The sequence below is a fragment of the Lysinibacillus sp. NPDC094403 genome (assembly GCF_050278745.1).
Lineage (GTDB): Bacteria > Bacillota > Bacilli > Bacillales_A > Planococcaceae > Lysinibacillus.
In genome coordinates this window covers 324,511-382,181 of record NZ_JBNNTL010000002.1, presented here as the reverse complement: position 1 = coordinate 382,181, position 57,671 = coordinate 324,511, and the positions used below count along the sequence as shown (strand labels likewise).

Below are 57,671 nucleotides of genomic sequence, written 5' to 3'. Positions count from 1 at the left end.
TACCTTTGGGAATTATCCTCGCTTTAAAATTAATTCCACCACATGTAATTGAGGATAATAAAGAAGCTGCAGATAAATTAAAACTATCTGAAAAACCAAAGAATTGGTTTGTTGGAATACTTTTTATAATCATCTGGATTATAATCGCTGCTTGGATTAGTAAAATTATTATTAAACATATTTAAAGAAATGTTCAGCAAGATTCCTCCTTCCTTGCTGAACATTTCTTTAAGATAACCATTCAATAGAAAGGTTGCCCAGAATGCTAGAGACAGATTAAGTTCAAAGGAGATTACCGATAGGCTTTATATTTCCTTAACAACTGTCAGAACAATTCTAAGAAATGTATACAGAAAACTAGACATTCATTCAAAAACCGAACTAGCTTCTAAGAAATTCTGATAAAAACGATTAAATTGGTGGCAGTAACATTTGCAATTTGTAATTACACTGTATTTGAAGGATATTCTGAAAGAGAAATTCACAGTAAATACGAGTTACTAATTTGGTCTGAGGCAACTTATTTTTATGCTCTAAATTTATTTAGTGATGGTAAAAAAGGTTGTTGTAGACCCACTCGATATTCGTCTGATATCATAGTTGAGTATTAATTTAAGGTAAAAGATTAAGGGCATTTGAGGAGAAATTCCTCCCTCATTTCTAGTTATACAACTCTTAATCGGAGGAGAAATAAATGGTTAGTGAAAGAGAACAAATTAGCAAAAAAGTTGCATGGATTGCACTTGTATCCAACCTAATTCTAATGATAGGAAAAATCTTCTTTGGTCTTTTTGGGGGAAGTGAGGCTGTTTTTGCAGACGGAATTCACTCAGGGGCAGATGTAGTAGCTTCAATTGCTGTGCTAGCAGTAGTAGGTATCTCTAATAAACCACCTGATAAGGATCATCCCTTTGGGCATGGTAAGGCAGAGGTTATTAGTGAAGCAATCGTTGGAATTATTTTGATATTAGTCTCAGTATATATCTTAGTAGAAGCAATTTTAGCATTTTTTGATAAACCCAGTGTACCACAGTACAGTGCATTGATTGCAGCAATAATTTCTTATATAGCGAAAGAAATATTATATAGATACTCCATAAAACAAGGAAAAAAATGGAATAGTAAGGCTATTATAGCGATTGCTTATGATCATAAAGGTGATATTGTTGCTTCCCTTGCAGCATTTATAGGAGTCCTATTAGCGATTATAGGAAATGCAATAGGATGGACATTTTTGTTATACGCGGACGCTATTGCAAGTGCTTTAGTAGCTTACTTTGTTTTTAGAATCGCAATGGAATTAGTAAAACCTTCTGTTGATGTTTTAATGGAAAAAAGCGTGGATCAAGATCTTTTAGACGGATATGAATCTACTATTCATGAATTTTATCAAGTAAAACGAATTGACAGACTCCGTGCAAGAGAACACGGTCACTATAAGATTCTAGACGTGCGTCTTTCACTTAATCATGATTTAACAATTAAGGAAGGCCATGATATCGCTCGTGATATAAAAAATAAACTATTAAATAAATATCCAGATGTAGGGGAAGTCCTTATTCATATAAATCCTTACTATACAGAACCTCTTCAAGAGTAGTAGTACCATTTTGTGCAGCCTGAACTAGTGACGCTAATCTCGATGCAGTTATTGCTTGTTTTACAGCTTTAATTACCACTGTATTCATGAATTGCGTAAATCGAATCATGTATTTTGATAAAAACAAGAAGCCTTCGAATTAAAGGCTTCTTGTTTTTTTATTGGCTAACTCTGATGGTCATGCAATTGTAGAGCACATTAGAAGTCCTGTTCAATTATGAAAGCACCCATTTCGGTTCATGCTCGATGAACCTTATACGAACAAATGGAAGCATTTTGGACAGACACATGGTTTATTTTGTTATAATTAACAGAAAAGGGAGGTATTATATGAAATTAACCGTTTTAGTAGATAATAACACTTTAATTGATCGCTACTTTTTGGGGGAACCTGGGCTTTCTTTTTTTATTGAAGAAGGTGATAAACGTATTCTTTTTGATACCGGATATTCTGATGCCTTTTTAAAGAATGCAGATAAAATGAGAATTGATTTAAGAAATCTCGATTACGTTGTCTTGTCGCACGGGCATGTGGATCATACATGGGGACTTACGCATTTAATTAGACTACATATGGAAGCAAAAAATGAAGAAATACTACACAATACGCCTAAGATTATTGGGCATCCATTGGTTTTTAACACTAAACTATTTGATCCTATAGGAGAGATAGGGAGTATCTTATCTCATGAAAAGTTAAATAGACACTTTCCAGTCCAGTTAACTAAAGAACCATTATGGCTAACTGATCGACTAGTATTTCTAGGGGAAATTAAAAGAATATTTGATTTTGAAGGAAAAGATTCTATAGGCCAAGTTGTAACAGATCAAGGGAATGTTAACGACTTCGTTTTGGATGACACAGCAATCGTTTATAAATCTTCAGATGGGTTAGTTATTATCGTTGGATGTGCACATTCTGGGATATGTAATATTATTGAATATGCCAAAGAGGTATGTCAGGAAGAGAGAGTAGTTGATATTATTGGAGGATTTCACCTATTAAATCCGACAAAAGAGCAATTAGACAATACAGTTCGTTATTTAAAAGATCTTAAACCTACTAAGCTTCATGCTTGCCATTGTACAGATTTACACTCTAAAATAGCTCTTTCGACAGCTGCTTATTTAGGAGAAGTTGGAGTAGGATTACAACTTTCCTATCTGGAGTTGGGGAAGTAAGTAAAGCACTATATAAATGCAATTATATTTCGTGTTACAATAGATTCGCAGCATCCAGCTGACTCCTTTTTAGGAAGGAGGTGTACTGCTGTGTCTTATCCATCACGCGTTAAAAAGGCCAAGGCTGAAACAAAAAAGAAACGTGAAAAAAGATTAGCCATCTTTCGTCACGCTACAGATTTATTCCGTTTTTTTGATACTGTGTATCGTCTTTTTCGGATGATGCTGTAAAAAACTTACGTTTCACCGCTTTGTCTAGCCAACAAAGCGGTGTTTTTTAGTAAAATAATCAAAAAAAGCGACTGGGAGCCACCCAATCGCCGTGTACTGCTGTAGATCCATCACGCATGAATCTTACTATCTTCATTGTATGCAAATAGCACAAACATGTCAATGAATTACTTTAATCTATGCAACAAAACTCCATTTTATGCATAGATATTATGGACAGCTAAAATTGACTTATTACAGTTTAGTATATATTCATAATTAATTCCGTTGAGGCCAATATTATTTTGGGATTTCTTATTAACAGCTATTATGTACTTAGCATAAGCATTTATGTTGAAAAAGGCATAGAAAAAATAACAACAATCTTTGTAAAATATTCTTTTCGTACAGATTGTTGCTATAATAGCCTTGATCAAATTTTGTAGAAGTAGTTTATTTTTGTTCTTGATAATGAATGGCCTCTTTAAATTCTTCGGTAGCTAGGATATTGTAAAACATATTTCTACTATTTACGTTTGCTATTGTCCCTGTAATTGTATGGTCTATCCATAAATAGTATTCCTCATCGTTAAGTTTGATCTTATATTGCGGAACTATTTTGTTATCTACTTCACCTAATTCTCTAGCTTTATTAAATGTTTTCTCTATAATTTTAATATCCTTCGCCTCTGATATTAATTGTAATGTGTCTGGTTTTTCTTCTTCGAAATTAATTAATTCTTGAATATTAATAGTCTTTGTTGTTTCTTTATTACTGTTACAAGCTACTAACCATATAGAAAAAATAATTAATATCAAAATTATTTTGATTTTCACCTCATCCTCACCACTTTTTCTCTAATCATTGAATTAAATATATCCCTATAATAAGTACTTCTTCACACTGTAAAAAAACACCTGCTTTATTCAAACACAAAATATAGAGAATATAAGATAGAATGCTTATTCCAAGAATTTGAATTGATCGATAACTTAACTGCTAGAGAAAATACCGTTGTCCATACATGCTGTAACTCCTAGAAAGCAAGAAGAGCAACTTCAAAAATTAACTAAACAATTTGATAGTGAGCCTGTAATTTAAGTCTCAGTTGTCAGGAAGACAGAAGCTGAGAGTCGCTGCAGCAAATGCTTTGATTTCAATCCAAACATTGTATTAGCAGGCGATGCCAACGGGAGCTTTGGATACAAAAAATGCAAAACCTTTTAATGGGTAGTTGAAGTATTCAAACTCTTTTCCACGCCAAATAATTTTAGTTTGCATAATATAAATACCTTAGTCACAACTTTCGAATTATCGGATGCTTCCCATAATTTATCATTCAAAAGGGGATTTTTCGTTTAAATAATGCTAATTATCGTTTAATGTAAATTTACGATAAGAATGGCAACTTTGCTAATTGGTACATAATTGATTTATTATTGAAATTATAAGCAATGATTACACTGTAAAGAGTCAAAATTTATTAGAAGAAATGGGTGAAGATCTGTTGCAATTATCATTCAATATGCATAATATAAGTGTATAGTTATATATTAATTTAATCACCTTTACTTATCGGTGATTTTATTTTAGATAAAACATAAGCAAATGATTATATAAGGAGAATAGATATGGAAAACACAATAATTGAAAAACAATTAAAAGCAGCAGCAGATTTGAATCGCATTAAATTACTTGCATGCATGAAAAATGGGGAGGTTTGTGTATGTGACTTTGTGGATGTTTTAGGTATTTCACAACCTGCAGTTAGTCAGCATCTTCGAAAATTAAAGGAGGCAGGCATTATTACCGAACGAAAGGTTGGTACATGGAAACATTATCGTTTAGTTGAGGAACAGACGACACTTATGAAAGGTATTTTAGAACAAATTGAGCCGTTAAAGGGTTGTAATTGTAGCTCGGACTGTACACAAATAGGGGATGAAAATTAATGGGTAATGAATCTTTAACAAAACAGCTCTCATTTTTAGATCGCTACCTTACTCTTTGGATTTTTGTTGCTATGGGTATTGGCGTTCTTTTAAGTATAACAATGCCCAATATCGGAGAAGCATTAGAATCCATGTCAGTTGGTACAACTTCGATACCGATTGCCATAGGGCTAATTGTGATGATGTATCCACCACTGGCAAAAGTAAAATATGAGGAAATGTGGCGTGTGTTTAAAGATTGGAAAGTTCTTTTACTTTCACTTTTCCAAAACTGGTTACTGGGTCCATTCTTAATGTTCTTTTTGGCCATTATATTCTTACGAGATTATCCAGAGTACATGGCTGGGCTCATTATGATTGGCTTAGCTCGATGCATTGCGATGGTAATCGTGTGGAATGATTTAGCTCGTGGAGATCGCGAATATGTGGCTGGTTTAGTTGCCTTTAACTCCATATTTCAAATCGTTACATATTCGATTTTTGCTTACTTTTTCTTAAATGTATTACCTGGTTGGTTTGGCTTAGTGAATTTTAATGTATCCATTTCCATGTGGGAAATTACGAAAAGCGTCCTTATTTACTTAGGAATACCGTTTGCAGCTGGATTCCTAACACGTTTAATAGGTATCAAAACAAAAGGGAAACAATGGTATGAGGAAAGGTTCTTACCAAAGATTTCACCCCTTACTTTAATTGCAATACTGTTCACAATTGTGATGATGTTTGCATTAAAGGGGGAGAAATTAGTGGAATTACCACTTGATGTTGTACGAATTGCTATTCCATTATTTATTTACTTTGTTGTGATGTTTGCAGTATCATTCTTTTCTTCTCGTAAAGCAGGTGCATCTTATCCTGTCACAGCAGCTCTTTCGTTTACAGCTGCTAGTAACAACTTTGAGTTAGCAATTGCTGTTGCTGTAGGTGTTTTTGGTCTTCATAGTGGTGTGGCGTTTGCTGCTGTTATTGGTCCACTTGTCGAAGTGCCAGTACTTATTGGACTTGTTTGGGTTGCCTTGCGTTGGCAGAAGAAATATTTTAAAACCATTAAATTATAGGAGTACTTTTTATGACAAACACGCTTTATTTCTTATGTACGATGGTCCATATAAGCCCGTAGAACAGCACATTGCTGGTTCATATATATGAATTTTTTTCATCTTATTTCAGCTCCTCAGCTACAAATTGTTCAATACGTTTGCCAATAGCATCACGTACACTTTGGAAAACAGCCCACTTTCAAAAGCTATTTAGATTTAATTGAAATTGAGGCACACGTCTAATAAGGCTTGTCCTTTAATTATCGAGCCAGTTAGTTGAGGAAAGTAAAAGCATATTTTTATAATTCAATTGAAGTTGTGAAGGATTAAACTTATGTTCGTTTTGGCATTCATTCTAATTTCAGTATAAAAAACGCTAACCGAAAGATTAACGTTTTATACATGATGGAAGGAAACACGGAAGTGTATCTGGTGTTTACTGTATTAGATTCAAAAAACACTCTCTAATTATGTAAGCCCGCACGTTTCTAAAGTAAGTCTGAACGCTAGGATTACAAAGGTCAGGAGCAGTTTTCTAATATGGAGTAGGAGTCGGAGGAGAACAATGGAAGGAGTCAATGTCTCTTAAAGCAATCGAATATTGATTCCATCTTCCACCGAAAAACCTGTAGCCATAAGCTCTTTCGTGTCCAATAGCAGTCAGAAAGAACCAGAAATTGTCACCATTTCTAAGCCACATATACGTGAAACGAAATATACAATTTTGAAGACCCCTATGATTCTGGCCATAGAAAGGCATTTCTTCCATATATCGCATAAGTGAAGATTCACCCCTTTTAAAATTAGACATATAGCCAGTTTATGCCTAATGTCAGAGCTTAGGTTGGATGTATGCCCTAAATAGTATGAACCGCCATAAAGACCTTGAATGGGCTAACTTGTAGACACTTTTTTATTCATGTAAAGATTTTGCTCTTTCTGGATAAATGACTGTTGATAAGGGAATATATAACCTATTCACACTATTTAGGCGGTGAGTAATTAATGATTTCATCCATAAAAAGGATTTTAATCGGAAGACCTTTGAAATCCAATGAATTAGGAGAACAGAAGCTTAACAAAACAAAAGCATTAGCAATCCTTTCTTCTGATGCTCTGTCATCAGTGGCATATGGTCCTGAACAAATTTTAATAGTATTAGTTACGGTCGGTGCAGCAGCATTTTGGTATTCAATTCCTATCGCAGTTGGCGTATTAATTCTCTTAACAGCTCTCATATTATCTTATAGGCAAATCATCTTCGCTTATCCTCATGGGGGTGGAGCGTATGTGGTTTCAAAAAGCAATCTAGGTGTAAATCCAGGCTTAATAGCTGGAGGTTCTCTATTGGTGGATTATATATTAACTGTTGCTGTAAGTATGTCTGCTGGTACTGATGCTATCACATCTGCCTTTCCCACCTTACATGGCTTTAACGTAGAAATTGCCATTGCTTTTGTGATTTTTATTACAATTTTGAATTTAAGAGGAGTAACGGAGTCTGCTTCTATATTAGCCTACCCTGTTTACTTATTCGTTTTAGCGTTGTTAATATTAATTGGTGTGGGTATTTATAATATTCTAACTGGAGGAGTTTCGCCCGAACTACACACCCCAATAGGTACACCTGTGTCGGGAATCAGTTTATTTATTCTTTTAAGGGCATTCGCTTCAGGAAGCTCTGCCTTAACAGGGGTAGAAGCCATATCGAATGCCATTCCTAGCTTTAAAGACCCAGGTCCTAATAATGCTGCTAAAACATTAATGGCAATGGGAGCCTTGCTTGCCATACTGTTTTCAGGAATCATATTTTTAGCTTATTATTATGGCATTGCTCCAAGTGGGGAGGTAACCGTTGTTTCCCAAATTGCTGAAAAAACTTTCGGACGGAATTTCATGTACTTTTTTATTCAAGGAACTACAGCACTGATATTAATCCTTGCTGCAAATACTGGTTATTCCGCATTCCCATTGTTGGCGGTTAATCTCGCAAAAGATAAGTTTATACCCCGAATGTTTCTGATGAGGGGAGATCGATTAGGATATTCTAATGGAATCATCATACTTGGAATTGCTTCTATCATTTTAATCATTGCTTTTCATGCAAAAACAGAGCATCTTATCCCACTTTATGCAGTTGGAGTATTCCTTCCATTTACTCTGTCTCAATCGGGGATGATGGTTAAATGGCTGCGAGAAAAACCCAAAGGGTGGATTCTAAAATTCATAATCAATACAACGGGTGCTGTTATTAGCTTCACAGTCACAATGATGTTCTTTATAACAAAATTCTCACAGGTTTGGTCAATTTTAATTTTTCTACCTATTATTGTTTTTATTTTTCATCGAATTAGAAAGCATTATGAAGCTGTTGGAGACCAACTTAGGCTCACAACTTGTGAATCATCTATGACCATCGAAGGTAATGTTATGATAGTACCTGTTGCTGGCATGACTCATGTTGTAGAAAATTCCTTGGATTATGCTAAATCTCTTTCTCCTGAACAAATTATTGCTGTATATGTTGCATTTGAAAGAGAAGACGAGCAGAAGTTTGAAGAAGAATGGAAGAATTGGCAACCTGATGTAAGATTGGTAACACTGCATTCTCATTACAGAAGTATCATCAATCCACTTACAAAATTTGTTGATATTGTAGAGCATAAGGCGAGGGAAGGGAAATATAAGGTAACTGTTGTCATTCCACAATTTATTCCTAAAAAAGGCTGGCACAATATTCTTCATAACCAATCAAGTTTACTTATTCGTGCCTTCTTGTTGTATCGGAGAGACGTAGTAGTAACAACTGTACCTTATCATTTAAAAAAATAAAAAACCGAGACTTCATGTACTTCCTTATTTAAATATTAATCTCAGTTATTTGCATAAATACGGGTTCCAAGGTATTTTTGATCAAACTATTTTAAAGCCACAATAATCTGTGGAAAATGATAAGGACGATCAAATAGTTGAATTTGTTGAGGAAATAAACGAGTAAATTATGTCTGTTATTTATCGATTATACGTTAAGACATTAAGAGCATTAGTTAATGTATAATTTGTTTGGACAATCATATCCATCTTATTTATTTGAAAAAATGAGCTGTCTGGACATTCTTATCCAAAATGTCTGTAGATTCTTGTCCATATACAATATAAAAACACTTACAAATACGAATAATTCCATGATAAAACCAGAAGAAGTATTTTAATTAACTAAAAAAATATAAAGTTTTTTTGAATCACAACCAATGATAACCCCATTCTAATTTAGAATGGGGTTATTTTATTAAAGACATATGTGCAATGCTGATAAAGAAGTAGATATCCATAAGATACAACAGCATTTTTTCAAATTATATTTGTAATGGTTGTTTGGACAATATACAGGAATTGTCCCAAAGTATTGTCTCAAAATAATGTCTAAATTAAAGTGCTAAACTTCTGAAAGATAAACGTGCAGCATACTTGTCTGGATATCCTACATCTGAACAAATTACTTATTTTGCAAGTCGGTTTGACAAAGTAACAGTTGAAATCGCAAAAGAGCTTTTGGAAGATTATTGTGATGTTCTAAATGTAACTGATAAAGACAGTTTCATTACTAAAGTTATAAAGGTTGTTAATATCTAAAGTTTCTATAGAACACTCTAAGAAAAATAAAAGGTTTATTCAAGTGAAATAACTCAACCTTTAACTAATTACATAAAAAAGTAACCGCTGAGGACATGTGGTTACTTTTTATTTTTTCCTTTGATAAATTCGTATTAAGTTGTAAGGATACTTTTAGGAATGTATTAATGGTTACCCGAATATATATAATACGATTGATATAGATAGAGGTAGGAGAACAAAGATTTGTAGACGTCTACAAAATAATGTACAATAAGTGTAGACGATTATTAAGCACTATTATAAGTATAAGAACTAAATTACATGTAGAGTAAAGAAATGATTTAAGTTTGAAGAGAGCAATTCATATCAATGGTTAGAAGAGGAAATGGACAAAAGTAAATCGCTTATTGGATATATATTGAAGGAGAACGAATTCTTAAACCGGAAAGAATTGAATTTATAGCTATAAAATTCTGAACAATAAGTGTAGAAGATTTATGGGGGATTAGGACTAATATGAGTAGAACGAATGAGATAGTTATAAGTAGAGTAAAGAAATGGTTAGAGTTGGAGGGTAAGTCATATCAATGGTTAGCTGAGCAAATGGACATTAGTAAATCACTTGTTGGATTTATATTGAAAGGAGAAAGAACTCTTCAACCTGAAAGAATTGAACAATTAGCAAAAATAATGAACATAACACCAAAAGAACTAATGCAACCTGAAGTTATAAAAGAAGATAAATTAACTGTAAATTTAAGAGGAGAATTAACTAATCGTCGATCACGTAGAGAGCTGGACTCTTTACTATTTGCAATTAATGACTATATTGGATTAAAAGAGCAGGTGACAAATCTTGAACCGAAAAGAACAAGCTGAAGAAATTGCGGAGAAATTCGCAACAAGTTTCTTACAAGATGAGTATGGGCAAGAACTATTCACTGGTGGTCAAATAGAAAAAATTTTAGCTGAAAAAGCGAATATTATATATCAATACGTAGAAGATGAGAAGTACTTCGGTGCAGCTATTACACATGATAATGGAGAACAATTTATTGCCGTAAACACATACCATCCGTTAAGAACAAGGTATTTCACCGTTGCTCATGAATTGTGGCATTTAACTAACATTGTACCGTTTGATCCGGATTTTGATCATGAACGTGCTGCAGATCGATTTGCAGCTGCGGTAATGCTTCCTAAAACGTTAGTTAAAAAAATGTGGGATAGATTTTTAGAAATGTCAGATGAAGAAAGCTCTATAATTTATCTTTCAGATTTTGCACAGGTGCCATATTTGACTACGGTTCGAAGAGTCAAAGAACTAGGATTAAAAATGACTAAATCATTGGAAAGTACAGATGAAAAATATTGGATAGAAAAGCGGACTGAACTAGGGTTACCATATGCGTATTTAGATGAATCTGTGAAAGAAACGCGATTTAAGGCTTATGAAAATGTCGTTAAACAAAATGTAGAACATGTTGGTTTGGACAGTTTAATTGCCGCAAATAAATTGGCTAAGTTTGCTCCCCAACAAGCAAAGCAGTATCAAGAAATGCTGTCTATGGGGGTAGATGATTGTGAAACGTAAAGGTAAAGTATTCATAGACGCAAACATATTAATTGCTGCAACAGATTACAAGATAAAAAATGTGTTCGAATGGATTGATGCATTATATGATGAAGTCTATGTACACCAAATGGTGTATGACGAGCTTTTGTTAAATGAGGTCAAGCAAAATGTTGATAACAAATTAACAAACGATTGGATACTATTTGATCCTGATGATGAGTCAACACTATCTGATGACATGTACGAAATCTATGAGCGCTACTTAGATGACGTAAAACAAGGTTTTTCAGATTTAGACGAAAAGAAAGAAAAGGAAGGTCGGCCCTTAAAACATACAAACGATCTAGGAGAAATTCATAGTTTAGCAGCAGCCATGTTATTAGGGGCTTCCATCATATTCAGTAATGATTATGATATCCTAGAGGTTATACATGATTCAGAATTATGTATAACAATAGATGAGGATAAGAAAAGTGAACTCATTCAGCATGATTCGTTAGTGGATTTCTGTTTCTATTTGATTAACTCTGAAATTGAATCTAAAGCAATTGTCCGTAAGTTTTTAAAGGCCATTCAGAAACATAAGGTTGAAGATTTGGACGAGCGTTTGAACAAAACGTTTAATAAATAAATTGGCTGATAAATTTGTTTTATTGAAAAAATTCGCTTTTAAATTTTCGCTTTAGAAGTGGGTTTTTCTTTTTATACATAAATGTAAACAAGAAGAATGAATTCAAAACGGTTCAAAAAAGCAGATGGAGATGGCATTAGTTTTGAAAATTACAAAAACATGTATGTGTATAGACTTGAGTTGATGTAATACTTTCATGGCCAAGTAGTTCTTGAAGTGTTCGTAAATCAACGTTTTCTTTATTTTGCTGTAACATCAACGTTGCAAAAGTATGCCGTAAGTGATGTAGCATGAAGCGGGTAGGTGGGAGACCAGCCTTTTTCAACACATCTTTAAAGATGACATGTAAACCACGCGGATCTAATGCTTTGCGATTTTTATTTAGGAAAACAGGTTCTGATGGATAAATTTGATAGGATTTTAAAGAAGCTTTATAGGATGCCAGAAGCGGCATTAAATGTGGATGAAGGGGCAATATCCGTTTTTTTCCCTTTTCCATCAATTCAAATCGTTTCATTTACCAAATCAACTTGTTCCCATGTTAATGAAACAAGTTCAGAACGTCTTATACCTGTTGTTGCTAATAATTTAAACATTAGCTCATTCCGCATCGAAAAACGCGATTGGGCGCGTTCTAAATAGTCAAATAGCTGCTTTAGATCCGTTAATGTCATATAGACAGGAAGTTTATCATCGGTCTTTGGCGATTCAATCCCGCGCGTAAAATCATTAGCAAGGTAGTGTTCTTTTAAACAATATTTAGCGAACACCGAGCGAGGTTTTTTTTAATGATCCTAATAGATATAGGATAAAGCGACGTACTTGGGTCTTGGTAATCTCATTAAACAGGTTGAACAGCCATGGTCCGTTAAAAAGGTTAAAAAGAGCTGTAAATCGTATTCATAACTCGTAACCGTATTTTCCGAGTAATTTTTTTCAATCTCAATATACATACAAATTCGTCAATGGCAGCATGTAGTTGCAAGTATAAAACCTCCAGATATACAGATATTATGGGTAGTTAACGTATCCAAGTCCTCCTCCACGCAAAATAATTTTAGTTTACATAATATAAATACATTGGTCAAAACTTTTTAATTATCGGATGTTTCTTATAATTTTCAAAAGGGGATTATTCGTTTAAATAATGCTAATTATCGTTTAATGTAGATTTGGCCAATATTAATAAAAATTATTCAAAGAGTGATGAACTTAGCTAGGTGTTACAGATTCACGATACAAACTGACCATTTGATCTTTTGGGGTAAAAGTATTATTTAAGCAAATATGAAGTGTTTAAACGAAAGACTACTAATTGTGAAGAATTGTACTGGCAAAATAGCGCAATATCATACAAATCCTAGTCCGTTAACCAGAGAGCTTTCTACTCGAATGGAATTTATAGTATGCTAACCATAAGGAGGAGAGGAATTTTATGGTTAAACAATTGATCATCGGCGACGCAAGGTTTGAACTGGCTACTACGCGTCGCGTTCTAGAACGCTTGCCTGAGGAGCATATGTCATGGAGGCCACATGAGAAATCAATGACACTCGGCGGGTTGGCCACGCACCTGATCAACCTGCTGAACTGGCAAATCGCGATTTTTCAGTACGCGGAGTTTGATCTTTCGACCGTTCCGCTACGAAGGGAGCCTTTGGAAAAACGATCTGACGTTATGGATGAGTTTGACGCAAACGTCGGCAAGTTTGAAAAGTTGCTCGCCGAATGTGACGAAAAAACGCTCGGCGAAGAATGGACGCTACGCCATGGTGACCATATCATCCGCCGTGAGCCGAGAGCTATTGCGCTCCGCACCTACGGATTAAACCACATGATCCACCACCGGGCGCAGCTCGGGGTATACTTGCGCCTACTTGATATTTCGGTGCCAGGCATTTACGGTCCCTCGGCCGACGAGGAAGCCAAATGAACTAGATTCTTGATTCGATAAGTGTTACGGACTTTTGTAATGAATACTTGAAGAGTCGAACATACAAATTTGTATGTTCGACTCTTTTTTACACTATATATGCACGACGATCTTAGTAACAACTTGATTAAATATAAGATCAAATACATTTCGGGAGATTCAATTACCGATATACAAGAAACTAAAGCGACGGCCTTTTTCAACGGTGTTACAATTCATAACGACCTTACCATTTGTATACTAGTTCGGACCTAAGTCTGAAGACAGGGAATGTAAACATATTGTATATATGCATCTGCCATCTTGAAAGACCAAGATTAATTCCATCTGCCAAAATAGCTGCGAATAATACAGCTTTATCCTTTGGCTACGTTTGGGTATGAAGATGAACAAAATATTTACTTAAGTTCTAAACTTTCTTATTTAGAAAGTATGACGTTTTTTTGTAATAAAGTTTAAAGGTTTAAAAAATGACTAACTTGAGCATTAAGCATGCAAAATGAATAGCAAAATAATCTGCCCTTTTTATTTTTGGATGGAAGATTATTTTGTTTGTTTAATTGATATGAGTAAATTAAGGATTTATTAAGAATCTATTAAGAAATAAGTGAGTTTTAGGAACTAGAATAAATTAGTGAGAAGAGAATTAATGATTTAAACGGAAAGCTCTTAGACCATGTCAAAAAACTAATAATAAGTATTTTAGGAGGTTTTTATGAAAAAGAAAATAATTATTGCAATGGGTGTTTTTGCTTTAACACTGACTAATTTTACAGGAAGTACTTATGCAAATCCGAAAACAGAAGTTTCTGTTTCAGCTCCCAACTATACAAATCAAATAGAGGAATGGCTAGAAGTGCATGCAAAGCCTTTAAAAACGACTAATCCAACTGCATCTCTTAATGATTTAAAACCGCTTAAGAATATGGTAGGATCAGCTTCAATCGTAGGTTTAGGTGAAGCTACGCATGGGGCTCATGAAGTTTTTACAATGAAACACCGCATTGTTAATTATTTAGTATCTGAAATGGGCTTTACCAACTTAGTTTTAGAAGAGGGATGGGACAGAGCTTTGGAAATTGATCATTATGTTCTTACTGGTAACGGGAACCCGAGCCAACATCTATCACCTGAATTTAACACGCAAGAAATATTAAATCTAATTAACTGGATTCGACAATATAATGCTGATCCAAAACATAAATCTAAAGTGCGTGTCATTGGGATGGATATACAATCAGTAAACAAAAATATTTATAATAATATAATAGAATATATAAAAAGGAACAATCCCGATCTTGTGCCTAGTGTAGAAGAGAAGATAAATGGCCTTATTCCTGTAACAAAGGATATTAATACCTTTGGCGACCTTACGAAAGAAAATAAAGAAAAATATATTTCAGACGCTAAACAAATCAGTGCTTTGTTAGAACAAAATAAAAGTAATCTAAATGGAAAATCCAAAGAGTTCGCATGGATAAAACAAAATGCCCGTATTATTGAGCAGTTTACTACAATGTTAGCATCAACTCCTGATAAACCATCAGATCTTTTTTTGAAACATGATATTGCAATGTATGAAAATGCGAAGTGGTCAGAAGAACATTTAGGAAAAACGATTGTATGGGGACATAATGGACACGTTTCGAAAACAAATATGATTCCTTTTATATACCCTAAAGTAGCTGGGCAGCATTTAGCAGAACATTATGGAAAACGGTATGTATCTATTGGAACATCTGTTTATGAAGGACGATATAATGTATATAATAGTAACTATGAATATGGCCCATATGGAACATTAAAATCAGATGATCCAAACAGTTATAATTACATCTTTGGACAAGTCAAAAAAGACCAATTTTTTATTGATTTACGTAAGGCAAACGGAGTGACAAAAACTTGGTTAAACGAACAACATCCAATTTTTTCTGGAATAACTACCGAAGGCCCTGATATACCAACAACTGTTGATATATCATTAGGTAAATCATTTGACATACTTGTTCAAATTCAAAAAGTGAGTCCATCTCAACTACTTCAATAAATCTGTAATAATGTGGCTAAACAAGATGTAGTATTGATAGTAATGTAGGTGACAATAGAGTTGAAAATGTTAGTCATGTTATTCCATTACAGGAACAATAAACGGAATAAGGATTGTTAAATTAAGAGGTATAATATACGCATCCACCAACTTTAGGATCTATTTTAGCTTGTTCAAGGAGGAACTACTCAATGGAAGTGAACACTATAGTTTTAATAGGGAATCTGAGACTTGAGTTAGATAATAGGATTTTTTAAAAGTCAGTCATTTTTATGAATGAGTGACTTTTTTTAATTATTACTAAATGATGGTTATATTTTTATTCAGATACACCGAAATATGGACCCTTTGCAAATTTTTCATTAGTGACCATTTGTTTTGAAAAGACAAGGTAAATTTTATTTCCATGACATCCGAAAACACGGAAGGCTTTTATTATGCGCTGTGAGAGCGATTGAGATGGGCAACGGTACGTGTTACTCAATCTCGATTCACTTTATAGTGTCATTTCAAAAAAAAGGTAAATTAACAATTTTAATTGAGGAAAAATAGAAAACATTAAAATCTAAACTTTTTTGACATTGAAGTAAAGATTAGACTCAAATTGTAAGTGGACATGAATCTACGGACACCCGAAAAGTCATTAAACAATAGGAATTATACTTCAGAAGCATCGTTTGGAAAGAAAGAGGAATGAAGTGATAAATATAGTTAGAGACGATTGTTTGCAAATACTGCCAGATGACAAAAAAAACGAACTATTACACTTAAAAAATATTTAAATATTCGTGTTTTAAATATGAAAGTGCTATTCGTCCATCGGCTGGATACTTCATCGATTGAATAAAACACGAATGATATATGTAAAGTTAACTAACTAATAAAGACTGTTTTTCTCAAAAATAGTTGTTTTCTTGACCGAAGAAGGCAATCGTCACTTATTTTACTAAAAATACTTTAAGTATAGTACTTCACAAAGTTTGTAGGATATTATTGATGTTTCACATAGTTCAGATTGTCTTAGACCTGTTGTTGCTAACAATTTAAACATTATCTCAATTCGTATCGAAAAACGTGATTGGGCGTGTTCTAAATAGTCAAATAGCTGTTTTAGATCCGTTAATGCATATAGACAGGAAGTTTATCATCGGTCTTTGGCGATTCAATCCCGTGCGTAAAATCATTAGCAAGGTAGTGTTCTTTTAAACAATATTTGGTAAACGATCTTAAAGAAGAAATTTTTCGATTCACCGAGCGAGGTTTTTGTTTTAATGATTCTAATAGATATTGGATAAAGCGACGTACTTTAGTCTTGGTAATCTCAACTAAACAGGTTGAACTGCCATGGTCCGTTAAAAAGGTTAAGAAGAGCTGTAAATCGTATACATAACTAGTGACTGTATTAACCGAATAATTTTTTTCAATCTCGATATACAATACAAATTCATCAATGGCTGCGTGTAGTTGCAAGTATAAAACCTCCAGATATCGTATTAATCAATAATTATTATCTGTACAAAATCATCCCATTATCGTAAAAAAGGAGAGTTATCGTTGCCAAATAATTTTAGTTTACATAATATAAATACCTTGGTCACAACTTTCTGATTATCCGATGCTTTTCATAATTTATCGTTCAAAGGGGGACTATTGGTACAAATAATGTTGATTATCGTTTAATGTAGATTTGTCCAATATTCAAAAAAATTATTCAAAGAGTAATGAACGTGAAATCATATAAATAAACAGTATGCTCTTGAAAATGCTACATTACGAAATGAAAATATCAAATTCCAATTAGTAAATAAAAAAAGTAACGTGATTAACTTTAATAATCACTCACAATAAATAATTTCCTCACCCAAAATATTATAGATAGCAACACTTTACTGAAAGTGTCACTTTTAATAAAAGGATCGATTAAAGCTTTCCGACAATCCTCAATTTTTTGGATAAAAATAAACATTGTGTTTTGAACAAAGATTGATCAAAATACAATGTTTTACCTGGATGTCGCTATCCATTTTTATAATAAAGATTGATTATTTAAAATGTAATCAATAAATGTTGGAGCAATTAAAAAGACGCCTTCTTGTTCAAGAAAAGCGCCCGATTGTTGAAGATTGTTTTTCAATTAAAGCCACTGTAATTGAAGTATAGGGAATATTAAAAAATGCAGGTTTACAGCGTTAGTAAATTGTCTCTATACGAAATAAATCTTGAAACGATTAGCTTTTGTAATGCAAGTTCATTCGTTAGTTCTTCATTAACTCCGCAATGCTTTTTTGTATATCCAAATACTACTTGCCATTACCAGTGCCAAAATGGTATACATCCAGTCAACAGCAATAACTAAAAGCCATCCACCAAAAATTGGCCCAATAAAACCACCTATATTTTTTAACTGAGCGGCTCCCAAATATAGGCCTTTTTGATTGGTTGGTGCAATTTCTTCAATAAGGGCATTCATCATTGGGATGCAAAAAATCTCACCAATTGAGAAAATAATCATGCTCCCAATAAACATCCAATTATTATCTGACACGCCAAATAGCAGTAGCCCGCATGAAAAAATAACAATGCCAATTTGTAGTGATTTATAAATTGATATTTTCTCCGTTAATACGCTAAGCGGTAACTGTAATGCTAATACTGTAATTGAGTTAGCAACGATTACATAACTAAACAGCTTAACACCGTCCTCCACCCGTAAATCGATAAGCTGTGGCAAGGTAGAATCAAATTGTGAATAGCCGAGTGAAATTAAGACACCGGCCATGATTAGTAGAAGTAACTTTTTATCTTTACCGATTGTCTTAAAGATAGCACCAAAATGAAGATTTGCTTTTAATTTTTGTTGCTGAGATTGATAACTATTCAATACAAACAGTAAAAATAACCCATACATAGCATACATAATACCTGTAATCATAAATGGAATCGAAGCACTTGCCATATTTGAAATCCAAACGCCTAGCAGAGGTCCGATAACAGCAGCAATATTGATAGCGGTATAACGCACAGAAAATAGTCGACGTTTTTTATTTCTCTCCGTAAAATCAATCATTAGAGCTTGTGTACTAGGTTCGAAAAATGACCGACATAAACCGTTAACTGCATTCATCACGACAAATATAGATGCAGATGTTGTGAAAGTAAAACCAAAAAAGGTTAAACTCCAGACAAATACTGTTAAGATAATGACTAATTTACGTTCAAATCGATCTGTTAAATAGCCACCAAAAAGTCCTCCAAAGGTAGAGAATAACGGACCTACGCCTAATGTTAGACCAATAATTAGGGGAGAGGTATGTAAGTTATTATGTAAATATAAAGCTAAAAATGGCATTGCCATAAAGCTCGCGGTTCGTGCAAATATTGTTCCACATAATATTATCCACACTAAGGGGTGAAAATAATGGATAATAGATTTCATAACATATTACCTTCTCTCTAATAAAACGTTACTTATATGTTTAATTTTTAAATATACTATGTCTACTTGGAATAAGTTCTACTTATTGGGATTTATTTCTTGATTTAGTTTTAACAAAATTTTTCCGTTATGGTTTCGACATTCAAAATATTTATGTGCATCAACAATATCCTCTAGATCAAAAATACAATCTATATTTATTTTTATTTCTTGCCTTGCAAATCTTTAAATCATTTCCTCTGCAAAGGGACGAATGAATTCGGGTTTCATTTTACGCGTAGTGCCTAAACTAAAACCATTAATAGAACGACAGCTACTATGAACATCTACAGTGGAAAAGTGACCTTTGCTACCGCTGCTATTTCCAAACTGAACGAGCGTGCCAAAATGAGATAAACATTTCAAACTGTCTGCAGTAATGGCTCCTGCAACAGAGTCAAAAACGATTGTTGCACCCAAATTATTTGTTTCCTGCAATGTTGTTTCGACAAATTGCTCGTATTTACAAACTATATGAGCGCCAGTTTTTTTTACATAATCGGCCTTTGTTAAAGAGCCTACTGTTGCAATAATTTTATTGCAATTTTTTAGTTTACATAGTTGTACTAGAATCGATCCCACACCACCAGCTGCACTGTGAATGACAACAGTATCTTCGGCCTTTATTTTTGCAATGAACTCCACTAAAATGGCTGCTAAAAAGCTTACTGTTGGCATAGCAGCAGCCTGTTCAAAGCTTAAATCTTTTGGGATTTTATATGTGAGATTTTCGTTTGCAATGGAAAATTGAGCGTAAGATCCACCCTGTGGAAAAGCGATAACGCGATCTCCTTTTTGAAACATATCTGATTTACTTTCTTCAACAGTCCCAGCAATATCCAGGCCAAGACTGAAAGGAAGTTGCCCATTTTTCTTTGTGCCTGTTCTCTTTTTTATATCTGCAAAATTAATACTCGTATATGCACCTTTAATTAAAACTTCACCTACATTGATGTTTGGTATTGATTGGCTTTTAATTTGAAGTACATCTGCTGTACCAATTCAAATTGTTTAATTATTTTCATATAGTTAACCTCCTCAGTTTCTATTATTATAAAATAGACGTAACAAAAGAAAAATGGACAGTCGGTGATGAAAAATGTCTGCTTTTAAAGGCCAGAAATTTATGAAAGTATTAATATTAATGTATATCTTAACAAAGGATAAACATGTATTTAAGCAAGAAGAGTTAGCGAATGAAATAGGGTTGAGTACGAAACAATTAGCACGATACTTTAAAAAGTTTGAAGAGTTAAGTTTTTGTCGTTATACGGCTGGAAAAGGTCGATCTCATTCATGTGAAGTTCATTGGAATGATGAGTTACACACATATTTAAATAAAGGACTTCTACAACTGGCTAACGCACATCTATTGGATGCTTTTCCTATTTGGATTGATGAATTAGTAACGGATGGTTTAAAAGTACAAGTAGCTAATTTTTTTGAACAGTATGTGTTTCAACATTTGAATAAATCGAATAATGATACACTTTATTTACCGATGTATCAGTCGGTGGCTTCGATGAATCCATTACAAGCAACAGACTTTTATTCCGTAGCGATTATGAAAAATATTTTTAATACTTTAGTTGTTTATAATGATGTAGGAGAATTAGCTGGTTCACTTGCGATTAGCTGGAACTGCAATGAAACATCGATCGTCTTTTATTTGCGAAAAAATGTGGTCTTTCATCATGGAATCCATTTAGATGCGTGGATTATATGTGATTGCTTGTTACAAAATGAAAAGCTAGTTGAAAAAGTGGGGATTTTAGAGATAAGAGTATTGCATGAGTATGCAATTGAAATTTTGCATGAGGGTGTGTATGAAAATCGCTATTTACTCAGCTTGTTGTCACAGGAAAATGCGTCCATTTATGTACGCAGTAATGAAACATTTTATGGGACAGGACCTTATCAAATTACAAACTATACAAAAAAATCACTATTATTAACATATTTCCCATATCATTTTGGACAAATTGCGATGCTAAAGCAGGTACAATTTTTGACTATCCCGAGATCTATTAAACGAAAATATGACTTTTCAAATCATAATCAGGATTACAAGATTTACTCCATAGAAGTTAGTAATGTCAACCTTCTTTTGAATCCGGGGAGTGACTACTTTAAAAAAGTGTCAAATCGGCAAAAGTTTGTGGAGTGCTGGGGTGATAATAGGGGATATGAGCTTTCGGAGGATATATCATTAAAGATAGGTATTTCTAAACATAAGCATGAGTTAAATACTAGTCTGAAAAGCGTGTATAAAGATGTTTTCCCAAAAATTAATTGGGTTCCTATAAGCTTTGAGGAATATATAAAGAGCGAAGAGTTGCATGCGTTTGATGCGATTATGATTACGCACGCATTTACAGAAAATCAACCAATACACAAATTGTTAGAAGTCATCGATGCTACGGGTGTTTATGCAAAATTTTATCCTGAAGTTTGTAAGCATTTTGAAGGGATTTTGAAATTCAGCACGCAAAAAATAACGCTAGAGGACTTTTATCGGGTGTTAGTTGAAAATGATTTCATTGTACCTTTAGATCATTATGGCGAAGATATGTTGATTTCAGATCATTTGATGATTGAAGGTACTAATTTAATGAGTAGTCTTTCTGGGATATGGAAGAAAGATTAGAACTGTTTAAGGTATTAGAAAAGTCAGTTAGGTAGTGAGGTGAGGTGAACTGCACTTAGACTACAATTGTTATATGTGTTTTCTAACTATTAGTGTGGAGTTCAATATCAGTAGTTTTGTAGCGCTTTTCGTTACTTAAAATAATAGGAAAACGATAGATAATGAGCGGTTTCTTCACAAGGAAACAAGGACGTCAATGTGATCTACTTGTATAACTCTTAAAGGAACTTCACCAAGAATCTCCTATATTTAAGGGCTTGTTCCACTTAAGTATACCGTTAGCTAAAGTATAATCTTGCCAAACCATCTTTTGTAACCTTTCATAAAAGAATGTTATTCAACAATATGGCCCGTTTCTTGAATAAACAAGTAACTTCTTTTAGCTAGTTTTGAAAAATTAGGTAATGATTTTTCTTTTACGTCTATTTATATGAAAGTGTTATCGAATGGGAAATGAAAAAGGCTGCTAAGAAGGTTCGGAAAAATTCCGTACCTTTTTATTTTTTCTTCTAGTTTTTATTTAACCCTTGACTTAGAGTCAAGTCTAAGTAGTAGCATGTAAAGAAAGGAGGAAATGAAAATGTATAGTATATCAGAAGTGGCTATAAAAACAGGATTCACGGCTCATACTTTGCGCTATTATGAAAAGATTGGCCTATTGTCTTCTCCATTAAGAAAAGGTGGGAAAAGAAGATATACAGAAGGTGAAATTAGATTACTTAAATTCATGAAAATGTTAAAGCAAACAGGGATGTCTTTAGAAGATATTCAAGAATTTTTAAAGGATGGATGTCTTCTAGAAAATATTGATTCTAATGACATCCAGTTAAAAAAGATTCAAATCCGAGTAGATATTTTAAAGAAACACCTACTCCTTTTAGAAGAGCAGAAACAAGAGATTGAAACGGTTATGAATGTAGCGAAGGTGAAATTAGAGACATACGAAACGATGATTGGAGGCTTAAAAGGTGAAGAGTAAGATATATCTTATGTTAATAGGATTTGCTGTATTTACAGGGGCTACTTTCAACCTGGCTAAGTATTCTGTTCACTATTTTTCAGCTGCGAGTGCTGCAGCATGGCGATTTGGTATAGCTGCATTGGTTATGGTGCTTATCTTGGGATTTCAAAAACAAATAAAGATAAGAACTATTAAGACCCATTGGAAAATGTATATCCTACTTGGTATTATAGGCATCTTTGGATTTAACACTTTTTTCTTTTTAGGGATGAAGTATACTTCGCCTTTAAATGGGGCGTTGATTATGGGGACTAACCCTTTAGTAACTGCATTTTTTGCATATTTTATCTTAAAAAATCCGATTACAAAACAGCAAATGCTTGGCATAACTTTTGCTTTAGTAGGAGTTATATTGGTGCTTACTCAAGGTTCATTGGAAATTATTCAAACTTTATCTATTTCTAAAGGTGATTTACTTATTTTAGCAGGGAATATATGCTGGGCTTTATACGGTGTATTAGGAAGAAAATATTTAAATGGTAGTTCTTCAATGGAGACAACCACTTATACGATGATAATTGGTTCTCTTTGCCTTATGATACTAACGGTCTTTTTACCAAGTCCTCAACCTTTATCTTACGTTACGTTCTCAGCTTGGGGTGCTATTTTATTCATGGCTCTATTTACGAGTGTATTAGGCTACCTTTGGTGGAATAAAGGCATGGCTACTATTGGCGCAAGTAACACATCTTTATTTTTTAACTTAGTTCCAGTAGTCACAATGATACTATCTATCATAACTGGTTCTATTATTTCATTACCTCAAATAGTTGGTACATTTTTAGTTATCTTAGGAGTTCTAACAGCTTCTGGCTTCATGCGTTTGAAAAGAAAACAAAAAGTTTCAGCTTCATTATAAGAATGTCATTTCGCATCGGAAAACGCGATTGGGAGCGTTCTAGATAGTCAAATAGCTGCTTTAGATCCGTTAATGTCATATAAGACAGGAAGTTTATCATCGGTCTTTGGCGATTCAATCCCGTGCGTAAAATCATTAGGAAGGTATCGTACTATTAAACAATATTTAGCGAACGATTTTAAGGAAGAAATTTTTCGGTTCACCGAGCGAGGTTTTTGTTTTAATGATCCTAATAAATATTGGATAATAAAGCGACGTACTTGGGTCTTGGTAATCTCATTTAAACAGGTTGAACAGCCATGATCCATTAAAAAGGTTAAGAAGAGCTGCAAATCGTATCCATAACTCGTAACCGTATTTTCCGAGTAATTTTTTTTCAATCTCAATATACAAAACAAATTCATCAATGGCTGCATGTAGTTGCAAGTGTAAAACCCCCAGATATCGATTATCTGTACAAAATCATCCCATTATCGTAAAAAAAGGAGAGTTATCGTTCACATGAAAATTATAAGGAACTTCAGAATTACAAGTCGAAAAGTACAGATATTATGGGTAGTTGATGAATCAAGGCCCTCCTCCACGCCAAATAATTTTAGTTTACATAATATAAATACCTTGGTCACAACTTTCTAATTATTGGATGCTTCCCATAATTTATCGTTCAAAAGGGGATTATTCGTTTAAATAATGCTAATTATTGTTTAATGTAGATTTGTCCAATATTCATAAAAAATATCCATATGAGTGAACAAACTTAGCTGGTTGTTACAGAATCAAGATACATGTTGGTTGAAGAATAAATACATATATTATTGATTTTAGAACGGGAATACCTGAAGAGTCGAACGTGCAAATTTGTATGTTTGACTCTTCTTAATTGAGTTACATAATATATAGAACAATTGATAAATCTGTTTTAAAATATTGGTGAAGCATTTAGATTTAAACGGGGTCCCTTTAGAAAAATGTGGATTTACAACGTTAAGGCAAATATGAATAAACAAGAGCAAGCACAACCTTATTATTTGTTGTGTTTGCTCTTGTTTCAAATAGCGATAGATTGTGGCTTTGTAGCCAGACCTAGATTAAAATAGAATAGTAAAAATATTTTAATTTTATACAACTAATTACTATTCAGAATTCTCTAACGGCATGTAAGAAAAGAAGAGGTGGAGTCAGATTTATGCGGATACAATGATAAGGACAAACACACCCAAACCACGCTTTTTGGTGCATTTTTACTTCAACTTACGTGGCAGAATAATGAAAAATCAGTTAATATTAAAAACAAACATTTTTGTAAAGAAAAGGGGAGAAATTTATGTTTTCTAATGAAGAAAGGGAGTCTATTTATAAAGTTATTTATAATAGGAGAGATATTCGAAGTTTTTTATCAACTCCTATCCCTGAAAACATTATACATAGAATATTAAATGCAGCTCATCATGCACCTTCAGTAGGATTTATGCAACCTTGGAACTTTATTTTGATTTCCACTGACGAAATTAAAGAAAAATTGGCTTGGGCAGCAGAAAAAGAAAGCCAAGCATTAGCTATTCATTATGATGGGGGGAAAAAAATGAAATTCCTTGATTTAAAAATTGAGGGTTTAAAAGAAGCTCCTATAACTATTTGTGTTACATGTGATCCTACAAGAGGAGGTTCCCATGTATTAGGACGAAATTCAATTCCTGAAACAGATATATTATCCACAGCCTGTGCTATTCAAAATATGTGGTTAGCAGCTTGTGCTGAAGGACTTGCGATGGGATGGGTAAGTTTTTATAAAAAGAATGATATTAGAGACATTTTGGAAATACCACCACACATCGATCCCATTGCTCTTATATCAATCGGTTATACTGAAAATTACCCAGAAAAGCCCATTTTAGAGTTAGCTAATTGGGAAAAAAGACGTTCTTTAGAACATCTTATTTTCGAAAATAAATGGGGACAAAACTAAAGACTTATTAATCTATCAGGGTGCGTTAATTGAATAATGTTGAATTGCATAGGCAACTCTTCTCACGCCAAATAATTTTAGTTTACATAATATAAATACCCTGGTCACAACTTTCTAATTATCGGATGTTTCTCATAATTTATCGTTCAAAAGGGGATTATTCGTTTAAATAATGCTAATTATCGTTTAATGTAGATTTGTCCAATATTCATAAAAATTATTCAAAGAGTGATGAACATAGCTGGGTGTTTCAGAATCACAATATATGTTCTTTGAGGATCAAAATAATTAAAACCTATCATTCTACAAAAAACCAATTTAAAAAATTCAAAGTAAAAATTCGATGTTCAGGAATTTAATTATAATCTAAGAATATGTTAATGAGGTATTCAAAATAATGATGAAAATAGTACCCTCCAAGCTTTTACGGGAGTGTTAGGTAAAAATCAATGAACTGCAATGTATAATCTGAAGTTTGTTAAGACGACTGGGACAAAGCTATTGGCTCTCTTTCTAAAATTAAAGTATTTTCAAATCCAAATAACGATCCAGTAACCATAAGTGGTGAAGCTAATGATTTGAAGTGTATAGGTGTTGGGACAGATGCGGCTGTTTTTCAGTCTCTTTCTGCCCCAGCCTATACATTTAAAATATATGCCAAGGACAAATTACACAAAGTAAAAGTTGAAGCAAATGTTTATCAATTATTAGAAGATTCACCTTTCTTTTCAACATGTTTTGCTTCATATGACGAATATCTTGTTTTAGGCTATGAAGAAGGAACGACTCTCTTTGACTGCATTCTACAAGGTATTCACATTCCAGAACAGGTTGTAAATGAAGTGGAGGATGCAAGAGAATATATTCGGAATAAGGGCCTCAACCCACGTGATATCCATTTGAAAAATATTTTACTACAAAATGGAAGAGCAAAAATAATTGATGTCTCTGAATACACATTACAAGGTAATGATTTTCGATGGGAGCATTTAAAAAAAGGATATGAGCAATACTATCATTTAATAGATGGAAATTCTGTGCCGTTTTGGTTAGTAGAAACGATTCGAAAGTGGTATAACCAGCGGGGAAAGAATTCTTCATATGAGGAGTTTACAAAGAATATTTTAAAACTTCTGTTTAAAAATAATTGAACTAACCGGGCTTTACTTCATCTATGGAGGAAAAGCCTTTTCTACTTAAACAAACGAAGTGTAAAATGATAAGTACTTCGGGTCCAATTAATTTATTTTCTTCTCCCTATCTATAATACTATTAAGATGGGTTCAGATCATTTGGGTAAATATTGAAATCCAAATTGAACAAAACAAAGAAATCATCTCTTTACTCAAAAAATAGTAGAGAAAAGATAAAAGGAGATAAAAAGCAATGATTGAACAATGTAAATGTGATGAAACATATGATTTAAGAGTAGAAGCAGATATCGGGGCTGATGCTATATGGTGTAATAAATGCCTCTGTAACTTTGAAATATCATATGTTCCAATTTCCATCGAACTGCAATCGGAATTAACAAAATGGATATTAAAATATGGTGAGTGGATTGATTGGGCTAATGATGGAATAGTTCCTAATGGGATTGAACTTGAAGAAATACATAATCAACAAGGATTAAAGCTAACGGAAAAAGTAAGGAAGGAACTTGAAGGGAAATACAAAGTTTCATTTTCCCCTTCTACATTTGCAAAAAGGCATGCAAACAAAAAGAAGTAAACTGCTATTACATAAACGGGCGCATTTCTTTTATAAGGAATGCGTCTTTCTTCATCTAAAGGGCCAGATTGTTGAATTGCAAGCCATCCAAAACAGTTTTAGGGTTTAGTTCAACTTTGTTCAAGATGAGATTAATTTTTAGCAGTAAAATCAATTAAAGTATAGCTTTTTTGATTATTTTTTTTATTAAACTAACAAAAATACTTGCAACACCTATTATAGTACTGTACAGTACTAATTATGACAAAGGTAAAACTAATGAATCAAAAACGTGTGATTGAAGTAGCTGCAACATTATTTTTAGAAAAAGGGTTTGCTTATACAAGCATGGATGAATTAGTTCGTGTAAGCAAAGTTTCAAAGTCTAATGTGTATTATCACTTCTCTAATAAGGAAGAATTGTTGGAAGGGGTCGTTGATTATTGGATTGAAATGTATCAATCTGCAATTGATGGCTTACTATCTCAAAACCAATTATTAGTTGAAGATCGTATCCAACTGTTTTTAAAGCAATTATCACAAGGAGTTCAGACGAGAGAATATAAGGGGAGCTGTCCATTTATTACGCTTTATATTCAAAGCCCTACAAATGCCACAAAAGTAAAAGAAAAAATAGGTCTTTTTTTTATAGGATTACAAACGAAAGTTTCTCTATTACTTAAACAAGGGGTAGAGAATGGTGAATTTAGAAAGACAATTAATATTGACGAGGTTGCATCTCTTTTTATTACAAATCTTGAAGGAGCGCTATTTATTTCAGAAACACTGAAGGATGCAACTGTAATCATGAAAACAGTAGATCATTTTTTTAACTTGCTTCGATAAAAGAAGCATTTTTTTTACATCAAATTAGTACTGAGTAGTACTAAAAAGGGGATTTTATATGAGAACAGTATTTTTAACTGGTGGAACAGGCTTTATCGGAAAGCAATTAGTGAAAGAATTAGCCAAAGAGGATGTTAAAATACTCCTTTTAGTGAGGTCGAAAAGTAAAGCAACACGCATTTATCAAGAAAGAGGTATCTTAAAAGAGGCAGTTATGCACTTTATTGAAGGTGATTTGACGAAAATAGACTTAGGTCTAAGTGCTGAAGATAAGGAGAGGGTATTGAAAACGGATGTGATTATTCACGCAGGAGGCCCCATGGATATTCAAGCGACAAGCAAAGAGGCAGCTTCCGTATTTTTGAATGGTGCCCAACATATTAGTGAATTCGCTAAAAATATTCATCAATTGAAGGGATTGCAACAATTTATTCATGTTGTAGGCTATATGAGTCCCTTTGATGATAAAAATAGCAAGATTGCGATAGATGTGTTTAAAGAAGGAAACAATTTTTTGAAAATAAAAAATCCATATGAGAGAACAAAGTTTTTAGCAGATCTTTATATCCGTCAGCAGGCATCAACAGTAGGTTATCCGCTTTCAGTAATTAATCCACCAACTGTAGTTGGTAGTAGTAAAACAGGGAGTACGGAGCAAACAGGAGGCTTAGGCTTGCTTGTGAAGAGTATGCGAAAGGGGCTCATGCCAGTGATCCCTGGAGGTAAGGAATATAGATTACCACTTATTGCAAACGATGAACTAGCAAAGTTTATTGTGCAGGTTTTCAGATTGGAACAACCAACTATACAAACATATACACTTGTTGAAGATAAACAACATGATCAGAATATTTCAGAATTATTAGATGCTATGTCAGAAAGTATGAATATGACTGCACCTAAAATTTCTGCCCCATTGCCATTTATGAAAGCACTTATGAATAGTGGCGTAAGCAAAATAACCCAAATTCCTGCTGATGGGCTGAACTTTATTACAAATCGAACATTTTCAAATGGTTCAGCGAAAAAGATTATGGGAGAAGATTGGTTTAAGGAGACAAATGTAATGAAATTTTTCCCAGCCGTAATAGCTGATCTGGATTATCGCATGATGTATCAAAATGGCCAGCACAGTCATTTATTTAAACGAACATTATGTAATAATACTACCATTTACCAATCACAAGGAGAGGGTAAACCGTTTATTTTATTACATGGTTTATTAAGTGATGGAGAGGATTTATTTCCTTTAGGGAAAGAGCTTCATGAAAAAACGGGTCGACCTGTATGGATCATGGACCTTCCAGGTTTGGGACGTTCTCCTTTTAAACGAGAGAAAAATCTTTTAAATATCTATTTGAATGTAGTGAAAAAGTTATTGGAGAAAGCTACTAACGGTGCCCATCTAATTGGCCATTCATTTGGTGCGTATATTCTTTTGGAAGCATTAGTACAAAAGTACATAGATAAGAAGTATACAATTACTTTACTTCAGCCACCTGTTGCTAAAAAAAATGCTAAATCGATAAATGTTCCTCAATTTTTGAACAAATGGACATTGAAATTGGCAACTACTAATTTGATAGAGCGTTATTTATTAAGTAATGGTTTATTTGAAAGTACGGAGAGCATCCCTGAACATTATATTGAAAAAATAAGTAACAGTTTTACTTCTCCTAGAATTTTAAATACCACGGTTCAGCTTAACAGTTTACTATTTAAAAACGTTCAAGGTGATTTCAATGAAGTAAATGAAGTAACAAAGTATAATCTTCGCATTATTTGGGGGGATTATGACAGAGGCTATTCTGCTCCTTCGCATCTTGGTAAGGTTGATTTTGTTCCATATGGTCATCATTTTCCTCTAAACCATCCGAGTGAAACGGCTAATTTGGTAATAAAAAATAGTAGTACTAGCAGATGAGAGTGTGGGATAAATAAAAAGCGTGTAGTAAATTCGTTGTGTCTTTGAAATAAAGTCGTACTGTTTGAAAAAAAGATTGTCTACATGAACGCTGGATATATTTACTTAAGAATCTAACAGCTAATCAATTACAGCGTACATATCAGTATCCTGAGGTAGTAAAATGCGAATTGAACAAAGTATTGCTCCTTACGCATGGCATGTAATCACCTTGTGAAGAAATATACTTAAACTCCCATGAAAGAACGTAATAATCTTTCAAAAAACAAACAGATTATTTTATGTTGCATGTAGTCGAGCCATTAAATCCCTAGTGCTGATTAATTATATATGATTAGCAAAATAACACAGGAAATAAGTAAAATACAACCTTTACAAGAATTAAAAAGGGTAAAAAATATTACAGGTAATATAAGCGAATTTTTATCTGATATAAGCGATTGGAACAATACTAATTTGTTCGAATTAAAAGAATCTAATTATGAAGCTTTTAAAAAAGAGATTAAATCAATAGTTATTTAATTTTGCTTCTTAATATTTAAACCTACTCAGAATGTACCATAATGAGTAGGTTTACTTCTTTAATATGAACATAAGGTATATGCATCAGAAAGAGATGTAAGTGAATAATTTATTGAATCAACTTAATTAAAACACTTGGCTATAGTATTTTATTTGTTTAATATTAAAAGTCTGGACATTCTTGTCCAAAAAGTAGGATCAATGAAACTAAAGACACAAAAGTTTAAATTACTATAACTTTTTGTAGAATTGAAATAAAGTTGCGATGTTTATAAAAAGGATACGATGTTTAAAATAAAGTCGCGACGATTATAAAAAAGTTACGATTAATAACCCTGGGTATTGGCTCAGTGGGCCACGTCCGGACGATGCCAGGTACGTGCTTTCCTTGTAGGTCGCCGTTTACATGCTTCAGGATGAGTTTGGAACGGTTTCTGTAACCTTATTCCCGCAAGTTTTTCATCTTGTTCAAGAGCTTTTACTAGAAGATGAATTGCTTTACATTGAGAGAACGCTTGAAAAGCGCTTTGGTAGACCTCAAGTGAAAATAAAATATGCACAAACGACGAAAAGAATATGAAATTGAAGGGAATTTTAGAAACTGCATAAATTTTTATGCAGTTTTTTCTTTACTTTCAAATAATTATTTTGTAAGATAAAGCCAAATTCAAAAGTGGCCAGACCACTTTTGAATTCATTCAGTAAGAGACGCCATCATCTGAAGGTGGTGGATTTTGTTTCTTTTTAGTAGGTATCCAAACACCTACTGAATGAAGATACTGAATGAAGATAAAGCCTTTGGATGCATTGTTTATCTGCGCGAAAGGAAAGCGACAGCAATAATTATTCCAAGGCGAATAGATTGACCGAGGAGTTGATCGTATGGATAAAAAAACCGAACAAAAGAAAGTGTTTTTAGATATCGTCCAACAATTACGACAACTTATTAAAATAGAAAAAATACAGGCTGGTGAAAAGTTACCTTCCGAAAGAGTCCTTTCAGAACGTCTAGGTGTCGGGCGATCCTCTGTGAGAGAGGCATTGCGAAGTTTAGAGTTATTAGGTCTTATTGAAACGAGACATGGGGAAGGTACGTTTCTAGCTTCTACAAAAGCATCAGCTCGTAGAAATATTGTCGATGTTTATATTAGAAGATGAAAAATCAAAAAGGATGTCGAATTAACGCGACAAATTCATGAAAAGGAAGCCATTCGCGTTATAAGTTGTACAGAGACTCTGCGAACACTACCAGTGTGGGGCTGTTTTTTTGTAAAGCTAGAGATAGAAAGTACGATTAATTGTCGGGATGTTTTACGAGAAATAATCATCACGTCAGGAAATCGTCTTTCACTAAAAGTCTGGTTTCAGTTAGCAGTTTATGCCGGTGACCGTTTAAATCGAAACTCAACAGAAGAAGAAAAATTAATCATTCAAACTATGTTGAAATCGATGCAGCTTGGCTATGAAAAAGAAGCATTAAAAGCTTACGAACAGTGGATGAATGCTGAACAAGGCATTTAGACAACAAAGGGGGAGTAAAACATGGTAATACGTAGCTTATTTAGTAAAAAGAAAGAGGACGGACAGGAAAAGGGATTTCCAGAAGGACTTATGACAAAATGTCCAGAATGCCGTCACATTCAGTTAACAAAGGAATTAGAAAAAAATCATAAAGTGTGTACAAAATGCGACCATCATTTCAAGATGACTGCACAGGAGCGCGTAGCATATCTCTTAGATGAAGGTTCATTTGTTTCAATGGATGATCATTTACAAACAAGTAATCCACTTAATTTCCCTGATTATGTAGAAAAAATTTCAGTGGCTAAACAACAAACGGGATTAAGCGAAGCTGTACTGACTGGGTTAGGTACTCTTGATGGAGAAGAAATTGTTGTAGCCATTATGGATTCTCATTTCCGTATGGGCTCAATGGGCTCCGTTGTAGGAGAAAAAATCACACGTGCCGTTGAAAAAGCTATTGAATTACGTGTACCGGTTATTATTTTTACTGCTAGTGGTGGAGCGCGCATGCAAGAAGGTATTCTATCATTAATGCAAATGGTAAAAACGAGTGTGGCATTAAAACGTCATAGTGAAGAAGGACTATTATTTATTTCGATCATGACGCATCCTACATACGGTGGCGTTTCAGCAAGCTTTGCCTCTGTTGGAGATATTAATATTGCTGAACCACAAGCATTGATTGGCTTTGCTGGTCGCCGTGTCATTGAAGAAACATTAAGAGAAAAATTACCAAATGATTTCCAAAAGTCAGAGTTTTTACTAGAGCATGGTCAGCTTGATGCAGTTTTCCATCGGAAGGATTTACGAAATCAAGTAGTAATGCTTGTAAAAATGCATACAAAAGGCGGTGTGCAACATGTCTAAAAATTTAGCTTTTGAAGAACCAGTAGTACAATTACGAGAAAAAATTGATGAATTAAAAACGATTGCTACAGAGGCAGATGTAGATATGACAAGCGAAATCGAAAAGCTTGAAACACGTCTAACACAGCTAGAACAATCTATTTATGCCAATATGAAGCCATGGGATCGTGTACAGGTTGCTAGACATCCAGAACGACCAACTACTTTACAATATATAGAAGCTATATGTGAAAACTTTATTGAGTTACATGGAGATCGTACATTTGGTGATGATGCAGCTATTCTTGGAGGAATTGCTCTCTTTGAAGAACAGCCCCTAACAATTGTTGGACATCAACGCGGAAAATCAACTAAAGAAAATATTCGACGAAATTTTGGTATGCCACACCCTGAAGGATATCGTAAGGCATTACGCTTAATGAAGCAAGCTGAGAAATTTAAGCGCCCAATTATTTGTTTTATTGATACAAAAGGAGCCTATCCGGGTAAGGCAGCCGAGGAACGCGGCCCAAGTGAAGCCATTGCTAGAACTCTCTCTGAAATGGCGATTCTAACAGTACCAGTTATTAGTATTGTTATTGGGGAAGGCGGAAGTGGGGGTGCCATTGCATTAGGGGTAGCTAATCGCGTCTTTATGTTAGAGAACTCAACGTATTCGGTTATCTCGCCTGAAGGGGCTGCATCGATCTTATGGCGAGATGGTAGCCTAGGGAAGCAAGCTGCAGAAGCAATGCGTATAACAGCACCTGACTTAAAAGAGCTCGACGTTATTGATGGAATAATCCCTGAAATAACTGGTGGAGCACACCGCAATGTTGCGAAGCAAGCATCTTATATAAAAGAATGTATAAGCGTCACACTAAAAGCATTGAATTCTCTAAATGGCGAACAATTAATTGAAGATCGCTATGAGAAATTCAGAAAGATTGGACAATATACAGAAGTTTAAATTCATTTTTAGGTTATTGGACATGTGAATTTGTTCGCAAAGAGATAAAAAATGTTTCTTAAATAAAGGCTGTTTTCGTGCGGAAAGGCATTTTCATTTCCCCTTATATTAGTACACAAGATTTCTAATTTTCTTTAAATGGAAGTGTTATAATTTGTAAAAGCAGAAGGGGATGATATCCAGGATGATATTTTTTCTAATTCTATTATCTATATTTTGTATAATAACGGCTTTTAGTCTTGCTTATAAACGTTCTTGGCAAGCTAAGATTATTATATGGGGACTGTTCTCTGTACTACTTTTTTCCCCTATAATCAGCTTTTTCCTTATAAGAATAACTCAGTATGTAACACAAGATTCGTGGTCAGGTTTACTTGGTGTGTATGCTTTTCCGCTTCTTGAAATAATTTCAATCCTTATGATTATTATTGGTTGTATAGGCTTTATAAAGAAAAAGGTAACTAAAAAATTAGAACACCGTGAAAATTAGTTTAAACTCTTTCTTTAAATATTTACTTAAATCAATATTATTTGTTTTAGCAACAATCTTTGAGAAAACAGCCTAAATAAATTAATATCCTAATGATGGAAGAAAAAAGAGTTGTAGTTTGTAAAAAAGATTGATCATTTATAATAAAGTTCGATTATTTGTAATATAGTTTGATAAAAATAACTTCGCATTTAAATAAAACCCACGCATTTTGATCAAACTTTTTTCAAAATGCGTGGGTTTCTTCTATTATAAAATCAACGATTGCAACAAACTTTTAATCAAACTTTATTCCAAACCAACACTTTTGTGTCTTATTAATTTGCTTTAAGTGACCATTTACACAGAGTAATTTAAACTTTATGAGTTTTCATCTGTCCATAAAAATAAAATGTCTAAAAGTTCTTGTCCTAAAAAATAAAAAAATCCTATATATTCTTGAATACAAAGAATAAAATGTCTAAAAGTTCTTGTCTTCATAAAAAATAAAGTGTCTAAAAGTTCTTGTCCAAAGAATCAAAATGCTTTAAAATCCTCGTGCAAAGAAGGTGAGTTTGTGGCAGTGTCTAAAAGTTCTTGTCCATATACACCATATACAATATACAGATATTATGGGTATTTAACGTATCCAAGCCCTCCCTCACGCCAAATAATTTTAGTTTACATAATATAAATTATAGGAAGTTATGTTTCAATGAAAAGTATACTAATAATATTGAGACGAAACAGCTATTAATGGACAACAAAATCTGATCTTTACTTAAATGTCATGGCTTCGATGACATTTTCTTTTATTACTTAAATAAAATAGTTAATCTTGTCACCCTTATATTTGAATAAAAAAGAATCCATTTTTACATGCTTGATTAAAATGGATTCTTTTAAGCAAATTTACATCTAATTTTGGTCTACGCTTCTTTACCTTTGATCTGGCTGCGATCACCCAGATATTTGCTATATTCTTCATTTATCTTTATATAAGTGTAAATTGGTTCATGTCTTATAGAAAAATCTCTGTTTTTACGATCTTTCTAATTAAATCTGTCAGGATTCTAAAATAGACCATATGTTCTTCATAACTTGATTGGTTAAATCACAATATCTTTCAAAACGACTTCATTTGAAAACGGATTAACGGAAAATTAACCAGATAAAAATAATAAATCTTCTACTTGAACTTTGGAGATTATAGTCCGTTTACTTTTGGCACTTTTTATATAAATGAAATATTCAGAAAATACAAACTATACTATAGAGTGTTTTCTACGGTTTTCTCAATAGTAATTCCATCATTTTTAATTACTTTCCTAGTAAATGCACTAACTATCAAACTTACTAAAATATTTACAGTCAATGCAAGAAAACCAATGTTGATATAAATTGCATTTTTGGTAGAATCTCTTGCTCTTGTTTTAAACGAAGATTTCCCTCCTGGTGGCCGCTTCTGCAGCAGTTCCCCCCATTTCTTTCAATTAACTAATTATATTTATAATTTTCTGTTGCGCATCTTCCGCTTCAGGGATTGGCATAACAACAAACACATGATTCATTTTAGGATAAACAAAGGTTTTGATTTCAATTCCCTGTTCTGTTAGTTGTTCATCAAGTCTTATTGCATCTGGATATAAACATTCATGCGTTCCAATAAAATGAGTGATCTTCGCAAGTTCTTTAAAGTCACCGTACAATGGACTAATCAATGAGTCTTTTAAATTTTTATCAGCTGCCCAAATCTTTGTAATGACTTCCATTCCTTCACTAGCTAACATCGGATCATTTTCTTCATATTCAGATATAAGAGGATTTTCAAAACTCATATCAACACATGCAGACAATAAAATAAGATCTTTCGGTTGAGGTAAATGGTTCATTTTTAATAGATGAGCCAGCGCAAGTGCTATATTACCACCTGCCGAATCTCCCATAATGGTTAATTGATTGGAACTTTCAACAGTTTCAAGAATTTCTTTATAAAGGTTTAGGATTTTTGGATAGGTATCTTTATAGTTAAAATGAGGCACTTTAGGATAAATGGGAGCAATTATTTTCGCATTCAAGGATTGCGCCATTTTATCCATGAACCACCAGTGAAAATCTAAAGGTTGATTCGTCCATGCACCTCCATGTATATAAAGAATTACTTTTTGCTTCAAGGATTTTTGGTCATTTAATGTGAAAACCTGTATGCCCTCGAATGCCCGCTCCTTAACATCACTTAAAAATTGGACATCTTTCCCTATAACATATGGTTTACTATTTTCAGTTCCCCTTAGCTCTACAAACTGTTTAGTGTTTTCAATACTAGAAAAACTCTTCTTATTACTTTCGGAAGTTAACCATTTTTCAAATTGAACACTTTCTTCAGAACGTTCTCCGTTATAAATTTCTAGACTCATTTTTTATTTTCTCTCCTTTAAACATTTTTCTTGTTCATCTTGTTGTTTCATAACACAGTATGATTTGAAATAGCCATGTATCTCATTATCAAATGTCTTTAACAAGTTGGATAGAAGGTCTTAATTGAACGGAGGCATCTATACTGCATCGTTTACAGTATAAAGGTTGAACTATGCTTCAAGGTCAAAATAAAAAATTTTAAATCCCCTTTTTCATCTAATTAAAAAGTGAGCATGGGCCTCCATTTCAATTATTATAACAAATGTATTCCCTGAATTTTTTCCATTCGACACCTGATAGCCATGTTTCTTTTAGGCTGTTTTCTAATATTACTGATAAAACATAAAAACAGAGTGAATCTACAAAATGTGTAGAATCAACTCTGTTTTTTGTTTGATATTTCGTAAATCGAATAATTAGCTAAAGCACTCGTTAGTTGATTAGCACCTTCTCTTTTATCAAACATTATGATTGAACTATTAAAAAACTTTATGATTATTTTCCTGTTTCCAGAGAAGAATTTCATTTGCAACATCATCAGGTAAGTCCCAATGAATATTATGCTTTGTGTTTTTTATGCCTTTTACCGTTATATTATTAATGCTTTTTTCAATTTGTTGTATTCCTCTTTCTCTAGATGGATCTGTGGCAGGAATAGTTGCATGCAGTAATAAGACAGGACACATAATACTATTATAAGTTGTTGAGCAAGGCTCTTTATAAAACGCCTTAATTGTTGCTAAAATACTAAAGCAGTCGGCCTTTAAGATGTAGTTTTCTTTTACCTTTTTAAAGTTAGAGATTATTATTGAATCAAGGCTTGTATCCCATTGCTTTGTTGTGTAATCTTGGTATTCCTTGACCACTTCATCCCATGAGTTATATATACGTGATTCAATATATGCCTTCCAATCTATTAAGGCTTTTTCTTTGGACAATCCATCCGCGTGTTCAGGAAACACATACCCTCCATCGATTAAGATTATCCCTAAAGTCTCATTCGGTTGAACTTTCGCTAAATTCAACGCGAGATCTGCCCCCCAGGAATGTCCTAACACGTAAAATGGTTTATTAGTAATCTTTTGTATTACTTGATAAATTCGGTTTACTAAAGAGGAAAATCTGTAATCATCTTCCCGGTCTAATGGACCAGTTTCTCCGTGACCTGGATTATCTAAAAGAATAAGGTGAAAATCATTTATTAAGTATTCGATAAGTCCAGAAAAACTGTTTGAATCACCAGTCAGCCCGTGAAGACAAACAAGTGAAGGAAGGCTATTTTCACCAATTTCATATCCGTGAAAATCAATGTTATCTACGGTTATTTTGAACTCCTTCAATATTAGTTTCACTCCTTTTATTATATACGTAAGCTATAGTACTTTCTTATTCAACTAACCTGCTCCGTTAGTTGAATAATTAATAGCAGACATAACAATTTGTTACTTCCACCCTAATAAAATTTCTCCACTAAATTTTATTTCTAGTACAAACTTCTTTTCAATACAATATAGCATTTGCTCAACATATTTTAAGTCATTGAAACTCTTAATAATATTATTTATTGGAGTTACTAATACTGGTGGGGTTCCTGGATATCCTGATGCTTTTTTTAAACTAAATACCTTAGCATTGTCATATCTTTGCTCACTAATAAACTGTTGAATGTGACGAGAATTCGTAATTTCCACTTTATTTTTCATTAATCCCCAATCAATACCACCAATTCCACACGATACTACAAATGGATAATCATCTTGTAATTTATCATAAATACTTTCACTTTCTTCTTCTGATAAAACTTCTACTAAATTTATATCTTGGTAATACTCTTTATACTCAGATGCTATATTTGTATATTCTTCTTCTAAACGTTTTTTCTCTCTTTGTTGTACAAGTTCTTTCAATCTTTGTTTTCTTATTGCTCTTTCTTCTCGATCCAAATAAATCCCCTTTTTCATCAAAACATACTTAATTATACCATTTAGTAAATAATCCATATTAAACTATTCTGCTCCGTTAGCCATCCATGAAGTGCAAAAATCAGCACTTCACCACAGAAAATGAAAGATAATTAAGTTCTTTCATGGGAGTTCAATAAAGAAAAAAGAGCTGCCTATGCAACTCAATGATCTTTAATTAACGCACCCGTCAGTTGAATAAAGAAAAAGGCTATGTTAAAAGAAAAGGTTGATTTATAACGTTAAGGAATCCGCTGTATATGCAAGTTTGTATTCAAAATATGATTCAGTGCAATTTCTTTTGAACAGCATTGAAAGCTTTGTTGTATCTAAGTTCAAACGATAGTGCATAAAAAGGTGTATATGAATGAAATACAGAAAAACACTTAATACATTGGTATGACAACGTTTTAAGTGTTTTATTTCGTCCCAAAACTTTTATTTGGGAACGTTTATTATATTTATTTTGTATGCTTTATAAATATTGTTGCAATAAAACACAGGTTAATTTATTGACTCTAATTTTTATGTCTATTCTTTACAAAAATCTACAAATTTTTTTGCCTGTATTAAGGACATACCTGTTTGCTCTCTCAAAAACTTCACCGCTTTAATTTCACCGACTGACTTTATTTTCTCTTTTACTAAGGCAATCAGTTCCTCATTATAGATTTTAGTATAATCCATTTTTTCGCCCCCTCGTGTAATTAAAGTTTAACATTCCCAAAGCGTCGTTTGGTAACATAAAGTGCGTAACGTTGTAAATCCGTATTTTTCTGATGTAAAGCGATAATAAAGTTGTTTAATTCTTATTGAACTAATGCACCCCGTTAGTTTAATAAGAACAGCGACGCTTCTTCAACAATCGCGCCCGATCGTTGAATATCAAGATAGTGATTTCTCCTTTTTACAAGATACTTTTATGATCTCGGAAGAGGAGAAAAATCCCTTTTCATTTGTTTAAATCTCTCATTCATCTTTCCAACTACGTAAAAGTTCTTCGAAAAAGAGTTTCGGCGCAGAGGACTGGTCATCTTGTAGATAACTTTTTGCCACAGCCATAATATTTAGCTTCGGAACAATAAATATATATTGTCCGTATAAGCCATTCGCATAGTAATATTCAATTTCGGTGTTACTATTAGTAATTTCACAAGTCCATAGCTGATAACCATATCCAGCTGTTCTGTCTTCATCTTCAAATTGTTTATTTGGTTTTTTTGCCTCGTGGATCCAGTTAGATGAGACCACTTGATTTGATTTAAATTGCCCTTCGTTTAGTAATAAAAATCCAAACTTCACCATATCCTCTAAATTTAATGAAATACTAAAGCCACCCTCGTGAATTCCTTGCGGGTCCTTTACCCAAATGTATTTTTTTATCCCTAATGGATGAAATAGAAATTCTTCAGCAAATGAGGCGGTAGAACCTCCAGAAACTTTTTGGATGATCGCGCTTAGTAAATGAGAGTTTCCACTATTATATTCAAAGGTTGAACCTGGTCTATGTATAACTGGTTGTTCTAGTATGAATTTAACCCAGTTTTTTGAACTTTGGAATTTTCCTACTTGTAACCCCGAAGTCATAGTCAACAAATGAAATAATGTGATTTCCTCCTTCATTGGGTCATTGAACTCTAATATTTCCGGAAAGTAGTTATAAATAGGTTCTTGAATGTTTTTTATTAGCCCTTTATCGACCATAATTCCAATTAATATAGACACAATACTCTTTGTAATGGAATAAACCTTTGTCGGTTTTTCTACGACTTTTTTATTCTTTAAATATTCAAAGATCCGTGTATTTCCTTTATAAATGACAAAACCTTCAATTTTAATCTTCTTCACTTTCTTCTCTAACTCATTAAAAAATATTTCACTCATACATATAATCCCTCCTCCACTAAATTGCGTCATTAGTTTATGTACATCAATTTATAATTTAACCCAAATTTTAACATAAATTCATTAATTTTATCAAAGGTGTTATTCAATTAAATGGCCCGATTGTTGAACAACAAGTTAAATAACACTATTCAACTAAACTGCTCCGTTAGTTCAATAAAAGATTCCATTTATACCTCTGAAAATCCAACGCTTTTTCATTTTTAAATATTTACCAAATTAAGTATATCATATATTTTTATTCAACTATCCTGCTTCGTTAGTTCAATAGCAATAATCCTCTAGAAAACTGCCTTCTTTTATTTGTAGTTGCTCTATCTCTAAATGTTCCTGTATGTAACTTACTGACTGACTTCCCTCTATATCTCGAATTCAGCTAAACAAGAACATGCGTTCGCACCCCTGTGAAATGAGCATTTTTCTATAAAAATTTTAAAAAAGACAGCGAGCTTTGCATGCACGCTAAGATCATTTTTCGTGTTGAAAGAATAGTGGACACTCACCCAATCATCCCTAGCCTACTATGAGATTCGAGTTCCTCAGGCCTGAGCTTTGCCTTCAGCTTCCTAACCACTACTTCTACCTTCCCACTTCCTAACCATCCACATTATAGTTCCTACGTAAGCCGAGCGTACAATGAAAAAGAGACGAATTTCTTCGCCTCTAACCATCTCCCCAAAAGCTGACTATTCTTTTTTAAAGGTAGCCCTCGATTTGTTGTTTCTATTGTGCCCCAGCGTCTTTTCTTTCGCAATAAAACCGAAATCCTGGCATCATCATTCGGCTAATAGATGCGGTAAGGTGCATTCAAATCTTCTTGCGAACCAGTCCTGGTATAAAAAAGCTAGCCCTCCTACAAAAAAGTGAACACGGAATAATAAATCTTCATACACTATATTTTTGCGGTACATTAGAGCTGCATTAATTCCTTCAGGGATTATTACACTTATTGAAGTAGCAATGCCTGTTATTCTCGGTCTTTTCTTATTCAGCTTTGTCATTCTACCGAATAGTAAATATCAAAAGGCGCTAGAAATCAACGTATCTAAAATTGATTTCTAGCGCTTTCTAGGTTTTGTCCTGTTATGTCAGTACCTCTTAGTTCTGTAGCTAACTAAAGCCTTATTGTAGTATACGTATACCGGCTTTTCCTTCTATCGTATATTTAACCATACATTGTTCATTGTCTATATTTTTAGGCAATCGATGCTCTTTGATTATGGTTATCACTTTACCCCTTTACACAAAACCTCTACTCCACACTTTTTAACGATTCAATCATATTTATTTTGGTAACTTTTCTTCTAAGAAGTAAGTTAGAGATAATAGTCAGTATGAACGCAAGAATTATAGAAACTAATATGATTAAAAGATTTAATTTATTTGGGATTTGTTGATGGGTGCTTGATAGAGCCTTTACTATAATTTTATAGACATAGCCACTGATTGGTAAGGCAACAATGACTGCAAATGTCGTTAGGATGATGTTTTCTAAAAATATTAGTCTGTTTATTTTATTTTTTGATAGCCTAGTACTTTAAGCGTTGCAAGCTCACGATTTCTTTCATATATGTTGATGGAAGATATCGTATAGATGGCGCCAAAGGAAAGTATTATGGCGCTTGTGATAAACATGATAAATACAAAACTATTTTGCTTCACAATATATTGAGCGGATTTTTTCAAATCATTCTTATCTGCAATTGTATCTACACGGCGATCTTGTTCAAAAAACTTACGAGCGCTCATAGTATCTGTAGAGTTATTTGCTTGAACTAAAAGTGAGATAGGATTGTAGTCTATGTTAAAGCTCTTTAAATACTCTGGTGTAATATAAAATGATGGATTCGAATACTGTGTAGATATATTTAATACCTTCATATCTACGGAAGTATTTTTAAGCTCTGGTGCTGTGAACTTTATGTTGATACTATCTCCTTTAGAAATATGATATTTGTCAGCGTAAGATTTGGGTACAAGCACACCATTATTTTCTAAAGATATCCTATCGTCATTTTCATCAAAGAAATGAATGAGATTGTTTTCTTTTTCAGTAACAACTAAATTGGCGCTTTCTTTTTCATTGTCTTTTATGAATTCAATAGGAAAAGTGGATAACAAATAACTATTATTAATTTCAGAAGGTAGTTTTACCGTATTAGAATTTGTGCCCATCTTGTAATCTACTCTTAGATCATAGGTATAAACATCTTCAATTTGGTCTGCTACTTTTAACAAGGATGCTTGGGTACCGAAAGCAGAAATCAATAATACGGTACTTACTACAACACCAATTGAACTTGCTAAGGCTTTTCGTTTATTTAAAAATATATTTCTCAAAATGAGTTTATAACTGTAGGAAATACGACTCCATAGACCTGGAATTCTTTCTATCAATAGCTTTTTCATCTTCTTTGGCGGTTTAGAACGCATAGCCTGAGCTGCGTGTTCCTTTAATATAGTTCTACCACTTAAGTAACATGACAGAACACCAAAAGCACTGGAGAAAATAATCGGTGGAATGATTGAAAATATAGAGAGTGAGAATTTAATGTCAGGCAAAGAGTAGGCTCTTGCACATGAGGTAGTTACTAAAGAAATAAATACAAAAGCGGCAATTACACAACCGATGATTGAGCCTAGTATACCTGCCAGTACAGGGTATCCCATATAGTGAAGCATGATGTTGCTGTTTTTTACACCTAAAGCCTTCATAATACCAACTTGATTGCGTTGAGAATCGATGGTTCTTGACATGGCGAGAAATAGGATAATCGCTTCAATCAAAAAAAGTACTATAGGTATAACCTTACTCATTAAGTTATTATTATTAATCGTTTGATTGATTTTAGAATAATTGAAAGTCCGGTCCTTACTTACTTGATCTAAATAACTAAGCTGCTTGGACTGTTCTTCAATTGATTTGCCTAATTTTTCAATATCGTAATCTTCTTTAGCATCAATGATGATTTCATTATAGTAAAAGCCATTTAAGATTTCGGGTAATGTCTCTTCAGCAATATAAGCTACTCCGTATGTTTTATGGTCTTGAATTTCGTTCTTTTTTGCATGTTCGACATTTTCACCTAAGCCACTAATTGTAAAGTTAAAACTGCTTTCATTCGCATTTATCGTGATTTGATCGCCGACACGATAATGATGTTCTTTTGCATAATGAGAATCTAATAAAATTTCATCCTTTTTTGATGGTATATTTCCTACAGTTAAAGTAGGCGTATTTATTTCATTGTTTTCAGGGATCGAATGAACTTTTAATGGATTGGGACTTCTCCTATTTTGTATTCTTTCGTTACGTTTATAAATTCAATAAGCTTTTTCATTTATTTCATCTCCTCAAAAAATTTTTTATCAACGTCAAGTAACTCTAAAATAAACAACATTAGTCGTATATTTTAGAGTTACTGTTTATTTGCCGTCATTTTTTCGATGCTTTATCAAGAAACCGTTGAGTACAGCAAAATATTAGACATTTAAATCAAATTAAAAAGGATTTCAATCTACCGTTCTTCGTAGCAGTTTCAATCGCGCTAAACATGGTGGTTTTTCACTTCCCACCTTCTTAAAGGTGATTCCATGCTATTGATGGCCTATATGCATCGGCATAATACTGTCCAGATTTGGCCGAAAGCAGTTAAATCTTTCTTATAATATATAAGTCAGCTGCATTAAATATATACATGTTTGGTAAAAAATACATTTTCGGTCCCTTTATTAAAAAGAAGCTTTATATAAGAATTTCAATAAAGTCGAATGATTTGTTTTTGCTTTTAGTAGACATAATAAAATTATTTGATTTAATGGTTGAATGATGAGTTATTAAGATCAGGGCTTAGATATGATCCCTATTGATTTCTTTGCATTTTGAATTCTGTATCGGTGATTATTGTACTTAAGCATAGAAAAAGACACTTAAGCAAAATGCTTACAGTGTCCTTTGACAATATTATGCAAGTCGGAAATTGAATGTTCGATTTTTCTTTCATCTTGTAGCCATAAAAAAACTCAGAAGTCATTCCAACCTCTGAGTTTTTTTTTATTTAGATAACGCTTTCATATCTGCCACAATCGTCTCAACTGGTACATCTGTTGTAGCGGCATAATCCTTCACAACAATACCATCAGCATTGACTAAGTAATACCTTCCCATATGTATAACTTGGTCAGAATTTGGATCATTCTTAACTACTGAGTTAAACGATTTCATTGCAAACTGTTCAATATACTTTTGATCATAGCCAGTTAATAGCTGCCATTTGCTTGCATCAGGCACTGAATACGTTTTTAAATAATTCGTTAAAACTTCTGGCTTATCAACCTCAGGATCGACACTAAAAGCTACGATTTGATAGTTTTCAACGCCTTTATCCTGAAGTTCCTTTTGCACCTCTGTCATGTTATACGTCATTGGCGGACAAATGGAATTACAATTAGTAAAGACGAACATCGCTAACCATGGTTTACCTTTAAGATCGTTAAGGCTAACCTTTTCATTTTTTTGATTTGTCACCGAAAAATCCTGTACTTCAATGTTCATTTCTGGTTCAAATTTATAACTTCCGCAAGCCGCTAGTATGCTACTTAATGTTAGTATCAAAACGAGCATGACACTTTTCTTTTTCATAAATTTGCTCACTTCCCTTCAATTTACCATCGTTATATATTGTATAAATTATAGTTACTTAATACAAGATTATGAGCTTATCCAATCATTTTTTTATGTCAAATCAATGTATATTGTATGATTTTAGTATATTAATATCCTTTATATTCCAGATAATTCACATTTTTTTTAAAAATTTTCTAAGCTGTTTTTTACTATTTCGGTTATTTCCCAAGACATCATATAATTGTTATATAACAAACTTTTTTTCGTTTTTTAGGTTTCTCCATCATATGATGAGATAAAAATAAATTCATAAAAATTCTCTCTCGCGTCCGAATTTTCTGTCACATTCAAAATTATTATCATTAAACTATTTAAAGAATATTATTCTTATAGAATAAACCATTCTCTTTCAAACGGATTATTTCTATAAAACCCTTAATATTTCTATGTTATTTTCACATTCCGAAAATGATTTAAAATTATAAAAACTCAAAATTTAGTATTGCATTATAAGAATCTTCCCCATAAAATAAGTGAATATAACGACGGCAGAAAAAGAAATATGTCGTTTAAAACAGAAATATATAACTTTAGGGGGAATAATAATGGCTAACATTTCTGGGAACAAAAATATAGAATCAGTTGACTATAATGCAATTGAAGCTATGGAATCGTTCAACAAATTCGTAAAAAAGAAGAATACCTTCCTTTTCTCGATCACTGCAGTGTTTTTAACACTCTATATTTTGCTACCAATCCTTGCTTTTCAACCTGTACTACAACAAAAATTCTTCGGAAATATTACGGGTGTTTGGGTTTATTCAGCAGGATTATTCATTATGACAGTCGTTCTTTGTACAGTATATGTGAAAAAAGCTGCTTCATTCGATAAAGCTGCGGCAGCAGTAATGGCAGAGTATCATGCGAAAGGTGGAAAATAAATGAACTTAGTATCCGTTGGTTTCTTTTTAGCAATCGTTAGTTTAACACTTGTAGTAACATATATCGCTGCGAAGCGTACTTCTTCTGCGGCTGATTTCTATACAGCTGGTGGAGGTCTGAAAGGTTGGCAAAATGGCTTTGCAATCGCTGGTGACTATCTATCTGCTGCCGCATTTCTTGGGGTGTCCGGTGCGATTGCTTTAACTGGTTTTGATGGTTTCTTCTTCTCTGTAGGCTATGTAGTGGCTAACTTAGTACTTCTATATATAATTGCAGAGCCTATGCGTAACTTAGGTCGTTATACTTTAGCAGATATGCTTACTGCCCGTTTTAATGAAAAACGTATTCGTGGAGTTGCTGCGTCCGGAACAATTATCATCGTAATCCTTTATATGATTGCACAATTAGTAGGTGCAGGTGCTCTTATTAAACTATTATTTGGTATTGACTACTGGATTGCGGTTTTAATCGTAGGTGTTATGATGACTACTTATGTATTATTCGGTGGAATGACAGCTACTTCTTGGGTGCAAATTATTAAAGCAAGTCTACTATTATTCGGGACAGGCGTTTTAGCTACATTAGTATTAATTAAATTCGATTTCTCTCTTATGAAAATGTTTGATACGATTGCCACGGATCATGGCGAAAAATTCCTTGTGCCAGGGATGAAATATACAAGTTCAATTGATTCTGTTTCAATGATGATGGCGCTTGTTTTAGGTACATCCGGTTTACCTCATATTTTAATGCGCTTCTTTACAGTGAAAGATGCCAAAACTGCTCGTTCTTCTATTTCATGGACGACTTGGATTACTGCTATTTTCTTCTCATTAACTATTTTCTTAGGTTTTGGAGCATTAAATTTTGTAGGTATCGATAAAATTATTGCTGAAAGTAAAGCTGGTAACACTGCAGCTCCACTTCTTGCTAATTATTTGGGCGGGGATGTGTTAATGGCATTTATCGGTGCAGTAGCATTCGCAACAATTTTAGCTGTTGTTTCAGGCTTAGTTTTAACTGGTGCTTCTGCTATTTCACATGATATTTATGGTGAAATTATTAAAGGTGGTAAATTAACGGAAAAGCAACAAGTTGTAGCGGCTCGTACTGGCTCTATTTCTATTGCCATTGTTTCCATTATCTTAGCGTTATTTGCGCAAAACTTGAATGTATCGTTTTTAGTATCCTTTGCATTTTGTATTGGTGCTTCAGCAAACTTACCAGTTATTCTGTACACAATTTACTGGAAGAAATTCAATTCAACAGGTGCTATTACTGCGATGGTTACTGGTTTAGTCTCATGCTTAGTTTTAGGTGCAATGGGGCCAAATGTATGGAGTCCTGTTGAAGGTGCAGCCATCTTTGTTGGAAATCCTATCGTACCTTTAGCAGTACCAGCAGTTATTACGATTCCACTTGGTTTTATCGCAGGTTACTTGGGTTCTGTTCTATCTTCTAGCAAAGTACCACAGGAAGAAGCAGATCGCATTTATAAGGAGATTCGCGTTAAAGCAAACACAGGTGTATCAGTTTCTGATGTTTCTCATTAATAGTTTTTAATAATCCAAATTATTGAAAAAACATCTATCAATCATCCTATTCATATTAATAAAAATATCAAGTTAAAAAACTCGATTTTTCATCGAGTTTTTTAGCTTTTTTTAATGAAACATTTACCATTTTACTTATTTAACAATACTATTCCCTTTCAAAAAGAGCAGAAAAAAAATGATTATCACTGAGTAAATAGTGTTTATTTTTTATAAAAAAACATTTCTTTTTTGAAATTTCAGCCTTATTTTTCGCTTAGAAATCTAGAATTGACCTAACTCCATTTACTTATCGGAATTTTCTAAAACCCTTTAATTTCTTGGCTTTGTTATGTATATTCTCTTTTAAGACTATTTTTCCGAAAATTATTTTTTCATAATTTTTCTGAAATGTATTGCAATTTTGTGAACTGTCTCATAAAATGAAGATGTGAATTCACTAAACTAGCAAAATTAAGTATTTAAGCAGTAAAAATAAACACAAAATGGGGAATGTTAATGGGGAACAATCAAACAAACAAGGGCGTCGTGATTGACTATGATGCTATCGCAAATCAAGAATCATTTAAAGCTCTTGTGCGAAGAAAGAATTCATTTCTTTGGTCAATGACTGTGATCTTCTTAGCAGCTTACATGTTGCTACCAATTCTTACTTCGTTCACGACAATACTACACCAAAAGGCAATTGGGGAAATTACTTGGGTGTGGGTATATTCGGCAGGATTATTCATCATGACTTGGTGCTTATGTCACTTATATGTAGCAAAAGCGAATAGTTTTGATAAAGAGGCACAGGCGATTATCGCTGAATACGAAAATGGAGGTGGCCGCCGATGAGTTATACAGCCATATTCTTCTTCGTAGCCATTGTTGGTTTAACATTAGTTATTACATGGTGGGCATCAAAACGAACTTCTTCTGCAAGCGATTTCTATACTGCAGGTGGTGGTTTAACAGGCTGGCAAAATGGACTAGCCATCGCTGGTGACTACTTATCAGCTGCATCTTTCTTAGGGATCGCCGGAGCAGTTGCATTATTTGGATTTGATGGATTCTTCTTCTCTATCGGTTATTTAGTAGCTTACTTAGTGGTTCTTTACATCGTTGCTGAGCCATTACGTAATCTTGGTAAATTTACATTAGCCGACATGATCACAGCGCGTTTTGACAGCGCTAAAGTTCGTGGTACAGCAGCTTTAAGCACTATTACAATTGTATTATTCTACATGATTGCACAACTAGTTGGTGCAGGAGCACTTATTCAATTACTTTTAGGAATCGATTATTGGGTTGCGGTTTTAATCGTAGGTTTTATGATGACGACTTACGTACTATTCGGTGGTATGACTGCAACATCTTGGGTACAAATTGTTAAAGCTTGTCTTTTAATGTTAGGTACAGTCATTATTTCATTCTTAGTTTTAAAAGAATTCGGCTTTAGTATTGCAAATATGTTCAAAGAAATGGAAACTGCAACGGATAGCGGTGCAGCTTACTTGAATCCAGGTCTTAAATATTCAAATGGTATTGATACTATTTCAATGTTAATCGCTCTAGTATTAGGTACAGCTGGTCTTCCACATATCCTAATGCGCTTCTTTACAGTTAAAGATGCGAAAACTGCTCGTTCTTCAGTTATTTGGGCTACTTGGATTGTAGGTATCTTCTACATTCTAACAATCTTCTTAGGCTTCGGTGCAGCTAAATTCGTTGGTAAAGAAGCAATTATTAATGCAAACGCTGCTGGTAATATGGCTGCTCCACTTCTTGCGAAAGCACTTGGTGGTGACATTCTATTCTCATTCGTATGTGCGGTAGCTTTCGCAACAATCTTAGCGGTGGTAGCTGGTCTTGTGCTTTCTGGCGCATCTGCCCTATCACATGATATTTACGGTCAAATTATTAAAAAGGGTAAAGTTACAGAGAAAGAGCAAGTACTTGCAGCTCGTATCGGTTCCATTACAATCGCTGTTATTTCAATCCTTTTAGCACTTGGTGCTCAAACATTAAACGTAGCGTTCTTAGTATCACTTGCATTCTGTATTGCAGGTTCAGCTAACTTACCTGTAATCATTTATACAATCTACTGGAAACGCTTTAATACAGCTGGTGCTATTACAGCAATGTTAACAGGTTTAATCTCTGCGTTAATTCTTGTTGCTGTTTCACCAAACCTTTGGAATCCAGTTGAAGGAAAAGCAATTTTCGTTGGGAATCCGTTAATTTCGTTAACGAACCCAGCAATAATTTCTGTACCACTTGGCTTCCTTGGAGGTTTCATCGGAACAATGCTTTCTAAGGAATCAGATGCTAAGAAATATCGTGAAGTGGATGTTAAAGCAAACACAGGTATTTCTGTACAAGATGTATCTCACTAATAATATGACAACCACCTCGTAAGTTAATAATACTTACGAGGTTTTACTTTTTCTTCCGTATTCGGTACTATATTTACAAATGACAATTGGGGGTAAGATAACATGACACACTCAAAAGCAAAAAAGAAGCGTATGCATGTAAAGCGAACTAAAGGGAAAGACGTTGAAAAAAATCGTCAATTCTCCCCTTTCAGTACACATGAACGTGTAACGAAAACCAAAAAAGAAAGCCTTGAACAAAATTTTACAAAGTATAGAAAACACAACCACTCTGACGATGATTAGTGGTTGTGTTTTATTTATTATGAGATATCTTCACGATCATTTTAGTGATTCTGATATTTTTATCAGCGATGTTCGGTGCTTTATCGGCGATGTTTGAGTTTTTATCAGCGATTCTGGTACTTTATCAGCGATGTTTGAGGTTATATCAGCGATTCTGATACTTTTATCAGCGATGTCCGCTGTTATATCGGAAATTGTTAGAAAAACACAGCTACTCTTTTAAAGAACAACTGTGTTTTTTGCTATAAATTATAAAATTTTGTCGTATTTCTTGTGATGATGCGCGCCGCTTCCTGTGTTGTAAGCCCCTTTATCGAAGCAATAACCTCCACGGAATGATCCATCATCCAAGGTGATGTTTGTTTATTGTCAAAGGTACCTTCAAACGGCCATGGTCCATCTGTTTCTACCATCATCAGCTCGATTGGATATTTTTTGATCAGCTGTTGAATCTCAGCCTCATACGTACAATCGGGCGTTACAGAAATGAAATACCCATTAGAAATCATCCGCTCAATCACTTCCTCATCGCCTTTAAACCAATGGAAATGTGCTTTCGTTACATGATGTTTTTCTAGCAAATCACAAACAATCGTTGCATCCTCATAAACCGCATGTAACACAATTGGTTTATTTAAGTCCTTTGCTAGTACTATAAACCTTTCTAACAATGCCACATACGGACGATCATCAATAGCCTTCTCCTGCCGCAAATAATAAGGCAACCCTACCTCTCCAATCGCTACAATTTCATGAGCATGCTGGCGTATCCAATCGAATAAAGCCTCTTCCTCCGCATCACTAAGTAATGGTTGTTCAGGATGAAAGCCAAACGCTGCCTTTACCTTCGTATAAGCTTTTGACAGCTTCAACGTCTTCTCGCACGATGGAAGATTCATACTAACCGCAATGACATATTCAGCTTCCTCTAGCAAAGTTGGTACATCGTTTTCCTTATACTGATCTAAATGAATATGCGCATCAATCAACATTCGCTTCATCCTTTTCTTCTTTTAAATACGTGAACAACTGTTGCTTCAAAGCCGTAAATGTAGCGGAATGGCGAATTTCTTCTTGTCGTGGCCTTGCAAAAGGTACAATCAATTCTTTTTTAACCGTCGCTGGCCGTTTCGTGAGTACGATAATACGATCCGCTAAAAAGAGAGCTTCCTCGATACTATGTGTAACGAACAATATAGATTTTCGATCTTTCTCCCATATCGATAATAGCCACGCCTGCATTTCAAGCCTTGTAAACTCATCCAGTGCAGAAAATGGTTCATCTAAGCATAAAATGGGCTTATTACTGACAATTGCGCGAATAAACGATACCCGCTGTTGCATACCGCCCGACAGCTCATTAGGATACGCATGTTCAAACGCTGCGAGCCCTACTTTATCTAACCATTCCTTGGCAAGTTCAACATTTGGTTTTCGATGAAGCTCCTCGACAATCGCGACATTTTCTAATATCGTACGCCATGGTAATAAGCATGGTTGCTGAGGCATATAGCCAATCGTTCCTCTTTTTTGTTGAATATCTGTACCGTTTAATAAAATAGCTCCTTTATCAATGGAAGAAACACCACCTATTAATTGAAAAAGTGTGCTTTTTCCACTTCCTGAAGGACCGATAATCGCAACAAATTCCCCTTCCTTCACCTCAAAAGATAAATCACGAATGACCGGAAGAGAATCAAAAGATTTATCAATGTTTTGAATGTTTAGCATGGAGTCCTCTCCCCTTCACAACAAGTTTTTCTAAAAATCGAATAGCACTAAATAATAGTAAACTTAAAAATACTATGGCAAAAATCGCTACAAACACACGATCCGTTCGAAATGAAGATTGTGCCAATGTCATATAGACACCAATCCCCTTTTTCGCACCGAGCCATTCCGCAATGACAGCCCCCATTACGCTATAGGTTGCCGCAATCTTAATGCCTGAAAAAATCGCTGGATACGCATAGGGCCATTCAAGCTTCCAAAAGGTTTGTGTTTTCGTTGCACCGATCATCTCAAAATAATGCTTCAGCTCCGGTGAGGTTTGACGAAAGCCATCCATTGCCGAAATAACGATGGGGAAAAAGCACACAAGACAAATAATAATGAGCTTTGGCAATAAACCAAAGCCAAACCAAATAACTAATAACGGTGCTAAGACGAGCACAGGGACATTCTGCGACATAATGAGAATAGGGTAAAATAGCTCCCGTACAAACGCAAAACGATGTAATAATACGGCAACCGTTAGCCCACATAATATCCCAATGGCAAGACCTAGAAGTGCTAATTGTACAGTCGCTAAAGCATGTGGCACAAACGTCTCATACGATTGAAATCCCTCCATCAAAATGGCACTTGGTGCGGGCACAAGCCAACGCGGAATATCAGCAAATCGGACAATTAGTTCCCATATGAATAAGAGGAAGACGATAAAAATTATCGTCCTCCCTTGTTTGAAAGCCTGTTTCATCACTGGTATTTCTCCGTTAATGTATCCATTGTAATACCTGATGGCTGATATAAAATTTTCACTTGCGTAATGACATTGATAGCACCAATCTCAATCATCTTGTCATTCATTTTTTCGATGATTTGTAGCAAAGTCGATAGCTCACCCTCCATTGTCGTTTCTAATGGATGAACTTCGTATTTAACCCCTGAAGCGTCGATAACCGCAATCGCTGCATCAACAAATGGGATCACATCTTCATATTTTTCAGTTTTCGGGATAATTTGTACACTAATTAATGAGTTTGCCATACTACTTCGTCTCCTTTTTCGGTAAAAAGTCGTTTGTAAATGCTTGTTTTGCGTTAAATTCGCCTTCTAATACTTTGTTGTCTGTCATCCATTTCGCGTAGTTTTCCCAGACAGTTAACTTTTGCTCGCCCCATTGTGCAGCGTCATCTTGATACTTATCCGCTAGCCATTCCTGACTTTTATGCACAAGGTTTTTATCTAAATCAGGTACCGCTTCTAGTAAAATATCAGCTGCCTCATTTGGATGTTTTATCGCATATTCATAGCCCTTTGCTGCAGCAGCGACAAATGCTTTTACTGTCTCAGGGTCATCCTTAATCATTTTTTCATTTGTAGCTAGTACAGGTGTGTAATAATCTAACTGATCACTATAATCTGTTAAATATAGCATGTTCAGCTTTTCGCCACGAAGTTCTGCTTCGATACCTGTCCATGCATAATAAATCCACGCAAAATCAATATCTTTTTTCATCATTGTGAAGAAATCTAAATCGCCTGCATTGACAATATCTAACTTATTAATATCCGCATTTTGTGTTTGCATAAGTGATTGTAGGACAGCTTTTTCAAGTGGTGCACCCCAACCACCGTATGTTTTACCTTCAAAATCCTTTGGAGACTTAATGCCTTTTGATGCAATAGATGCGAAGCCAGAAGTATTATGCTGAATAATCGCTGCAATCGATACTAAAGGTACATCTTGCACACGTGCCTGTGTAATCCCTTCCTGATAACTTACGCCAAACTGTGCCTTCCCAGAAGCTACAAGCTGGTCAGCACCCGTTTCACCAGGTAATAAAATATCAACATCTAAGCCTTGTTCCTTAAAGTAGCCAAGCTTTTTCGCTACATATAAACCTGTATGATTTGTGTTCGGTGTCCAATCGAGAACCACCGATACCTTTTTTAATGCATTCGCATCGTTTTTATCCTTTGTCTCCTCTTTTTTGCTACAGCCGACTAATGTTATAAGTGCAGCCATCAGAATAAATAACCATTTTTTCATGTTGAATCCTCCCAGTAAGTAATGTGAAAGTGTTCATGAACGAATGTTATAACCAGAAGAAAGCGTATTCCAATTTGTATGTATCCTAGGTTTACACATACTACAAAAACATAAAAAAACGCCTAGGATTCCTCCCAGACGTTTTGTAAACAGTATCAAAAACTTTCTTTTTTTGAATAGATGTTCCCTACGCTGGTACGAGCCAAATCAGGTTCAAAGGGTCAGCGTCTATCGGACACAATCTCAGCTGGCAACTACCAGCCCCCCTACATTCTTTCCATATGAACTTTTCGTGATTATTATACCCATATCAATCCGGAATTGACAAGGGGCTGTTTATCGTTAGCGCTGAATTATTATTTCACAGCCTCATTTGTAAAACGTTCCTTAAAGAAAGCAAGGTAAAAAATCACCACTGTAACTGAGGCCTCATGCTTTTAAAGTAATTAATAACTAAAAATACAAAAAATTCTTTCGTTATATTGACAATGGTAACAAATTACAATAAAATTTGATTGATTAATCAATCATTTATTATGAAAGGAATGTTTAAATGAAAACTATACTTACTAATGATGAAAAAAAGAAGAGAAAAAGATCTACTATCCTAAACGCCGCCATTAAATTATATAGTGTGAATGGATTTGCCGAGACAAAAGTTGCTGACATAGCAAAAGAAGCTGGTGTTAGCTTTGGTACCGTATTTACATATTTTGATTCAAAAGAAGCACTTTATGAAGTAGCTATTTTGGAGCCACTGGAAGAAATCAAACCTTATTTTATGGAGATAGAAGAACATTTTAAAGGTGAGCCTCTTGAAGTTGTGAAGGAAATGATAGATTGCCATATACAACTTTTTTCAACGAGAAGTGAATACTTACGTCTTATTCAGCAGATTCTTGCAAGACCTGATCGTTTCCCAAAGCTTTTTAAGGAACTAGATGATTTCGTAAAAGTATTCATAGACAGTATTTATTCGGTTATTAAAGAAGGTCAAAGGCTTGGGTACTTTTATGAAGAATCACCTTCATTAATTGCTGAGTCATACTTATCCATCTTAAACGGAATGCGTTTAACATTTATTGATGAATATACAAACGTCATGCAGAAGAATATATCGAGACAAGCTCTGAGATTATTTGGACCAATCTCAAATAAATAAGCCACCTCCCCCTTTGCCCGACCAACAGCAGTAGACAATATATTATTAAATTGGAGTGATTATATGAAATTGAGAGATATCCATCCTAACATCAAACTTCGCCTAGCCATGCAATTTCTAGGCGGCCTTATTTCTATGGCTGTTATCCCTTTTCTGGCAATTTATTTTACTCAAAATATCGGAGCTACTAAAACGGCTATTATTCTTATAGTAATAGTGATTAGTGGTGTCATTGGAGGGTTTATCGGAGGGCATGTTTCAGATAAAATTGGGCGAAAAAAAATAATGTTTTATGCTGAAATTGGGATTTTGCTTTCTTATCTGTTTATAGCACTTTGTAATTCACCTTGGTTTAACCTTCCTTATATTTCTGCAGCATTCTTCATCATCAATATGTTTTGTGGAGGAATGTTTCAGCCTGCCGCACAAGCTATGATGATTGATGTTACTAATTCCGAATCGAGAAAGCTCGTATTTACAATTAGCTACTGGTTGGGGAATTTATCAACTGCAATTGGAGGAATTATTGGAGCATTTCTTTTTAAAAATTACTTATTTGAGCTATTTATTGGGATATCACTCATCTCTTTGTTATCTGTATTCATGACCTTATTCTTCATCACAGAAACCTATATACCAGAACCTTCACCTAAGACTTCTAATCATAAGAAAAAATCATCACCAGTAGAGATGTTTCAAACCTATTCAACCGTTTTAAAAGATAAGCTGTTTATGTTTTATATTTTAGGAGCAATCTTGATCTTTACCTTGGAACAATCTTTATCGAACTATATTGGGATTCGTCTCGAAAAAGATATACCACAGCAGTCAGCTTCTTTGTTTGGAATTGACTTCATCGTAGATGGTACAAAATTGCTCGGTTTTCTCCGAACAGAGAATACTATTCTTGTAGTTCTCTTATCAAGTGTTGTATTATTTTTATTTAAAAAATGCAGTGAGCGCTGGACTCTTGTTACAGGAATGTTGATTTTCTCTATATGTTTTAGTGTTTTTGCTTCTTCAAATAGCGTGTTGGTTCTTTTTATTGCCATGTTTATTGGAACAATTGGTGAGCTGATGTTTGTTCCTATTAAACAGGCGATGATAGGAGAACTTGCCCCATCTAACGCTCGTAGCACCTATATGGCTTTTAATAGCTTAACTACATATGGAGCAATGATTGTAGCTTCGTTATTGATCATCATTGGACAGTGGATTCGCCCTATATATATGAGCGGATTGCTCCTTATTCTAGGATTAACTGGTACATTTTTATACTACATAATAACAAAAAAACTATACGCTAAGGTTAGTGGAAAAAATGAAAGAAATGTACCTGTTTCTTCTTAAAGTGTTGTTTAGAAAAAATCTAATTAGAAAACGCTTTTTCGCATTTGGTCGCTATTATGAAAAAAACTAGATTATTAAACGGCTTTATTTCTTTAAACCGATGTTTACGTAAACTTTGTTGCTTTTAGAGAAGGATTTATTAAAACCATTTTTTCTCATAGGCAAATGAAGCTCTTTTTCTAACATATTCAATTTCATCAAGTAAAAATTGCTTAATAAGAGTTTGTATTTCTTGGTTATCCTCATCTATCTCTCCAAGTCCATAAGCTATTTGCCACCTTGCATCGTGGTCTGGAAAGGAAACCGAGTATTTAGCAATGGATAATAGTTGTTTTGGATTGTCTATCAAATTTCCAATGATGATTTCACATTCATTGTCTCTGGCTAAAATATACAAAAATTCATTTAGAAGGTTTGAACTCCATTGTTCTATAGGAGTACCTTCTATTAGCTTGTTAGCATAGTAATATATTCTGTCCCAATGGAGATATTCAGTCTCCCATTCACCAAAAGATAAATCTGTTGTTTTAGTCCAATTTCTAAACAGATCTATCTCTAAAAGCAATTCACGCACATTGTCGCCCCCTTATTAGGCTATTCTAAGCATTTGAACGGTTGTATTATTTGATTTTTGGAAAGTGGAAAGCAAAAAATAAGCATTTGAACGGTTGTATTATTTGATTTTTGGAAAGTGGAAAGCAAAAAATAAGCATTTGAACGGTTGTATTATTTGATTTTTGGAAAGTGGA

The 57,671-nt window shown here is 33.9% G+C and carries 52 protein-coding genes, 3 pseudogenes and 1 riboswitch (1 of these 56 running past the window's edge); of the genes and pseudogenes, 32 read left to right on the top strand and 23 right to left on the bottom strand.

The genetic code is table 11. From position 1 onward, the window contains the following. The 5 genes and pseudogenes from ACQKMV_RS06115 to ACQKMV_RS06095 form a co-directional block, all read left to right on the top strand. Positions 1–185, top strand: the 3' end of a protein-coding gene (locus ACQKMV_RS06115; RefSeq protein ID WP_427502893.1) for a YkvA family protein. 208 nt of this gene lie to the left of the window's left edge; 185 of the gene's 393 nt are visible here — the last part of the coding sequence; its start codon lies beyond the left edge, outside the window; its stop codon occupies positions 183–185. Positions 186–288: 103 nt separating this feature from the next. After that, positions 289–402 (top strand): annotated as a pseudogene (locus tag ACQKMV_RS06110) (helix-turn-helix transcriptional regulator); the annotation flags it as partial. A 292-nt stretch (positions 403–694) separates the two neighbouring features. Next, positions 695–1,600, top strand: a complete 906-nt coding sequence (locus ACQKMV_RS06105) for a cation diffusion facilitator family transporter (RefSeq protein WP_427502892.1) — start codon at positions 695–697, stop codon at positions 1,598–1,600. A gap of 330 nt (positions 1,601–1,930) precedes the next feature. Beyond that, entirely contained in the window at positions 1,931–2,782 is an 852-nt protein-coding gene (locus ACQKMV_RS06100; protein ID WP_427502890.1) for an MBL fold metallo-hydrolase, read from the top strand. A 90-nt stretch (positions 2,783–2,872) separates the two neighbouring features. Further along, the gene (locus tag ACQKMV_RS06095; RefSeq protein WP_427502889.1) at positions 2,873–3,013 is read left to right on the top strand and encodes a hypothetical protein; all 141 of its coding nucleotides are present in this window, start codon (positions 2,873–2,875) and stop codon (positions 3,011–3,013) included. Between the two features lie 432 nt (positions 3,014–3,445). Here ACQKMV_RS06095 and ACQKMV_RS06090 read toward each other — a convergent pair whose 3' ends face one another. Beyond that, entirely contained in the window at positions 3,446–3,829 is a 384-nt protein-coding gene (locus ACQKMV_RS06090) for a hypothetical protein (RefSeq protein WP_427502887.1), read from the bottom strand. Positions 3,830–4,624: 795 nt separating this feature from the next. Here ACQKMV_RS06090 and ACQKMV_RS06085 point away from each other — a divergent pair. Together ACQKMV_RS06085 and arsB are read left to right on the top strand one after the other, a co-directional pair. Continuing rightward, positions 4,625–4,945 carry an ArsR/SmtB family transcription factor gene (locus tag ACQKMV_RS06085; RefSeq protein ID WP_427502886.1) on the top strand — a complete coding sequence of 107 codons (321 nt, stop codon included), beginning with the start codon at positions 4,625–4,627 and terminating at the stop codon, positions 4,943–4,945. Continuing rightward, the gene (arsB, locus tag ACQKMV_RS06080; RefSeq protein ID WP_427502884.1) at positions 4,945–6,003 is read left to right on the top strand and encodes an ACR3 family arsenite efflux transporter; all 1,059 of its coding nucleotides are present in this window, start codon (positions 4,945–4,947) and stop codon (positions 6,001–6,003) included. Before ACQKMV_RS06085 ends, arsB begins: the two co-directional genes overlap by 1 nt. Positions 6,004–6,012: 9 nt before the next feature. On the opposite strand, the gene ACQKMV_RS06075 is transcribed toward arsB, so the two are convergent. Then, positions 6,013–6,105 carry an arsenic metallochaperone ArsD family protein gene (locus ACQKMV_RS06075; RefSeq protein WP_427502882.1) on the bottom strand — a complete coding sequence of 31 codons (93 nt, stop codon included), beginning with the start codon at positions 6,103–6,105 and terminating at the stop codon, positions 6,013–6,015. Positions 6,106–6,990: 885 nt separating this feature from the next. Between ACQKMV_RS06075 and ACQKMV_RS06070 the strand changes: the two genes are divergently transcribed. The 4 genes from ACQKMV_RS06070 (at position 6,991) to ACQKMV_RS06055 (ending at position 11,807) form a co-directional block, all read left to right on the top strand. Then, positions 6,991–8,817 (top strand): APC family permease, encoded by a 1,827-nt coding sequence (locus ACQKMV_RS06070; protein WP_427502881.1) that lies wholly within the window; start codon positions 6,991–6,993, stop codon positions 8,815–8,817. Between the two features lie 1,299 nt (positions 8,818–10,116). Beyond that, a complete protein-coding gene (locus ACQKMV_RS06065) occupies positions 10,117–10,479 on the top strand; it encodes a helix-turn-helix domain-containing protein (protein WP_427502880.1) in 363 nt (120 codons plus the stop codon). Then, positions 10,457–11,194 (top strand): ImmA/IrrE family metallo-endopeptidase, encoded by a 738-nt coding sequence (locus ACQKMV_RS06060; RefSeq protein WP_427502879.1) that lies wholly within the window; start codon positions 10,457–10,459, stop codon positions 11,192–11,194. The genes ACQKMV_RS06065 and ACQKMV_RS06060 overlap by 23 nt, the downstream gene beginning before the upstream one ends. Further along, positions 11,184–11,807: a PIN domain-containing protein gene (locus tag ACQKMV_RS06055; RefSeq protein ID WP_427502878.1), complete on the top strand. Its 624-nt coding sequence runs from the start codon at positions 11,184–11,186 to the stop codon at positions 11,805–11,807. Before ACQKMV_RS06060 ends, ACQKMV_RS06055 begins: the two co-directional genes overlap by 11 nt. Positions 11,808–11,943: 136 nt before the next feature. Here ACQKMV_RS06055 and ACQKMV_RS06050 read toward each other — a convergent pair whose 3' ends face one another. From ACQKMV_RS06050 to ACQKMV_RS06040, 3 genes are all read right to left on the bottom strand, one after another. After that, the gene (locus tag ACQKMV_RS06050; protein ID WP_427502876.1) at positions 11,944–12,324 is read right to left on the bottom strand and encodes a tyrosine-type recombinase/integrase; all 381 of its coding nucleotides are present in this window, start codon (positions 12,322–12,324) and stop codon (positions 11,944–11,946) included. After that, positions 12,311–12,481, bottom strand: a complete 171-nt coding sequence (locus ACQKMV_RS06045; RefSeq protein WP_427502875.1) for a tyrosine-type recombinase/integrase — start codon at positions 12,479–12,481, stop codon at positions 12,311–12,313. Before ACQKMV_RS06045 ends, ACQKMV_RS06050 begins: the two co-directional genes overlap by 14 nt. A gap of 120 nt (positions 12,482–12,601) precedes the next feature. Next, complete coding sequence (locus ACQKMV_RS06040) at positions 12,602–12,760, bottom strand: site-specific integrase (protein WP_427502874.1); 159 nt, start codon at positions 12,758–12,760, stop codon at positions 12,602–12,604. Between the two features lie 482 nt (positions 12,761–13,242). Here ACQKMV_RS06040 and ACQKMV_RS06035 point away from each other — a divergent pair, with 482 nt between their 5' ends. Both ACQKMV_RS06035 and ACQKMV_RS06030 read left to right on the top strand, forming a co-directional pair. After that, on the top strand, positions 13,243–13,740 hold the full coding sequence (locus tag ACQKMV_RS06035; protein ID WP_427502872.1) for a DinB family protein: 498 nt from the start codon (positions 13,243–13,245) through the stop codon (positions 13,738–13,740). A 715-nt stretch (positions 13,741–14,455) separates the two neighbouring features. Further along, entirely contained in the window at positions 14,456–15,787 is a 1,332-nt protein-coding gene (locus tag ACQKMV_RS06030) for an erythromycin esterase family protein (protein ID WP_427502871.1), read from the top strand. A 1,119-nt stretch (positions 15,788–16,906) separates the two neighbouring features. On the opposite strand, the gene ACQKMV_RS06025 is transcribed toward ACQKMV_RS06030, so the two are convergent. The 3 genes from ACQKMV_RS06025 to ACQKMV_RS06015 form a co-directional block, all read right to left on the bottom strand. After that, the gene (locus tag ACQKMV_RS06025) at positions 16,907–17,257 is read right to left on the bottom strand and encodes a site-specific integrase (protein WP_427502869.1); all 351 of its coding nucleotides are present in this window, start codon (positions 17,255–17,257) and stop codon (positions 16,907–16,909) included. 796 nt (positions 17,258–18,053) lie between these two features. Beyond that, positions 18,054–19,223 carry an MDR family MFS transporter gene (locus ACQKMV_RS06020; RefSeq protein ID WP_427502868.1) on the bottom strand — a complete coding sequence of 390 codons (1,170 nt, stop codon included), beginning with the start codon at positions 19,221–19,223 and terminating at the stop codon, positions 18,054–18,056. A 225-nt stretch (positions 19,224–19,448) separates the two neighbouring features. Next, positions 19,449–20,159, bottom strand: coding sequence for a quinone oxidoreductase family protein (locus ACQKMV_RS06015; protein ID WP_427503106.1), 711 nt, complete (start codon positions 20,157–20,159; stop codon positions 19,449–19,451). Between the two features lie 202 nt (positions 20,160–20,361). Here ACQKMV_RS06015 and ACQKMV_RS06010 point away from each other — a divergent pair, with 202 nt between their 5' ends. The 3 genes from ACQKMV_RS06010 (at position 20,362) to ACQKMV_RS06000 (ending at position 23,789) form a co-directional block, all read left to right on the top strand. Then, entirely contained in the window at positions 20,362–21,909 is a 1,548-nt protein-coding gene (locus tag ACQKMV_RS06010) for a hypothetical protein (RefSeq protein WP_427502867.1), read from the top strand. Between the two features lie 580 nt (positions 21,910–22,489). After that, positions 22,490–22,888 (top strand): MerR family transcriptional regulator, encoded by a 399-nt coding sequence (locus ACQKMV_RS06005; protein WP_427502866.1) that lies wholly within the window; start codon positions 22,490–22,492, stop codon positions 22,886–22,888. 10 nt (positions 22,889–22,898) lie between these two features. Further along, the gene (locus tag ACQKMV_RS06000) at positions 22,899–23,789 is read left to right on the top strand and encodes a DMT family transporter (protein WP_427503105.1); all 891 of its coding nucleotides are present in this window, start codon (positions 22,899–22,901) and stop codon (positions 23,787–23,789) included. Between the two features lie 47 nt (positions 23,790–23,836). On the opposite strand, the gene ACQKMV_RS05995 is transcribed toward ACQKMV_RS06000, so the two are convergent. Together ACQKMV_RS05995 and ACQKMV_RS05990 are read right to left on the bottom strand one after the other, a co-directional pair. Beyond that, on the bottom strand, positions 23,837–24,121 hold the full coding sequence (locus tag ACQKMV_RS05995) for a hypothetical protein (protein WP_427503103.1): 285 nt from the start codon (positions 24,119–24,121) through the stop codon (positions 23,837–23,839). Next, positions 24,066–24,215 carry a hypothetical protein gene (locus ACQKMV_RS05990; RefSeq protein ID WP_427503113.1) on the bottom strand — a complete coding sequence of 50 codons (150 nt, stop codon included), beginning with the start codon at positions 24,213–24,215 and terminating at the stop codon, positions 24,066–24,068. Before ACQKMV_RS05990 ends, ACQKMV_RS05995 begins: the two co-directional genes overlap by 56 nt. Before the next feature lie 898 nt (positions 24,216–25,113). Between ACQKMV_RS05990 and bluB the strand changes: the two genes are divergently transcribed. The 9 genes and pseudogenes from bluB to ACQKMV_RS05945 all read left to right on the top strand — a co-directional run bounded on the left by bluB (position 25,114) and on the right by ACQKMV_RS05945 (position 34,097). Continuing rightward, positions 25,114–25,755 (top strand): 5,6-dimethylbenzimidazole synthase, encoded by a 642-nt coding sequence (bluB, locus tag ACQKMV_RS05985; protein ID WP_134023109.1) that lies wholly within the window; start codon positions 25,114–25,116, stop codon positions 25,753–25,755. A 500-nt stretch (positions 25,756–26,255) separates the two neighbouring features. Beyond that, on the top strand, positions 26,256–26,906 hold the full coding sequence (locus ACQKMV_RS05980) for a serine/threonine protein kinase (protein ID WP_427503101.1): 651 nt from the start codon (positions 26,256–26,258) through the stop codon (positions 26,904–26,906). A 235-nt stretch (positions 26,907–27,141) separates the two neighbouring features. After that, positions 27,142–27,486 carry a hypothetical protein gene (locus tag ACQKMV_RS05975; RefSeq protein ID WP_076034637.1) on the top strand — a complete coding sequence of 115 codons (345 nt, stop codon included), beginning with the start codon at positions 27,142–27,144 and terminating at the stop codon, positions 27,484–27,486. Between the two features lie 258 nt (positions 27,487–27,744). Further along, complete coding sequence (locus tag ACQKMV_RS05970; RefSeq protein WP_427502865.1) at positions 27,745–28,311, top strand: TetR/AcrR family transcriptional regulator; 567 nt, start codon at positions 27,745–27,747, stop codon at positions 28,309–28,311. 58 nt (positions 28,312–28,369) lie between these two features. Then, positions 28,370–30,235: an alpha/beta fold hydrolase gene (locus ACQKMV_RS05965; RefSeq protein WP_427502864.1), complete on the top strand. Its 1,866-nt coding sequence runs from the start codon at positions 28,370–28,372 to the stop codon at positions 30,233–30,235. A 928-nt stretch (positions 30,236–31,163) separates the two neighbouring features. Then, the gene (locus ACQKMV_RS05960; protein ID WP_157059193.1) at positions 31,164–31,337 is read left to right on the top strand and encodes a hypothetical protein; all 174 of its coding nucleotides are present in this window, start codon (positions 31,164–31,166) and stop codon (positions 31,335–31,337) included. A 302-nt stretch (positions 31,338–31,639) separates the two neighbouring features. Continuing rightward, positions 31,640–32,278: pseudogene (locus ACQKMV_RS05955) on the top strand (FadR/GntR family transcriptional regulator). 21 nt (positions 32,279–32,299) lie between these two features. Continuing rightward, positions 32,300–33,148 carry an acetyl-CoA carboxylase, carboxyltransferase subunit beta gene (gene accD, locus ACQKMV_RS05950; protein WP_283868103.1) on the top strand — a complete coding sequence of 283 codons (849 nt, stop codon included), beginning with the start codon at positions 32,300–32,302 and terminating at the stop codon, positions 33,146–33,148. Beyond that, positions 33,141–34,097 (top strand): acetyl-CoA carboxylase carboxyltransferase subunit alpha, encoded by a 957-nt coding sequence (locus ACQKMV_RS05945; RefSeq protein ID WP_427502863.1) that lies wholly within the window; start codon positions 33,141–33,143, stop codon positions 34,095–34,097. The genes accD and ACQKMV_RS05945 overlap by 8 nt, the downstream gene beginning before the upstream one ends. A gap of 1,962 nt (positions 34,098–36,059) precedes the next feature. Here the strand turns inward: ACQKMV_RS05945 and ACQKMV_RS05940 are convergent. From ACQKMV_RS05940 to ACQKMV_RS05910, 7 genes and pseudogenes are all read right to left on the bottom strand, one after another. After that, positions 36,060–36,983, bottom strand: a complete 924-nt coding sequence (locus ACQKMV_RS05940; protein WP_427502862.1) for an alpha/beta hydrolase fold domain-containing protein — start codon at positions 36,981–36,983, stop codon at positions 36,060–36,062. A gap of 480 nt (positions 36,984–37,463) precedes the next feature. After that, the gene (locus tag ACQKMV_RS05935) at positions 37,464–38,324 is read right to left on the bottom strand and encodes an alpha/beta fold hydrolase (protein WP_427502860.1); all 861 of its coding nucleotides are present in this window, start codon (positions 38,322–38,324) and stop codon (positions 37,464–37,466) included. Positions 38,325–38,426: 102 nt separating this feature from the next. After that, the gene (locus ACQKMV_RS05930) at positions 38,427–38,984 is read right to left on the bottom strand and encodes a hypothetical protein (protein WP_427502859.1); all 558 of its coding nucleotides are present in this window, start codon (positions 38,982–38,984) and stop codon (positions 38,427–38,429) included. A 492-nt stretch (positions 38,985–39,476) separates the two neighbouring features. Beyond that, a complete protein-coding gene (locus ACQKMV_RS05925; protein WP_169786300.1) occupies positions 39,477–39,632 on the bottom strand; it encodes a hypothetical protein in 156 nt (51 codons plus the stop codon). Between the two features lie 282 nt (positions 39,633–39,914). Next, positions 39,915–40,829 (bottom strand): serine hydrolase domain-containing protein, encoded by a 915-nt coding sequence (locus tag ACQKMV_RS05920; RefSeq protein WP_427502858.1) that lies wholly within the window; start codon positions 40,827–40,829, stop codon positions 39,915–39,917. Between the two features lie 1,273 nt (positions 40,830–42,102). After that, positions 42,103–44,126, bottom strand: a pseudogene (locus ACQKMV_RS05915) (ABC transporter permease); the annotation flags it as partial. Positions 44,127–44,904: 778 nt separating this feature from the next. Beyond that, the gene (locus ACQKMV_RS05910) at positions 44,905–45,492 is read right to left on the bottom strand and encodes an SCO family protein (RefSeq protein ID WP_427502857.1); all 588 of its coding nucleotides are present in this window, start codon (positions 45,490–45,492) and stop codon (positions 44,905–44,907) included. A gap of 590 nt (positions 45,493–46,082) precedes the next feature. On the opposite strand from ACQKMV_RS05910, the gene ACQKMV_RS05905 reads away from it, so the two are divergent. The 5 genes from ACQKMV_RS05905 (at position 46,083) to ACQKMV_RS05885 (ending at position 50,635) form a co-directional block, all read left to right on the top strand. Further along, complete coding sequence (locus tag ACQKMV_RS05905; RefSeq protein WP_427502856.1) at positions 46,083–46,418, top strand: DUF485 domain-containing protein; 336 nt, start codon at positions 46,083–46,085, stop codon at positions 46,416–46,418. Continuing rightward, positions 46,419–47,972 carry a solute symporter family protein gene (locus ACQKMV_RS05900; protein ID WP_427502855.1) on the top strand — a complete coding sequence of 518 codons (1,554 nt, stop codon included), beginning with the start codon at positions 46,419–46,421 and terminating at the stop codon, positions 47,970–47,972. 498 nt (positions 47,973–48,470) lie between these two features. Beyond that, a complete protein-coding gene (locus tag ACQKMV_RS05895) occupies positions 48,471–48,809 on the top strand; it encodes a DUF485 domain-containing protein (RefSeq protein ID WP_427502854.1) in 339 nt (112 codons plus the stop codon). Then, a complete protein-coding gene (locus tag ACQKMV_RS05890; RefSeq protein ID WP_427502852.1) occupies positions 48,806–50,350 on the top strand; it encodes a solute symporter family protein in 1,545 nt (514 codons plus the stop codon). Before ACQKMV_RS05895 ends, ACQKMV_RS05890 begins: the two co-directional genes overlap by 4 nt. A 102-nt stretch (positions 50,351–50,452) precedes the next feature. Next, a complete protein-coding gene (locus ACQKMV_RS05885; RefSeq protein WP_427502851.1) occupies positions 50,453–50,635 on the top strand; it encodes a hypothetical protein in 183 nt (60 codons plus the stop codon). A 242-nt stretch (positions 50,636–50,877) separates the two neighbouring features. Here ACQKMV_RS05885 and ACQKMV_RS05880 read toward each other — a convergent pair whose 3' ends face one another. From ACQKMV_RS05880 to ACQKMV_RS05860, 5 genes are read right to left on the bottom strand one after another with little or no spacing between them, the layout of a single operon-like run. After that, positions 50,878–51,627, bottom strand: a complete 750-nt coding sequence (locus ACQKMV_RS05880; protein ID WP_427502849.1) for a TatD family hydrolase — start codon at positions 51,625–51,627, stop codon at positions 50,878–50,880. Next, positions 51,617–52,366, bottom strand: coding sequence for an ABC transporter ATP-binding protein (locus tag ACQKMV_RS05875; protein WP_427502848.1), 750 nt, complete (start codon positions 52,364–52,366; stop codon positions 51,617–51,619). Before ACQKMV_RS05875 ends, ACQKMV_RS05880 begins: the two co-directional genes overlap by 11 nt. Next, positions 52,344–53,114, bottom strand: a complete 771-nt coding sequence (locus ACQKMV_RS05870; protein ID WP_427503099.1) for an ABC transporter permease — start codon at positions 53,112–53,114, stop codon at positions 52,344–52,346. Before ACQKMV_RS05870 ends, ACQKMV_RS05875 begins: the two co-directional genes overlap by 23 nt. Beyond that, positions 53,114–53,404 carry a thiamine-binding protein gene (locus tag ACQKMV_RS05865; protein WP_427424789.1) on the bottom strand — a complete coding sequence of 97 codons (291 nt, stop codon included), beginning with the start codon at positions 53,402–53,404 and terminating at the stop codon, positions 53,114–53,116. The genes ACQKMV_RS05870 and ACQKMV_RS05865 overlap by 1 nt, the downstream gene beginning before the upstream one ends. A 1-nt stretch (position 53,405) precedes the next feature. Beyond that, positions 53,406–54,410, bottom strand: a complete 1,005-nt coding sequence (locus tag ACQKMV_RS05860; RefSeq protein WP_427502847.1) for an ABC transporter substrate-binding protein — start codon at positions 54,408–54,410, stop codon at positions 53,406–53,408. A gap of 167 nt (positions 54,411–54,577) precedes the next feature. Next, positions 54,578–54,688, bottom strand: a riboswitch (TPP riboswitch). Between the two features lie 275 nt (positions 54,689–54,963). Here ACQKMV_RS05860 and ACQKMV_RS05855 point away from each other — a divergent pair. Together ACQKMV_RS05855 and ACQKMV_RS05850 are read left to right on the top strand one after the other, a co-directional pair. Then, entirely contained in the window at positions 54,964–55,572 is a 609-nt protein-coding gene (locus ACQKMV_RS05855; protein ID WP_427502846.1) for a TetR/AcrR family transcriptional regulator, read from the top strand. Between the two features lie 63 nt (positions 55,573–55,635). Further along, positions 55,636–56,922 carry an MFS transporter gene (locus ACQKMV_RS05850; RefSeq protein ID WP_427502845.1) on the top strand — a complete coding sequence of 429 codons (1,287 nt, stop codon included), beginning with the start codon at positions 55,636–55,638 and terminating at the stop codon, positions 56,920–56,922. Between the two features lie 139 nt (positions 56,923–57,061). On the opposite strand, the gene ACQKMV_RS05845 is transcribed toward ACQKMV_RS05850, so the two are convergent. Continuing rightward, positions 57,062–57,496 carry a hypothetical protein gene (locus ACQKMV_RS05845; protein ID WP_427502844.1) on the bottom strand — a complete coding sequence of 145 codons (435 nt, stop codon included), beginning with the start codon at positions 57,494–57,496 and terminating at the stop codon, positions 57,062–57,064. Positions 57,497–57,671: the final 175 nt, after the last annotated feature.

Bases quoted from the DNA above. Each gene is read 5' to 3' on its own strand.
- ACQKMV_RS05860 (WP_427502847.1), bottom strand. From the start codon at position 54,410: ATGAAAAAATGGTTATTTATTCTGATGGCTGCACTTATAACATTAGTC.
- ACQKMV_RS06005 (WP_427502866.1), top strand. From the start codon at position 22,490: ATGTATAGTATATCAGAAGTGGCTATAAAAACAGGATTCACGGCTCAT.
- ACQKMV_RS05940 (WP_427502862.1), bottom strand. From the start codon at position 36,983: ATGAGTCTAGAAATTTATAACGGAGAACGTTCTGAAGAAAGTGTTCAA.
- ACQKMV_RS05880 (WP_427502849.1), bottom strand. From the start codon at position 51,627: ATGTTGATTGATGCGCATATTCATTTAGATCAGTATAAGGAAAACGAT.
- ACQKMV_RS05965 (WP_427502864.1), top strand. From the start codon at position 28,370: ATGAGAACAGTATTTTTAACTGGTGGAACAGGCTTTATCGGAAAGCAA.
- ACQKMV_RS05895 (WP_427502854.1), top strand. From the start codon at position 48,471: ATGGGGAACAATCAAACAAACAAGGGCGTCGTGATTGACTATGATGCT.
- ACQKMV_RS05850 (WP_427502845.1), top strand. From the start codon at position 55,636: ATGAAATTGAGAGATATCCATCCTAACATCAAACTTCGCCTAGCCATG.
- ACQKMV_RS05960 (WP_157059193.1), top strand. From the start codon at position 31,164: ATGCTTCAGGATGAGTTTGGAACGGTTTCTGTAACCTTATTCCCGCAA.
- ACQKMV_RS06020 (WP_427502868.1), bottom strand. From the start codon at position 19,223: ATGAAATCTATTATCCATTATTTTCACCCCTTAGTGTGGATAATATTA.
- ACQKMV_RS05905 (WP_427502856.1), top strand. From the start codon at position 46,083: ATGGCTAACATTTCTGGGAACAAAAATATAGAATCAGTTGACTATAAT.
- ACQKMV_RS06030 (WP_427502871.1), top strand. From the start codon at position 14,456: ATGAAAAAGAAAATAATTATTGCAATGGGTGTTTTTGCTTTAACACTG.
- ACQKMV_RS05855 (WP_427502846.1), top strand. From the start codon at position 54,964: ATGAAAACTATACTTACTAATGATGAAAAAAAGAAGAGAAAAAGATCT.
- ACQKMV_RS05870 (WP_427503099.1), bottom strand. From the start codon at position 53,114: ATGAAACAGGCTTTCAAACAAGGGAGGACGATAATTTTTATCGTCTTC.
- ACQKMV_RS06070 (WP_427502881.1), top strand. From the start codon at position 6,991: ATGATTTCATCCATAAAAAGGATTTTAATCGGAAGACCTTTGAAATCC.
- ACQKMV_RS05900 (WP_427502855.1), top strand. From the start codon at position 46,419: ATGAACTTAGTATCCGTTGGTTTCTTTTTAGCAATCGTTAGTTTAACA.
- ACQKMV_RS05885 (WP_427502851.1), top strand. From the start codon at position 50,453: ATGACACACTCAAAAGCAAAAAAGAAGCGTATGCATGTAAAGCGAACT.
- ACQKMV_RS06035 (WP_427502872.1), top strand. From the start codon at position 13,243: ATGGTTAAACAATTGATCATCGGCGACGCAAGGTTTGAACTGGCTACT.
- ACQKMV_RS05925 (WP_169786300.1), bottom strand. From the start codon at position 39,632: ATGGATTATACTAAAATCTATAATGAGGAACTGATTGCCTTAGTAAAA.
- ACQKMV_RS06045 (WP_427502875.1), bottom strand. From the start codon at position 12,481: ATGACATTAACGGATCTAAAGCAGCTATTTGACTATTTAGAACGCGCC.
- ACQKMV_RS06085 (WP_427502886.1), top strand. From the start codon at position 4,625: ATGGAAAACACAATAATTGAAAAACAATTAAAAGCAGCAGCAGATTTG.
- ACQKMV_RS06000 (WP_427503105.1), top strand. From the start codon at position 22,899: ATGTTAATAGGATTTGCTGTATTTACAGGGGCTACTTTCAACCTGGCT.
- accD (WP_283868103.1), top strand. From the start codon at position 32,300: ATGGTAATACGTAGCTTATTTAGTAAAAAGAAAGAGGACGGACAGGAA.
- ACQKMV_RS05975 (WP_076034637.1), top strand. From the start codon at position 27,142: ATGATTGAACAATGTAAATGTGATGAAACATATGATTTAAGAGTAGAA.
- ACQKMV_RS05945 (WP_427502863.1), top strand. From the start codon at position 33,141: ATGTCTAAAAATTTAGCTTTTGAAGAACCAGTAGTACAATTACGAGAA.
- ACQKMV_RS05890 (WP_427502852.1), top strand. From the start codon at position 48,806: ATGAGTTATACAGCCATATTCTTCTTCGTAGCCATTGTTGGTTTAACA.
- ACQKMV_RS06100 (WP_427502890.1), top strand. From the start codon at position 1,931: ATGAAATTAACCGTTTTAGTAGATAATAACACTTTAATTGATCGCTAC.
- bluB (WP_134023109.1), top strand. From the start codon at position 25,114: ATGTTTTCTAATGAAGAAAGGGAGTCTATTTATAAAGTTATTTATAAT.
- ACQKMV_RS05920 (WP_427502858.1), bottom strand. From the start codon at position 40,829: ATGAGTGAAATATTTTTTAATGAGTTAGAGAAGAAAGTGAAGAAGATT.
- ACQKMV_RS06065 (WP_427502880.1), top strand. From the start codon at position 10,117: ATGAGTAGAACGAATGAGATAGTTATAAGTAGAGTAAAGAAATGGTTA.
- ACQKMV_RS06105 (WP_427502892.1), top strand. From the start codon at position 695: ATGGTTAGTGAAAGAGAACAAATTAGCAAAAAAGTTGCATGGATTGCA.
- ACQKMV_RS06075 (WP_427502882.1), bottom strand. From the start codon at position 6,105: ATGAAAAAAATTCATATATATGAACCAGCAATGTGCTGTTCTACGGGC.
- arsB (WP_427502884.1), top strand. From the start codon at position 4,945: ATGGGTAATGAATCTTTAACAAAACAGCTCTCATTTTTAGATCGCTAC.
- ACQKMV_RS05970 (WP_427502865.1), top strand. From the start codon at position 27,745: ATGAATCAAAAACGTGTGATTGAAGTAGCTGCAACATTATTTTTAGAA.
- ACQKMV_RS06050 (WP_427502876.1), bottom strand. From the start codon at position 12,324: ATGAAACGATTTGAATTGATGGAAAAGGGAAAAAAACGGATATTGCCC.
- ACQKMV_RS06010 (WP_427502867.1), top strand. From the start codon at position 20,362: ATGTCTGCTTTTAAAGGCCAGAAATTTATGAAAGTATTAATATTAATG.
- ACQKMV_RS05865 (WP_427424789.1), bottom strand. From the start codon at position 53,404: ATGGCAAACTCATTAATTAGTGTACAAATTATCCCGAAAACTGAAAAA.
- ACQKMV_RS05910 (WP_427502857.1), bottom strand. From the start codon at position 45,492: ATGAAAAAGAAAAGTGTCATGCTCGTTTTGATACTAACATTAAGTAGC.
- ACQKMV_RS05930 (WP_427502859.1), bottom strand. From the start codon at position 38,984: ATGGATTATTTACTAAATGGTATAATTAAGTATGTTTTGATGAAAAAG.
- ACQKMV_RS05875 (WP_427502848.1), bottom strand. From the start codon at position 52,366: ATGCTAAACATTCAAAACATTGATAAATCTTTTGATTCTCTTCCGGTC.
- ACQKMV_RS06040 (WP_427502874.1), bottom strand. From the start codon at position 12,760: ATGTATATTGAGATTGAAAAAAATTACTCGGAAAATACGGTTACGAGT.